This window comes from Streptomyces sp. NPDC104367 (assembly GCF_055583825.1).
Genome location: NZ_JBVJND010000005.1, coordinates 1 through 57,503, shown reverse-complemented (window position 1 = coordinate 57,503; position 57,503 = coordinate 1). Strand labels below are relative to the sequence as shown.

Genomic DNA, 57,503 nt, shown 5'->3' with positions numbered 1-57,503 from the left:
CGCCGACCAGCCGGGCCACGCTGTGCTTCTCGCTGTACTCCGACATGTCGATGCGGACCATGGCCCGCTCGTCGTCGAAGAGGAAGTCGGCGAGCGCCTTGGCCAGTTCGGTCTTGCCCACGCCCGTCGGGCCGAGGAAGAGGAAGGAGCCGGTGGGGCGGTCGGGGTCGGCAATGCCCGCGCGGGAGCGGCGGACGGCGTCGGAGACGGCCCGTACGGCCTCGGTCTGGCCGATCAGCCGGCGGCCCAGCTCGTCCTCCATGCGGAGCAGCTTCTGGGTCTCGCCCTCCATCAGCCGGCCGGCCGGGATGCCGGTCCAGGCCGCGACCACGTCCGCGATGTCGTCGGAGCCGACCTCGTCCTTGACCATGGTGTCCCGGGACGTCTCCTCCTCGGCCTCGGACGCCGCCTCCAGCTCCTTCTCCAGCTGCGGGATCTCGCCGTACAGCAGCTTGGACGCGGTGTCGAAGTCGCCGTCGCGCTGGGCGCGTTCGGCCGTGCCGCGCAGTTCGTCGAGCTTCTCCTTCAGCTCGCCGACCCGGTTCAGGGACTGCTTCTCGCGCTCCCAGCGGGCGTTGAGGCCGCGCAGGTCCTCCTCCTTGTCGGCGAGGTCGCGGCGCAGCTTCTCCAGGCGCTCCCGGGAGGCCGGGTCGGTCTCCTTCTCCAGCGCCAGCTCCTCCATCTTCAACCGGTCCACGGAGCGCTGGAGTTCGTCGATCTCGACGGGCGAGGAGTCGATCTCCATACGGAGCCGGGAGGCCGCCTCGTCGACGAGGTCGATGGCCTTGTCGGGGAGGAAACGGGAGGTGATGTAGCGGTCGGAGAGGGTGGCCGAGGCCACCAGCGCGCTGTCGGCGATCTGAACCTTGTGGTGGGCCTCGTACCGCCCTTTCAGGCCACGGAGAATGGCGATCGTGTCCTCCACCGTGGGCTCGGCGACCAGCACCTGCTGGAAGCGGCGCTCCAACGCCGGGTCCTTCTCGATGCGTTCGCGGTACTCGTCGAGCGTGGTCGCGCCGACCATGCGCAGTTCGCCGCGCGCCAGCATCGGCTTCAGCATGTTGCCGGCGTCCATGGCGGAGTCGCCGCCGGCGCCCGCGCCGACGACCGTGTGCAGCTCGTCGATGAAGGTGATGACCTGGCCGTCGGAGTCCTTGATCTCCGCGAGGACGGTCTTGAGCCGCTCCTCGAACTCGCCCCGGTACTTGGCCCCGGCGACCATGGCGCCCAGGTCGAGCGCGACCAGCCGCTTGTCCTTCAGGGACTCGGGCACGTCCCCCTTGACGATCCGCTGGGCGAGGCCCTCGACGACGGCGGTCTTGCCGACGCCGGGCTCGCCGATGAGCACGGGGTTGTTCTTGGTGCGGCGGGACAGCACCTGCACGACCCGGCGGATCTCCTGGTCGCGTCCGATGACCGGGTCCAGCTTGCCGTCGCGGGCGGCGGCGGTGAAGTCGGTGCCGAACTTCTCCAGCGCCTTGTACTGGCCCTCGGGGTCGGCGGTGGTCACCCGGCGCCCGCCGCGCGTCTTCTGGAAGGCCTCCGCCAGCTTCTTCGCGGTGGCGCCCTGGCGGTCGAGCACTTCGCCGGCCGCGCCGCCCTTCGCGGCGATGCCGATGAGCAGGTGCTCGGTGGAGACGAAGTCGTCGCCGAGGTCCTTGGCGCGCTGCCCGGCGTCGGCGAGGACCGCGAGCAGTTCACGGCTGGGCTGCGGGGGCGCGACCGTGGAGCCGGTCACGCTGGGCAGCGCGGCCAGCACGCGCTCGGCACCCTGGCGGACGGCGGCCTGGTCGGCGTCGACGGCCGCGAGCAGGTCGGTGATGTTCTCGTTGTCCTGCCCGGCCAGCAGAGCAAGCAGCAGGTGGGCGGGGGTGAGGTCCGGGTGCCCCATGGTCACGGCGCGGTTGCTGGCCGCGTTGATCGCGTCCCGGCTCCTGTTGGTCAGCTCGGCGTCCACGTTCGCGTTCTCCTCCTACGTCCCCAGTGCTGATCCCAGTCGCTGGTCCCAGTCTGACTCGGCCAACGTACACAAACTTGAGTCTATTCCACTCAAGGTGTGAGAGGGAGCCGTTTCCGCGCACAGCAGAGCCCCCCGAGGAGAACCTTCGGGGGGCCGGGCGGCACCTCGGGGCGAACACCCCGTTCCGACGACGGGTTTCAGCCACCGTGAAAACTGGCCGAATCCGCCGGATAAACAGAAATGTCCCCCGAAAACTGCAGCGGCGTCACCGTGTTCAGGTCACGGTGACGCCGCTGCGGGGGGAAGCACCTGAGCGATCTTTTTACGACGGGGGAATCGCGTCAGGCACTGCGGGGGGTGGCCGAGATGGTCCTCACGTCGGGCACGTCCGGCTCAGCCAGCCGGTGGTCCCGTTGGTCCAGATTCACGAAAATCATTCCGTACCGGATCGCGCAGCGCACCGGCTGCGGCGCACCGCGGGGCTTGCGCAGACACCGGTAGGCCCGTACGTCCTCGTCCTCGTCCCGCGTGACGACGACCGGCTCACCGAAGACGGTCACCATCAGCGAGTCGCCGCTGTGGGGGATGGCGGTGACCAGGTCGATGAAGTGCCAGCCGGAGCGGTAGGCGGTAGCCATCTCGCGGCGGAAGGATCTGTCGTCCGGTGGGGTGGTCACGTCAGCTCCTGAACTCAGTCTGCCGTGCTGCCGAGCGCCACCGCAGGCCACTCGGTGACGGCCTGGACGGAGGTCTTGCCCGACGAGGGCCACTCGGTAACGGCCTGAGCACCGCCCTTCGCGCCGGAGACGCCGCTCGCCACCCCCACGGCCACCAGGGCTGCGAACGCGACGGCAAGCGTCGAGCGAAGCAGTCTGTTACGCATAGTCGGCTTCATCCTCACTTGAAGGGCCCTCTCCCCCGTCACGTAAGACGATGGCTCATTCGGGCACGTGGTGGCCACACAATCAGTGCATCATGTTCCTGCATGTTCAGGACCCTGGGGGGTGGAGAATTGGCGACCAAGAGGATAAAAGGTACACATCCTCACGCTGTGGTCGAGATGTGCGACGAAGGCAGCCGCCTTTACGCCATTGCTCTGCGTACGGGACGCGTCGCCCGTGCCGACGCCGAGACAGCCCCCTGCCTGATGGAGTTCGGTCTCCTCCACCCCGACCCCGACGACCCGGACTGGCTGCGCCCGGTCTCGCCCGCCGTCGCCCTGACCCGCCGGCTCGGCCCCATCGAGCGGGAGATCGCCGAACGCAGACAGCTGTCGGTCGAACTGGCCCAGATCTTCGAGCCGTTCATGGCGATCGGCCCGGAGGCGGGCACGCGGGGCGACGCGATCACCGTGCTGGAGGGCGGCGAGCGGATCAACGCGGCCCTCAACCTGGCCACCGCGCAGTCCCAGTCCGAGATCCTCACCGTGCAGCCGTCCGACCGTATCTCCGAGAACAGCCTGTTGCAGGGGCTCGAACGGGATCGCCACCTGATCGAGCGAGGTGTGAAGGTCCGCAGCCTGTATCAGCACACCGCCCGCTACAACCCGGAGAAACTGGCCTACGCCGCCCAGCTCTCCGACGGCAAGTTCGAGTACCGCACCATCGACGAGCTGGTCGAGCGCCTGATCATCGTCGACGAGACGGTCGCCTTCATCCCCGCCCGCGAAGACCAGCGGATCGCCCTGGAGCTGCGCCACCCGGGCCTGGTCCGCTACCTGCTGAAGGTCTTCGAGTACCTGTGGGACCGGGCGGTCCCGATGAGCACCGGCGGCCCGTACGCGGTCGACGCCGAGGGCATCACGGAGATCCAGCACTCCATCGCCAAACTCCTGGTCGAGGGCCACGTGGACGAGGCCATCGCGCGCCGGCTGGGGATGAACGTACGGACCTGCCGGGCCCACATCGCCAAGCTGGCGCAGTCCCTCGGCAGCGGCAGCCGCGCCCAGCTCGGCTATCTGATAGCCCAGTCCGGGATCCTGGAGCAGACGATCCCCGAGGAGAGCGGCACCCGCTGACGGCCCGGCCGGCTCACCCGACGCTCCGGGAGCCCTGGTCGGGCGGGCCGGCCACGGCCGGGTCGCCGCCCGCCGGTCCGTCCAGCCCCACCTGCGCGATCCGCACGCCCAACTGGGTCCGGCTGGCCGCGCCGAGGGTCTCGGAGAGCCGGGCGATGTGAGCCCGGCAGGTGCGCACGCTGATGCCGAGGCGCTCGGCGATGACGGCGTCCTGGTGGCCCTCGGCGAGCAGCGCCGCGATGGACTGCTCCCGGTGCGAGATGCCCTCGATGCCGGTGTCGGGGAGCGGGACGGTCAGCGGGATGGCCAGGCGCCAGAGCCGCTCGAAGACCGTGACCAGGTACTCGACCAGGGCGGGGTGGCGCAGCTCCAGGGCCATCGTGCGGTCGGTGTTCGCGGGGATGAAGGCGACCGTGCGGTCGAAGAGGATCAGCCGGTCGATGACCTCGTCGAGGGTCCTGGCCTCCACCGTGTCGCCCATCAGCTCCAGGTAGTTGAGCAGGCCCTGGCCGTGCCGGGCGACATGCGTGTACAGGTCGCGCATCCGCACGCCCCGGCCGCGCAGTGCCAGCGCCCGGTGCAGCCCCTCGGTGAGTTCCGCCTCGCGGCGGATCCCGCCGGGCTGCACGGTCAGCACCTCACGCGTGCACGCCTCGGTCGCCTCGTCCATCGCCGCCTGGATCCGCGACAGCCCGTCCAGGACCCGGATCGACGCGGTGCCCTCGGAGGCGGACGCGGCCTGCAACTGCCGCCCCAGACCGGCGTACCACTCGAACGCCGCGACCGCCGAACCCACCCGCCGCTGGCTGTCCGTGACCTCGTCGTAGACCCCGCGCAGCAGCCGGGTCATGACCTCCTGCGGCGCCGTCGGCACCAGCCAGTCCATGTCGTCGGGGTCCGGGTGCAGCAGCGCCAGCTCCAGCAGACACGGCACCGCGTCGGCGTCCGTGCGCGCCACCCGGCCCCGGCGCACGGCCCGGGAGTACACGCGGTCCCCGGCGGCGCACAGTCGGTCGGCTCCGTGTGGATGCTCCTCCGCCCCGTGCCCGGCCATCGCCCATTCCACCCCCGGTTTGCTGCCTCTTCCGCAGCGCAACTATGAGCGGTCCGGACCGGGTCCGCAACACGGCTGCCCGCACCCGGGGCGCCTTTTCGCACCGGTACGGCCCGGTATCTTCCGGCCGTCACGACCCCGTCCGCGCACGGGACGGCAGGTCGTGGACGGCGCCGCCGGGGCCGCCCCGCACCGGCGCCGGCGAGCGCTGCGGCCGGCGCCCGCGACCGGCTGGGCACCCGCGCAACGCGCCTGCGGAGGCGGTACGTTGCGGGGTGCCGCGACCCCGGGCGCGGGGCGCGGCGGACCGTGCGGAACGCCGAAATCCGCCGGTGATCGCCGTGTTACGTGCCCGCTCTAACGTCCCCTCATGGCGGACATATTTGACGCATACGCGTTGGCCGACGCGTGGGACGAGATGTTTGTGCGGCCGGGTGAGGTCAGGACCGCCTACGAGCCGGTACTGGCGGCGCTCCAGCCGATCGAGCCGAGTGAACTGCGCTTCCGCGCGGACCAGATGGCCCGCGCCTTCACCGACCGCGGCGTGACCTACGCCTTCGCGGGCGAGGAACGGCCCTGGCCGCTGGACCTGGTGCCCAGGATCCTCGACGCGCTGGAGTGGGATCTCGTACGCAGAGGCGTCGCCCAGCGGGTCAGGGCGCTGGAGGCGTATCTCGCCGACGCCTACGGGCACGCCCGGGCCTTCGAGGACGGGGTGGTGCCCTGGCGGCTGCTGCTCTCCTCGCCGCACTTCCACCGGGCGGCCCACGCGGTCGAGCCGCCCGGCGGGGTGCGCGTCCACGTGGCCGGAATCGACCTGGTCCGGGACGAGGCCGGCGCCTTCCGGGTGCTGGAGGACAACGTGCGGGTGCCGAGCGGGGTGTCGTACGTCATCGAGAACCGCAGGGCGATGACCCGGGTCTTCCCCTCGCTCTTCGCCGAGCAGCACGTGCTGCCGGTGGACGGGTACGCGGGGCGGCTGCTGGCCGCGCTGCGCGCCGCCGCGCCCGGCGGGGCGGCGAGCGACCCCCGGGTGGTGGTGCTCACCCCGGGACCGAGCAACGCCGCGTACTTCGAGCACGCGCTGCTGGCCCGGCTGATGGGCGTGCAGCTGGTCGAGGGGCACGACCTGGTGTGCCGCAACAACCGGGTGTGGATGCGGACCACGCGCGGCGAGGTGCCCGTGCACGTGGTGTACCGGCGCCTGGACGACGACTTCCTCGACCCGCTGCACTTCCGCCCCGACTCGGTGATCGGCTGCCCCGGCATCCTGAGCGCCGCCATCGCCGGTCACGTCACACTCGCGAACGCCGTCGGCAACGGCATCGCGGACGACAAGCTGCTCTACACGTACGTCCCGGACCTGATCCGCTACTACCTCGGAGAGGAACCGATTCTCCCCAACGTGGAGTCCTACCGCCCGGATGAACCAGGGCAGTTGGAGGCGGTTCTCGACCAGCTCGACCAGCTGGTGGTGAAGCCGGTCGACGGGGCCGGCGGGCAGGGCATCGTGATCGGGCCGAAGGCCGACGCGGAGACTCTGGAACGCACTCGCAAAGCCCTCGTGGCCGACCCGCGCGGCTTCATCGCCCAGCGCCCGGTCGCCCTCTCCACCTCTCCCACCCTCGCGGGTGAACGCCTGGCACCGCGCCACATTGACCTGCGCCCGTTCGCCGTGAACGACGGCGACGACATCTGGGTGCTGCCCGGCGGTCTGACCCGGGTCGCCCTCCAGGAGGGCAACCTGATCGTCAACTCCAGCCAGGGCGGCGGCTCCAAGGACACCTGGGTGCTCGCCGAGGGCCCCGCCGAGCGCCCGGCCCCGGCCCCCGCCGGCCCGATCCCCGAGGTCGCCCCGCGCCGCCTGGGCCCCGACGGCAGCCGTCCCGACGTACCGGAAGGAGCGCAGCAGCAGTGAACGACGTGATCCTCTCCCGTATCGCCGAGGCACTGACCTGGACCGGCCGGTACGTCGAGCGCGCCGACGCCACCGGCCGCATCCTCGACGCCTACCTGCACCGCATGCTGGAGGACCCCTGGCGCGACGAGGACGCCGCCTGCCGGTCGCTGTACGCGATCCTCGGCGTCGACGCGGGCCCCGAGCGCGTCGACATGCAGCAGGTGCTGGACCAGCTGGCCTTCGACGCCCGCTCGACCGGGGCGATCGAGGGCGCCCTGGGCGCGGCCCGGCTGAACGCCCGCAGCGCCCGTGAGGCCGTCTCCTCGGAGATGTGGGAGTGCCTCAACTCCACCTGGCACGCCCTGGCCGACCAGCGCCTGGCGGCCCGCCGTACGGGCCCGTACGCCTACCTGGAGCTGGTACGGCGCCGGGCCGCCCTCTTCTTCGGCCTCGCCGACTCCACCATGAGCCGCGACGACAGCTGGCGGTTCGTGGTCCTCGGCCGGAGCCTGGAACGGGTGGACATGACCGTACGGCTGCTGGCGGTCCGGGTGCTGGACGCGCCGCACGCCCCGGACTGGCCGACGCTGCTCAGCGCCAGCGGGGCCGACGAGGCGTTCGCGCGGATCCACAACGGGTTCGGGGACACCCCGCGCGTCGCCGAGTTCCTGCTCCTGGACCGGGACTTCCCGCGCTCGGCGCTGCACGCGCTGACCACGGCCGAGGAGTGCCTGGCCGCGCTCGGCCGGCCCCGCCAGGACCCGGCGCGCTCGCCGGTCGGGCGGGTGCGCACCCGTCTCGAGTACCTGGACACGCACGCCCTGGAGGGCCAGCTGCCGGTGCTGCTGCGCGATCTGCAGCAGGCCTGCATGGCGTCCGCCGACGCGGTCGCGGAGCGGTTCTTCCCGTACCAGGGGCCCGTCGAGTGGGCCCAGGAAGGAGCGTGACATGGCCCGTCGCCTCCGCATCGAGCACACCACCCGCGTCGCGTACGCGCAGCCCGCGGCCTCCTCGCACAACGAGGTCCGGATGACCCCGCTGACCCTGCCGGGGCAGACGACGCTGGACGCGCGGGTCACCGTCAGTCCGGCGACGTCCGTCTGGTCGTACTGGGACTACTGGGGCACCCAAGTCACCGGCTTCGACCTGCTGGAGCCGCACGGGGACCTGACGATCACCGCGTCGAGCCTGGTGGAGACGTCGGCGCCGGGGCCGCTGCCCGAGCCGCCGGACTGGGACGAGCTGGCCGAACGGGCGGGCGGGTCACGGCTGCTGGAGTTCACGGCCGGCACGGCCCGTACGTCGGTGCCGGGGAAGCTGGTGCGCAAGGCGCTGGGCGCCGCCGCCGGGCTGGGGCCGCACGAGGCCGCGGTGGCCGTCTCCGGGATGGTCGCCGACCGGGTGGCGTACCTGCCCGGGGTGACCGGGGTGAACACCTCGCCCGCTCAGGCGTGGGCCCAGCGGGCGGGCGTCTGCCAGGACATCACGCATCTGACGGTCGCCCTGCTGCGCGGCCTCGGCCTGCCGACCCGGTACGTCTCGGGATACCTGCACCCGGAGCGGGAGGCGGAGCTGCACCGGCCCGTCGCCGGGCAGAGCCACGCCTGGGTCGAGTACTGGGCGGGCGAGTGGTGCGGGTACGACCCGACGAACCGGGCGCGGGCCGGGGAGGACCACGTGGTCGTGGGCCGGGGCCGGGACTACGACGACGTGACCCCGCACAAGGGCGTCTACCGCGGGGTCCCCGGCGGCGCCCCGGAGGTGAGCGTGGAGTTCACCAGGGTCGCCTGAACGGCGTCGTCCCGCGCCCCGGGGCTGGTCCGGGGCGCGGGACGACGTTGCCGGCGGCGCCCGCTGTCCGCGGGCCCGCCCCGGCTACTTGAGGCCCACCGCCGCGCACGCGGTCTTGTAGGCGGCGGTGCAGATCTGCGAGACCTTGAAGATGCCGTCGGCGACGACGGTGTCCTTGATCTTGCTCTTCGTCACGGCGCTGACCTGCACCAGCTGGGACGGGATGTCCTTGTTGGTGGGGCTGTCCACCTGGTCCTGGGTGAGGGCGTCGAACTGGATGTCCTTGCCCTGCACCTTGTAGACGGCCATCTCGGCGGCGGCCTCGGCCTCGTCCGGGTAGGGCTTGTAGACGGTCATGTACTGCTCGCCGATGAGGATCCGCTGGATGGCGTCGAGGTCGGCGTCCTGCCCGGTGATGGGCGGCATGGTGGTGACGCCGGCGTTCTTGAGGGCCTTGACGATGCCGCCCGCCATGGCGTCGTTGGCGGAGTAGACCGCGGCGATGTTGTCCTTGCCGATCGTCTCGACCGCCTTGGTGACCTCCTTCTGGGCGATCACCGGGTCCCAGTCCTTGGTGTCGTAGCTGGCCGCGATGGTCACCTTGCCGTTCAGCTCGGACACGGCGCCCGTCTTGAACTGCTTGGCGTTCGGGTCGGTCGGCGAGCCGTTGACCATGACGACCTTGTCGGAGGTGTCGACCTCGGAGCCGAGCGCCTCCAGCAGGGTGCGGGCCTGCACCTCGCCCACGAGCTCGTTGTCGAAGGAGACGTAGGAGTCGATCGGGCCCTCGGCGAGGCGGTCGTAGGCGATGACCGGGACGCCCGCCTCCTTGGCCTTCTTCACCGACTTCGCGATGCCGTGCGCGTCGACCGAGTCGAGGATGATCACGTCGACCTTGTCGTCGATCATCTTCTGCATCTGCGTCGCCTGCTTGGCGGCGGACGACCCGGCGTTGGCGTACTCGACCTGGCCCTCGTTGTCGGTGAGCTCCGCGATCTTCGCCTTCATGATCGGGTAGTCGAAGTTCGTGTACCGGGTGTTGATGATGTCCGGCATCAGGATGCCGACCTTCACGTCATTGCCCTTGGTCGGGCTCGCGGACGTCGAGGACCCCGTCGCGTTGAGCCCGCACCCGGCGAGCGAGAGGGTCATCGTGGACGCGGCCACAAACATGGCTATTCGACGCATTCGGGGGCTCACTTCAGGTGCGTTCCGGACGTGGGGCTGCTCTGCGACCCAGGGGTCTGAAAAGCCAACGCGTCAGCCGCACCCGGCGTCAAGCGGAATCACTTAACGAGTGCGCAACACCACTCTCCGCAGCACCTGTGAAGATTGAGCGGAACCGCCTCCAAACACCCTTTACGGGGCCTGCACCAAAGGGAGTTCACGCGCAGACGAAGATCGTCACGGCCAACGCGGTTCCTCACGGGCCGACATCGGCGACGGCCAGGACGACCGGCGGGACGGCCAGGACGACCGGCGGGACGGCCGGAACGACGGGAAGGGCCCGGAGAGTCCTCCGGGCCCTTCCCTCGCGTACGGGTGCGCCTAGTCCTTGGCCTTCTTCGGCCGCCACACCACCAGCGCGCTGGTCTGCTGGACCTCCTGGTACGGGACCAGGTCGCGGCGGTAGGAGGCGTGCACGGCGGCCTCACGCTGCTGCATCGCGGCCGCCGCGCCGTCGACCGCCGCCTGGAGTTCGGCGACACGCTGCTGGAGCGCGACGACCTGGTTCTCCAGTTCGATGATGCGCTTGATGCCGGCCAGGTTGATGCCCTCGTCCTGCGACAGCGCCTGCACCTGACGGAGCAGTTCGATGTCACGGGCCGAGTAGCGACGGCCCCGCCCGGCCGTGCGGTCCGGGGAGACCAGGCCGAGACGGTCGTACTGGCGCAGCGTCTGCGGGTGCAGTCCGGAGAGCTGGGCCGCCACCGAGATGACGTAGACCGGGGTCTCCTCGGTCAGTTCATACGGATTACGTCGACGGCCGTCCATCTCTGTCATGCTCCCTTCGCGGCCTCGAACAGCTCGGCCCGCGGGTCCTCACCCGCGGTCGCCTCGCGATACGCCTCCAGCGCGTCACGAGCCTTCCCCGACAGGTCCTTCGGAACACTCACCTCGACGGTGACCAACAGGTCTCCGCGGGTGCCGTCCTTGCGGACCGCGCCCTTGCCCCGGGCGCGCATGGTCCGCCCGTTGGGTGTGCCCGGCGGCAGCTTGAGGGTGACCGGCGGTCCGCCCAGGGTCGGGACCCTGACCTCGCCGCCGAGCGCGGCCTCGGTGAAGGTCACCGGGACGGTCACCGTGAGGTTGTCCTCCTTGCGGCCGAACACCGGGTGGCCGTCCACGTGGACCATCACGTACAGGTCGCCGGCCGGGCCGCCGCGCTCGCCCGGCGCGCCCTTGCCGCGCAGCCGGATGCGCTGCCCGTCCGTCACCCCGGCGGGGATGCGGACCTGCATGGTCCGGGACGACTTGGCACGCCCGCTGCCCTTGCAGTCCACGCAGGGGTTCTCCGCGATCAGACCGCGGCCCTTGCAGTCCGGGCAGGGGTCGGTGAGCGAGAAGCCGCCGCCCGATCCCCGCGCCACCTGGCCGGTGCCGACGCAGGTCGGGCACACCCGGGGCGTGCCGTTCGCGTCGCCGGTGCCCGAACAGGCCTTGCAGGGGGCCTGCGAGGACATCCGCAGCGGGACCGTGGCGCCCTCGATGGCCTCCGTGAAGCTCAGCGTGACCTCGGACTCGATGTCCTGGCCACGCCTGGGCTGGGGGCGCTGGCCCGCGCCCCCGCCCCGGTTGAACAGGCCCCCGAGGACGTCGCTGAAGCCGCCGCCGCCTCCGCCGAAGCCGCCCTGGCCCTGGGCGTTGCCCCCGAAGAGGTCGCCCAGGTCGAAGTTGAAGTTGCCGCCGCCCGCGCCCGGCCCCGGGCGGAACCCGCCGTTGCCGAAGAGGGCGCGGGCCTCGTCGTACTCCTTGCGCTTCTTGGGGTCGCCGAGGATGTCGTTCGCCTCGGAGATCTCCTTGAAGCGCTCCTCGGCCCTGGCGTTGCCCTTGTTGGCGTCCGGGTGGAACTCGCGGGCGAGCTTCCGGTACGCCTTCTTGATCTCGGCCTCGGTGGCGTCCTTGGGGACGCCGAGGACCTTGTAGTAGTCCTTCTCGATGAAGTCCTTGGTGCTCATCCCCGACGCGCCCCCTTCCCGGTGATCCGCCTGTTGTCTACGACGTCAGCCCTCCTCAGGGCCGTTGTCCTTCTCGTCCGCCGCCGCGGGGGCCTCCTCGGTCCCCTCGGCCTTCACCGGGGTCGCCCCCGGCTGCGGTTCCGCGACCGCCACCCGCGCGGGGCGGATGGTGCGCTCGCCGAAGCGATACCCGGGCTGCAGAATCGCCACGCACGTCGTCTCGGTGACGTCCGGCGCGTAGCTGTGCATCAGCGCCTCGTGGATCGTCGGGTCGAAGGGCTCGCCCTCCTTGCCGAACTGCTGCAGGCCCATCTTCGCCGCGACCGTCTCCAGCGACTCGGCCACCGACTTGAAACCGCCGACCAGCTCGCCGTGTTCCCGGGCGCGGCCGATGTCGTCGAGCACGGGCAGGAGTTCGGTCAGGAGGTTCGCGATGGCGATCTCCCGGACCGTGACCCGGTCGCGCTCCACGCGGCGGCGGTAGTTCTGGTACTCGGCCTGCAGGCGCTGGAGGTCCGCGGTGCGCTCGCCGAGCGCGGTGCGTACCTGGTCCAGCTGGGCCGTCAGGCCGGCCAGCTGTGCGCTTGAGTCCCCGGCCGGGGCCGCCCCCTGTGCGGGGGCGGCCTTCGGCTCGGCGTCGTCGGGGGTGGCGCCGGAGGGGACGTCGGGCTTCTCCTCGAAGCCCGGGGTCTCCTCCGTCACGCGGCACCGTCCTTGCGCTCGTCGTCGACGATCTCGGCGTCCACCACGTCGTCGGCCGCGTCACCGGCGGGGGCACCGCCGGCGGCGGCACCCGAGGCCTGGGCGTCGGCGTACATGGCCTGGCCCAGCTTCTGGGAGACGGCCGCGACCTTCTCGGTGGCGGTGCGGATCTCGGCGGTGTCCTCGCCCTTGAGCTTCTCCTTCAGCTCGGCGATGGACTCCTCGACCTCGGTCTTGATCTCGCCCGGGACCTTGTCCTCGTTGTCCTTGAGGAACTTCTCGGTCTGGTAGACGAGCTGCTCGCCCTGGTTGCGGGTCTCGGCGGCCTCGCGGCGGCGGTGGTCCTCCTCCGCGTACTGCTCGGCCTCCTGGCGCATGCGGTCGACCTCGTCCTTCGGCAGCGAGGAGCCGCCGGTGACGGTCATCTTCTGCTCCTTGCCCGTGCCCAGGTCCTTCGCGGTCACGTGCATGATGCCGTTGGCGTCGATGTCGAAGGAGACCTCGATCTGCGGGACACCGCGCGGGGCCGGCGGCAGACCGGTCAGCTCGAACATGCCGAGCTTCTTGTTGTACGCCGCGATCTCGCGCTCGCCCTGGTAGACCTGGATCTGCACGGAGGGCTGGTTGTCCTCGGCGGTGGTGAAGATCTCGGACCGCTTGGTCGGGATCGTCGTGTTCCGCTCGATGAGCTTGGTCATGATGCCGCCCTTGGTCTCGATGCCGAGGGACAGCGGGGTCACGTCGAGGAGCAGGACGTCCTTGACCTCGCCCTTGAGGACACCGGCCTGGAGCGAGGCGCCGATGGCGACGACCTCGTCCGGGTTCACACCCTTGTTGGCCTCCTTGCCGCCGGTCAGCTCCTTGACGAGCTCGGCGACGGCGGGCATACGGGTGGAGCCGCCGACGAGGACGACGTGGTCGATCTCGCCGAGCTGGATGCCGGCGTCCTTGATGACGTTGTGGAACGGGGTCTTGCAGCGCTCCAGGAGGTCCGCGGTCAGCTGCTGGAACTGGGCGCGGGTGAGCTTCTCGTCGAGGTGCAGGGGGCCCTCGGCGGAGGCGGTGATGTACGGCAGGTTGATCGAGGTCTCCGTGGAGGACGACAGCTCGATCTTGGCCTTCTCGGCGGCCTCGCGGAGGCGCTGGAGGGCCATCTTGTCCTTGCCGAGGTCCACGCCGTGGCCGGCCGCGAACTGCTTGACCAGGTAGTCGACGACGCGCTGGTCCCAGTCGTCACCACCGAGGTGGTTGTCGCCGTTGGTGGCCTTCACCTCGACGACGCCGTCGCCGATCTCCAGGAGGGACACGTCGAAGGTGCCGCCACCGAGGTCGAAGACGAGGATCGTCTGGTCGTCCTTGTCGAGGCCGTACGCGAGCGCGGCCGCCGTGGGCTCGTTGACGATGCGCAGGACGTTCAGGCCCGCGATCTCGCCGGCCTCCTTCGTCGCCTGGCGCTCGGAGTCGTTGAAGTACGCGGGGACGGTGATGACCGCGTCGGCCACCTTCTCGCCCAGGTACGCCTCGGCGTCGCGCTTGAGCTTCTGCAGGATGAAGGCGCTCATCTGCTGCGGGTTGAAGCTCTTGCCGTCGAGCTCGATCTTCCAGTCCGTGCCCATGTGCCGCTTCACGGAGCGGATGGTCCGGTCCACGTTGGTGACCGCCTGGCGCTTGGCGACCTCGCCGACCAGAACCTCGCCGTTCTTCGCGAAGGCGACGACGGACGGCGTGGTCCGGGCACCCTCGGCGTTGGTGATGACGGTGGGCTCGCCGCCTTCAAGAACGCTGACGACGGAGTTAGTCGTGCCCAGGTCGATGCCGACCGCACGTGCCATGGTGATTTCCTCCAGCTGACTTGAGTGGAACGGGCTCAAGTGTGCACCACGCTTCGCCGTGGGTCAACAGACCTGAGTCGTGAAGACTCAAGTCTTATCCGTTCCTTACACGCAACTGGCCGCTGACCTGCGTCGACGCAGGACGCCTGGCGCCATAGACAGGCACCCGAAGGAGTACGAGGACGGCGACGAGGGTGACGCCGGAGACCCAGGCGACGGTTGCGGAGCCGATCCAGCCGATGTGCACGAGCACCGCCGCGAGCACCCCGGCGAAGGCCGCGACGCCGAGCACGACGACCGCGCCCTGCGGGGTGAGCCCGAGCCGCCGCAGCCGGTGCGCGAGGTGGTCGGGCCCGCGCCGCAGCACGGGCCGGCCGGCCAGCGGCCGCGACAGGAGCACGAGGACGACGTCGGCGCTCGCGACCGCGGTGAGCGCGAACAGCACGCCCGCGCCGGTGACCGGGTCGTGCCCGGTACGGGTCAGCAGCGCCGCGGTGGCCAGCACGAACCCGGCGAAGAGCGAGCCGGAGGCACCGAGGGCGACGCGCGCGGGATGCCAGTTGTGCATCAGGAACCCGGTGAGCGCGGCGGCCAGCACGCTCAGCAGCACGGCGAGCCCGTCCAGCACCTCGGCGGCGGCACAGGCCCCGACCCCGAAGGCGGTCACCACCCCCACGGTCCCGGCGAGCCCGTCCGCGTGGTCGAGCCCCTTGAAGGCGACGGCGACGAAGGCGACCCAGCCGGCGGCCAGCACCCCGCCCGCCACCCCGGACTCCCCGTACGGCACCACGAAGGCGGCCGCCACCGCCGTACCGAGCAGCAGGAAGCGCGTCTTGAGCCGCCACACGTCACCGACCAGCCCGAGCAGCGCGACCGCGCCGCCGGCCAGCAGCAGCTCGCCGACGCCGGCCCCGAGCGGCGCCACCCCGCTCCAGTCCCCGGCCCCCGCGACCAGGCAGGTCGCGCCGGCGACGGCGAGTCCGCCCAGCGCGGGCACGGGCCGCGCGCGCCTGCGGTCCACGAGTCCGAGCCGCAGCGCGGGCGGCCGGATCAGGGCGGCGAGGACGGCGGCGAGGAGCAGGGCGGCGGTGGCGGCGGCGATCCCGTAGAGCACAGGTCCAAATTAGACCCGAATGTAACAATTCTGTACGAATAACACGATCGGCTTGCGGGGCGGCGGTCAGGCGGGCCTCAGCGATCCAGATCACTCCGTACCTGGCTACAGTGCGAGTAAAGATGCGGGTAGTCTCAGACGGACTGCATAAGTTACCGCTTAGTAATTTCGGGAACCCTCGCGAAGAGACCCGAAGAGACCCCTCGCAGGCCCGAGGAGCCCCCATGCAACTCGCCGCGATCATCGTGTCGCTGGTTCTGATCGTCGTTGGCGTGGCGTTGTTCGCCCGCGCCATCGTGCAGATCTACAACTTCATGCGGCTCGGCCAGAACGTGCCCGCCGGAACCCGTACCGACGAGCCCGTCCAGCGCACCGTCACGGTGGTCCGGGAGTTCCTCGGACACACCCGGATGAACCGCTGGGGCATCGTCGGCGTCGCGCACTGGTTCGTCGCGGTCGGCTTCTTCTCCCTCCTGCTGACGATCGTCAACGCCGTCGGCCAGCTCTTCCAGGCCGACTGGATCCTGCCGGTCATCGGCGACTGGGCGCCGTACAACGTCTTCGTCGAGTTCATCGGCACCATGACGGTCCTCGGCATCCTGGTGCTGATCGTGATCCGCCAGCTGAGCAGGCCGGACCGGCCGGGCCGCAAGTCCCGCTTCGCCGGCTCCAACTTCGGCCAGGCCTACTTCGTCGAGACGGTCATCCTGGTCGTCGGCGTCTGCATCTTCATGCTGCACGCGCTGGAGGGCACCCAGCACCACGTGGACTCCTACGAGGCCTCCTTCTTCATCTCGTACCCGGTGGTCCACCAGCTCGCGGGCCTGGACGTCTCCACGCTCCAGAACCTCACCTACTTCTTCGCCGGCCTGAAGATCGCGACCTCCTTCATCTGGATGATCACGGTCGCCCTGAAGACCGACATGGGCGTGGCCTGGCACCGGTTCCTGGCCTTCCCGAACATCTGGTTCAAGCGCGACGCGGCCGGCGGCACGGCCCTCGGCGCGCTGCTCCCGATGGCCTCCGGCGGCAAGCCGATCGACTTCACCGACCCCGGTGACGACGACGTCTTCGGCGTCTCCCAGGTCGAGCAGTTCTCCTGGAAGGGCCTGCTGGACTTCTCCACCTGCACCGAGTGCGGCCGCTGCCAGTCCCAGTGCCCCGCCTGGAACACCGGCAAGCCGCTCTCCCCCAAGCTGCTGATCATGTCCCTGCGGGACAACGCCCACGCCAAGGCGCCCTACCTGCTCGCGGGCGGCGGCAAGAGTGCCGAGGGCGAGGAGAAGGCGCCCGAGGAGCAGCTGGCCGGCGTCCCCGCGGCCGCTCTCGCCGAGGCCGAGCGCCCGCTGATCGGGACCGCCGAGGAGAACGGCGTCATCGACCCCGACGTCCTGTGGTCCTGCACCACCTGCGGCGCCTGCGTCGAGCAGTGCCCCGTCGACATCGAGCACGTCGACCACATCGTCGACATGCGCCGCTACCAGGTGATGATCGAGTCCGCGTTCCCGTCCGAGGCGGGCACGATGCTCAAGAACCTGGAGAAGAAGGGCAACCCCTGGGGCCTGGCCAAGAAGCAGCGCCTGGAGTGGCTCAAGGAGGTCGACTTCGAGGTCCCCGTCGTCGGCAAGGACATCGAGGACCTCACCGAGGTCGAGTACCTCTACTGGGTCGGCTGCGCCGGCTCCCTGGAGGACCGCGCCAAGAAGACCACCAAGGCCTTCGCCGAGCTGCTGCACATCGCGGGCGTCAAGTTCGCGATCATGGGCGGCGACGAGAAGTGCACCGGCGACTCCGCCCGCCGCCTCGGCAACGAGCCCCTGTTCCAGGAGCTCGGCATGGAGAACGTCATGGCGCTGAACACGGCGTTCGGCGAGGAACTGGACGACGACGGCAAGGTCACCGCGGAGTCCCGCAAGCCGAAGTCGGCGAAGAAGATCGTCGCCACCTGCCCGCACTGCCTCAACACCCTCGGCAACGAGTACCCGCAGCTCGGCGGCGACTACGAGGTCATCCACCACACCCAGCTGCTCCAGCACCTCGTCGACGAGGGCAAGCTCGTCCCCGTCACTCCGGTCGAGGGCATCATCACCTACCACGACCCCTGCTACCTGGGCCGCCACAACAAGATCTACACGCCCCCGCGCGAGATCATCGCGAGCGTCCCGGGCCTCAGGAACGAGGAGATGCACCGCCACAAGGAACGCGGCTTCTGCTGCGGCGCCGGCGGCGCCCGGATGTGGATGGAGGAGCGGATCGGCAAGCGCATCAACAACGAGCGCGTCGACGAGGCGTTGTCCCTCAATCCCGACATCATCTCGACCGCCTGCCCGTTCTGTCTGGTCATGCTCACCGACTCGGTCAACGGCAAGAAGGCGGCAGCGGACAGCGGCTCCGCCGCGGGGGGCAAGGCCAAGGAGTCCGTCCAGGTCGTGGACGTGGCCCAGCTGCTCCTCGACTCGGTCCGCACCCCGGTCGACCCGGCCGGCGAGACGGAGCAGGAGAGCGCACCGGAACCGGAGCCGGTGAAGTAGCCCGCGCCCCGCACGCGTACCGGACGCCCCCGACCCCGCAAGGGTTCGGGGGCGTCCGTCTTCCACCGGCCCCGAACCCTCCCTCGGGACCCAACTCCCCCGCACGCCCAGCCGGTTCGTCATCGGTTCGGGGCACGAGGTTCCGCTTCCTCGGCCGACGGAGCGGGACGGAGAGGGAGTCGAGCGTGGGCAAGGCACCGGACGGACAGGACGCGGCCGAGCGGCTGCGCTCCGGGCGGCTGCCGGAGTGGGCCGAACTCATCGGCCGTTTCCGGCGGATGGCCCGCCGGCACCGACCGGGTCCTCGACTTCGCGGAGGCCTTCCTCGGCGGCGGCACCAGCTACCAGACCCCCCTCACGGCGGCCGGCGAGCTGCTCGCGGAGGAGTTCGACGACACCGCCCGGACGCGCGGCGACATCGTGATGATCACCGACGACGACCGCGGTGTCACCGAGGAGTGGATGCGCGGCTGGCGCGAGGCCAAGCGCCGGCTGGGCTTCCGGGTCTTCGGGATCGCGGTCGGCGCCCCGCGCGTCGCCGCCGCCGACTCCGTCCTGGAGGCCCTGTGCGACAACCTCCGCTCCGTCGAGGACCTCACCGACGTGCACGCCGCCGCCGACCTGTTCCGGCTGATCCGACCGCGGCCCGGCGCGCGGCGGGGGCTAGGATCCGGGCCATGGCGCTGACCGTGCAGGACGTGGACCGGTTCGAGGCGTCCAGGGGGCGCCTGGAGGCCATCGCCTACCGCCTGCTCGGCTCGGCGAGCGAGGCAGAGGACGCCGTACAGGAGACGTTCCTGCGCTGGCAGGCGGCGGACACCGGCCGGATCGAGGTCCCCGAGGCCTGGCTGACCAAGGTGCTCACCAACCTGTGCCTCAACCAGCTCACCTCGGCCCGCGCGCGCCGCGAGACCTACGTCGGTGAGTGGCTCCCCGAGCCGCTGCTGGCCGGCGACCCGATGCTCGGCCCCGCCGACACCGCGGAACAGCGCGAGTCGGTGTCGTACGCGGTGCTCGCCGTGCTGGAGCGGCTCTCCCCGGGCGAGCGGGCGGTGTACGTGCTGCGGGAGGCCTTCGCCTACTCGCACCGCGAGATCGCCGAGATCCTCGACATCGGCGAGGCCGCCAGCCAGCAGACCTTCCACCGGGCCAGGAAGCACGTCGCGCAGGGCAGGGCCCGCAGCGAGGTCGACGAGGCCGCCGCCCGGCGGATCATCGACGAGTTCCTCGCCGCCGCCACCAGCGGCCGCACCGAGCCGCTGGTACGGCTGCTCACCCAGGACGCCGTGGCGATCGGCGACGGCGGCGGCAAGGTCCCGGCCCGTGCCAGGGCCTTCGAGGGCGCGCTCGCGGTCGCGAAGTTCATGCGGGGCCTGTTCAAGCCGGGCCCGGCCCAGCGCGCGCTGGCCGGCGGCCCGGCCGGGATGTACACGGCCACCGTCAACGGCGGCCCGGCGCTCGTCGCGGTCGTCGGCGGCCGGGTCTTCGGCGTGATGTGCCTGGAGATCACCCCCGAGGGCATCGCCGCGTTCCGCAACCAGGTCAACCCCGACAAGCTCGAACGGGCGACGCGGCGGTGGGCGGCCACGGACCACGGAGACCCGCTGCTCACGCTCTTCTGACACCCGCCACGCAGGTGTGACGTGGTTCACAGCGCGTTCCTGTCAGGAATCGGCGGGCCGCCCGGTTCAAGGGGCGACCCGCTGAAGAGCCGATGGGCAGGAGCACGGACATGTCGAACACGCCGAACACGCCGAACACCCCCGCCGCGCCGGACGCGCGGCACCGTGTCGTCGTCCTCGGGGCCGGATACGCCGGAGCGATCGCCGCCGGGCGGCTGGCCGCACGGCTGCACCGCGACGACGTCGCCATCACCCTCGTCAACGCCGAACCCGACTTCGTCGAACGCGTCCGGATGCACCAGCTCGCGACCGGCCAGGAGCTGCGGTCCCGGCCCTTCGCCGAGATGTTCGCGGGCACCGGCGTCGAGCTGCGGATCGCCCGCGTCACCGCCGTGGACGTGGACCGCAGGACGGTCACCCTCGACAGCACGACCGGTGAGACGACAGGCGAGACGACAGGCGTGACGGCCGGGACGACGGCAGGCGTGACGGCCGGTGGTGTTCCCGGCGGCTCGGCGGAGCTGTCGTACGACACCCTCGTGTACGCCCTCGGCAGCGGCGGGCACGACCACGGTGTCCCCGGCGCCGCCGACCACGCCCACCAGGTCGCGAGCCGCCCCGGCGCGCTGCGGCTGCGCGAGCGCCTGGCCGGCCTGGACGCCGGGCAGCCGGTGCTGGTGGTCGGCGGCGGCCTGACCGGTCTGGAGGCCGCGTCCGAGATCGCCGAGGCCCGCCCGGACCTCGACGTGGCGCTCGCCGCCCGCGGCGGCCTCGGCGACTGGCTCTCCCCCAAGGGCCGGGCGCATCTGCGCAAGGTCCTCACCGGGCTCGGCGTCACCGTGCACGAGCACACCGACGTCACCGCCGTCGAGGACGACCGCGTCACCACCGCCGACGGCACCGCCGTCCCGGCCGCGGTCACCGTGTGGACCACCGGCTTCGCCGCCCACCCCCTCGCCCGGACCACCGCCCTGGAGGTCTCCGGCAGCGGCCGGATCGTGGTCGACGGCACCATGCGCTCGGTCTCGCACCCGGACGTGTACGCCGTCGGCGACGCGGCACAGGCGACCGGCCCCGGCGACAGGCCGCTGCGGATGTCCTGCGCCACCGGCACCCCCATGGCGTGGCAGGCCGCCGACGCCATCGCGGCCCGTCTGACCGGCGGGAAGCTGCCGAGGACACCGCTGCGCTACTTCAACCAGTGCATCTCGCTGGGCCGCAGGGATGGCCTGATCCAGTACGTCACCGCCGACGACCGCGCGGTCCGGGCGGCCCTGACCGGACGGCTCGCCGCCGTCTACAAGGAAGTGATCTGCAAGGGCGCGGCCTGGGCGGTCGCCAACCCGCTGCTCGCAATCCCCACCCGGCGCCGCCGCGTCGTACGGAAGGAGCAGGTCCGCACGAGGGAGACGGTCGGCTGAAGCCCCCCGCCCCCGGGCCCTGGCCCTGGCCGCCACCGGCCGGGGCCCGCACCACGACGACGGTCCGGGCCTGCACACCCCGTCAGACATGCCGCCCGGCCCGGCCCGGCATGCCGCCCGGGCCGGCATGCTGCCCGGGCCGGGCGGCGTACTGTCCACGGCGCCGACGGCCCATTGCTGGTCGCCGGCGCCGCCTCCGTCACCACGCTCACCCACGGCTGCGCGCCCCTCGCCGCCCTGCCGGCCCTCGGCCCTCGGCCCGCTCATCGCCGCCGTACGCCGGGCCACCGCCGGAAGGTGAGCCGGGACCGGACTAGCCCTTCTTGGGCTCGGCCTGCTGCACGACCTCGAAGGACCACAGGGTCGAACCCGACGCGGCGGGCCTCGGCTTCTCGCCGCGCTCCTCACCACCACCGCCCTGGTGCGCCGCCTTCATCGGCCCCTCCATCCACGCCTGGAACGACTCCTCGTCCCGCCACCGCGTGTACACCAGGTACTGCTCGGTGCCCTCGACCGGCCGCAGCAGCTCGAACCACTCGAACCCGTCGGAACCCTCCACGGCGTGCGCCCGCGAGGCGAACCGCTTCTCCAGCGTCTCGCGCTGCTCCGCCGGCACGGTCAGTACGTTGATTTTTACTACGCTAGGCACATGACACCTCTCGTCAAACGGGGCCCGACTGGACCCCTGATCTGGACCATGTGCGCGCAGTGTCCTACATCCGACAGTCAAGGAAGCGTGAGGACGACTCCGCGTCGTCCCCCGAAGCACAGCGGACCAAGTGCGAGGCGCTGATCACGGCCAAAGGCTGGGACAACGCGGGCCACTTCGCCGACGTCGGTAAATCCGGCTGGGACCCCAAGGTCGTCCGGCCGGAGTTCGAGGAGATGATGTCCGCCGTTCGCGCCGGGCACGTAGACGCAGTGGTCGTGTTCTCGCTGTCCCGCCTCACTCGACAGGGTGCTCTTGAGGCGATGCTGATCAATGAGGAGTTGGCCAAACACCGCGTGCTGCTCGTCAGCGTCGAAGAGCCCTACCTGGACACGTCCACCCCCATGGGCGTGGCGGTCTTCGGCCTTATCGCAGCTCTGGCCCAGCAAGAGTCCGACATGAAGTCGGCGTACGTCACGGCGACGAAAGAGACGCTGAGGGCAGCGGGAAGCCACGTGTCCGGCATGGCCCCGTACGGCTTCCAGTCGACGCGTGAGCCGCGCGGGGAACTGGTGGTGGTCAGGTTGGTCCCCGATCCCGCTGAGGCCCCCTACGTGCGCGACATGGTGTCCTGGGCACTGGGCGGCATGACCGCATCGGCCATGGCTCGCAAGCTGAACACTGAGCGCGTACCGACCAAAGCAGCGGACATGACGGCGCGTGTGACCGCCCGCCGGGCCCGAGGCGTAAGCCAGCCGCTGGAGCGTACGACGTGGGTGTCGTCCACCGTGCTCCGCATCCTCCGTGACCCGCGTCTTGCCGGCTACGCCGCCGAACGCCAGGGGACCAAGCGCGTCATCCTGCGCGACGACTCAGGGGCCCCGCTGGCTGCGCACGAGCCGATCATTCCGCCGGAGGACTGGTGGCGCCTTCAAGACGTACTCGACGGCCGTGCGCCCCAGGTGGTCCGTCAGGGTGGGCGCTCCGTGCCGTCTCTGCTGGGTGGCGCCGGGACGCTCTTCTGTGGCGTCTGCGGGTCGTCCATGGTGACCGACCGGAGGGAGGGCAAGCAGCTCTATCGGTGCAACCGGGCCCAGTCCGGCGCCGTACCGGGGCACGGTGGTCTGGCCATCAACACGGACGCCGCTGACGACGTGGTGGCCCGTACCGTGTGGTCCCGCCTGACAGCGCTGGACCCAGAGGACCCCGAAGATCTCGAATGGCTCGCCGAGGCCGCACGCCGGTTTGCAGCGCAAGCGGACACGGGCGAGCGACAGGCCGAACCAGCAGCATCTCGCGCCGAGTTGGAGCACGTACGGGAAGCGCTCCGCACGCTGTATGTCGACCGGCAGGCAGGCTTGTACGCGGGTGCCGTGGGTGACCAGATGTTCCGTGAGTCCGTGGAGCGGTTGACAGAGCACGAGGCGCGAACGGCCAGACGCGTGGAAGAACTGGGGACCGCCGAGGCTGGCACGGTGGCGATCCCCTCGGAGTGGACGGACCCGGAGGGTGACCCGCTGGGGCCGGAGTCGACGTGGGGCAGTTGGGACCTGGAGGACCGGCGTAGCTTCTTGGCGTTCTTCGTCGACCGCATCACCATCGCCAAGTCCATCGGCCGTGGCCGGAACGCCAACACGGAGAATCGGGTGACTGTGCACTGGGCAGAGGCGCCAAGCAGTTAGGCGCCTGAGCGCCGTTCGCGGCCCGTTGCTGGAATCCCCCTCCGGCGGCGGGCCGTGAGCGTTCCTGCGGGCATTGCGGCCCTGTGGATGGTGTCGGCCGATGACGAATGACGAATGACGATGGTCGAAGTGCGCTGGGGGCCGCTGGGCAACGACCTCAAGGGCAGCAGCCGGGGCTCGATCCGGATGAGCCACCGTTACTACGTCGACGGGCTGCGGGCGGTGGCGGGCGGCCGGCACACCACCGCCCGCGACGTACCGGGGAAAGGAACTCGGTCGGGACCTGGTGGTGCCGGACGAGCCGCTGCCCCGCTGGGGACAGGAATTCGGCGAGCAGAAGGACGGCTGGTCCGACCTGGGCGAGTGCACGACGTGACCAGGCAGCCCGGGCAGCCCGCGAACCACGGGAAGCGCACCGCACCCGCCCCGCACCCGCCCCGCATCCACCCTCGCACCCGCACCCACGCCCACACCCACACCCACACCCACACCCACCGGCGCACAGGCTCACAGGCTCACAGGCTCACAGGCGAACCAGGGAATCCACCGAACACCTGTACAACCCTTGCCCCGTCACGGGGGTCTCCTGAGCGCCGGACATCATCATCGACTCCGGGCGCCCGCCCCAGGCCACCGCCGGGCACGGGCGTTCCCCGCATGCCGCAGGAGACAACCCGCATGCACGCATACCCGCGACTCGCCCTCGCGACGGCCACCGCGGCCGCGCTGACGGGCGGTCTGCTCACGTTCTCGGCCGTCACGGCGTCGGCCGCGGACTCCTCGAAGGTCGCGCGCGCCGACTTCAACGGCGACGGCATCGGCGACATCGCCACCTCGGCCTGCACCGCCTACGTCAACGGCCACAAGAACGCCGGCCAGGTCGTCGTCCTCTACGGCTCGGCGACCGGCGTCACCTCCGCCCACCGCACCACCCTCAGCCAGAACAGCGCCGGCGTCCCCGGCACCGCCGAGGCCGGCGACAGCTTCGGCGAGGACCTGGCGTACGCCGACTTCAACGCCGACGGTTACGACGACCTCGTCGTCAGCTCGCCGGAGGAGAAGGTCGGCACCGACACCGACGGCGGCACGGTCACCCTGCTGTGGGGCTCCGCCGACGGCCTCACCGGCAAGGGCGTCGACATCAAGGACCCCTCGCCCGGCGGCCACGACTACTGGGGGCTCGACCTCGCCGCCGGCGACTTCGACGGCGACGGCACGGCCGACCTGGCCGTCGGCAGCTCCGCCGCCACCCTGTGGGTGTTCAAGGGCGGCTTCGCGAGCGACGGCACCCCCGGCGGCCGGTACACCGTCAAGCCGCCGATCCAGGCGGGCACCTCCTCCTACCCGTACGGCCCGATGAACCTCACCGCCGGTGACGTCAACGGCGACGGCCGTACCGACCTGGTCGTCGACGGGTACGAGACGAAGACCAGCGACCACTGGAACACCAACTACTGGCTGCCCGGCACCTCCAACGGCCTGACCGCCACCGGCGTCAAGACGCTCAAGAGCGGCATCATCACCGGCATCGGCGACATCAACGGCGACGGCTTCGGCGACATCGTCAGCGGCGCCGCCTGGGACCACAGCAGCGGCTCGACCGTCTTCCCGGACTCCGCCACGGGCGGCAGGGTCGCCATCACCTACGGCAGCGCGTCCGGCCCGGCCAAGGCCACCATGTTCAACCAGAACTCCTCGAACGTCCCCGGCACCTCCGAGAAGGGCGACAGCTTCGGCTGGGAGATCGACCTCGGTGACGTCAACGGCGACGGATACGAGGACCTGGTCGTCTCCACGCCCTACGAGGACATCGGCTCCAAGGCCAACACCGGTCAGGTCACCGTCCTGTACGGCGCGAAGACCGGGATCGACCTCGCCTCCGGCGCCCAGGCCTTCGCCCAGAGCACCGCGGGCGTCCCCGGCGACGACGAGAAGAACGACCTCTTCGGCGCCGACGTGAAGCTCGACGACGTCACCGGCGACGGCAGGGCGGACCTGGTCGTCGGCTCGTACGAGAACGGCGGCGACGGCGCGGTGACCTACCTGCCGTCCAACGGCTCGAAGATCGTCACGACCGGTTCGCGGACCCTGTCCGTGAGCAAGGTGGGCGTGTCGACGACCGGAACCCCGCAGTTCGGCGCGGTCTTCGCCGACTGACGGAAACCCTTCGGCACCCCTGCGGCACCCCTTCCGGAGCAGGCCCGCACCCCCTCCGGAGCGGGCCCGAGCCCTCCCCGGGCTGCCTCTGGGGCCGCCCCAGGGGCAGCCCTTAGGGGATGTCACAGCTCTGCGGCAAAGGCGGGCTCGGGCGGCCGAGCCCGCCCGTCGATCTCCCGGACCAGGTACGTTCGAGGACGTGGCTGGATTCAGGATCGGACGCGGCGGCCGGGACGACCGGGCCCCGCAAGCGCGACCGCAACAACCCGCGTACGGGCAGCAGGCGCCGCCCCAGAACTACGGGGGGCAGCAGGGGCCGTCGTACGGATACCCGTCGGCCCCGCAGCCGTACCCGCAGAACGGCGGTGGGAACGGCTGGCCGCAGGGGCGTGGGGGCCACCCGGGGCAGCCCGGGCACTCCGGGCAGCCCGGCGGCGACGGTCCGGAGTACTTCGGCGACGCCAACGGCTACGGCGGCGCGCCCGACCCGTACGCGGCGAACCAGCCGGGCCACACCCAGGCCTTCTCCGTCGACGAGGCCGACGGCTACACGCGGGGCTCGACCTACCACGCCGGCTCGGCCGCCGCGCCGTCCGGCCCGATCGGTCCGGCCCTGCACTGGAAGGACCTGCTGAGGGGCATCGTCCTGTCCCCCAACCAGACCTTCCTGGTGATGCGGGACTACACGATGTGGGCCCCGGCGCTCATCGTCACCTTCCTCTACGGTCTGCTCGCGGTCTTCGGCTTCGACACCGCCCGCGAGGACGCGATCAACGCCACGCTCTCCAACGCGATCCCGATCGTGCTGGTGACGGCGGTGGTGATGGTGCTCGCCGCGTTCGTCCTGGGCGTGGTGACCCACACCCTGGCGCGCCAGCTCGGCGGCGACGGCGCCTGGCAGCCGACGGTGGGCCTGTCGATGCTGATCATGTCGGTCACCGACGCCCCGCGCCTCCTGGTCGCCATGTTCTTCGGCGGCGACGTCGGCTTCGTCCAGCTCCTGGGCTGGGCCACCTGGATCGCCGCGGGCACCCTGATGACCCTCATGGTCGCCAAGTCCCACGACCTGCCCTGGCCGAAGGCGCTGGGCGCGTCGGCGCTCCAGCTGATCGCCCTGCTGTCGATCGTGAAGCTGGGAACGTTCTAGGACCCGCGCCGGTCGCACCGACACGACGAAGGGCCCCCGGTCGCGGTACGACCGGGGGCCCTCCCCGTACCTCAGGCGTCCAGAACCTGCCCGTCCCGCTTCACGACGGGAGGCGACACGGACCACGGGAAGTTGATCCACTGGTCGGTGCGCTTCCAGACGTACTCGCACTTCACCAGGGAGTGGGACTTCTCATAGATCACCGCGGTGCGGACCTCGGCGACGGTGTCGAGGCAGAAGTCGCGGACGAGCTTCAGCGTCTTGCCGGTGTCGGCGACGTCGTCCGTGATGAGGACCTTCTTGTCGCTGAAGTCGATGGCGTTGGGGACGGGCGCGAGCATGACGGGCATGTCGAGGGTCGTCCCGACGCCCGTGTAGAACTCGACGTTGACCAGGTGGATGTTCTTGCAGTCGAGGGCGTAGGCGAGCCCGCCCGCGACGAAGACACCGCCGCGGGCGATGGAGAGCACTATGTCCGGCTCGTACCCGTCGTCGGCGACCGCCTGCGCGAGCTCGCGCACGGCCACGCCGAACCGCTCGTAGGTCAGGTTCTCCCGTGCGTCGCTGCCGCTGCTCATGCCTGGTCCCTCACACCTGCGTCCGATGGAAATTGAGGTAGGAGCGGGAGGCGGTGGGTCCGCGCTGGCCCTGGTAGCGGGAGCCGTAGCGCTCGCTGCCGTAGGAGTGCTCGGCCGGCGAGGAGAGCCGGAACATGCACAGCTGGCCGATCTTCATGCCCGGCCAGAGCTTGATGGGGAGCGTCGCGAGGTTGGACAGCTCCAGGGTGACGTGGCCGCTGAAGCCGGGGTCGATGAACCCGGCGGTGGAGTGGGTGACCAGGCCGAGCCGCCCGAGGGAGGACTTGCCCTCCAGCCGCGAGGCGAGGTCGTCGGGCAGCGTGATGACCTCGTACGTCGAGGCGAGGACGAACTCACCGGGGTGGAGGATGAAGGGCTCGTCGCCCTCGGGCTCCACGAGACGCGTCAGGTCCGGCTGCTCGACGGAGGGGTCGATGTGCGGGTACCGGTGGTTCTCGAACACCCGGAAGAGGCGGTCCAGCCGCACGTCGATGCTCGACGGCTGCACCATGAATTCGTCGTAGGGATCGATCCGTACCCGCCCGGCATCGATCTCGGCCCGGATGTCCTTGTCTGAGAGAAGCACGCACCGAGGATACGCAAGGCGCGCGGACCCACGAAAACCGTGACGAGTCCACGCGCCGCCGTGAGTGCTGTTACTACTCCCTACCGCTTCTCTAGAGCGACCGGTACGGCGCTGCGCAACCGGGCGCACTTAGGACACCGGACGAGCCGGCCGGGGCCGAGCCGTTCGGCCTGCTGCATCGGGAACGAAGCGGTGCTGAACACGTGCCCTTCGGCACAGCGGACGACGGTGCGTTCCATCAAGTCCCTTGAGTCCCTTCCCCAGGAGCCGCGTCGGGCTTACTGCCGTGACGACGGAAAGCCACATTACGGGATCAAAGGGACGGCTCTCCAGGCGGCACTCCGTCCCACCCGGACCCTCTCCCACGCCTCCACCGTACGCCCCAACTCCAGCCCGCCGCAGCCGGATCACACCCCCGAAACACAGGCGAACCCCACGGTCCCAGCACCGGGGGTCCGCCATGAGGTACAGTGAGCGAGCGTTCGGACACCGACTCGGTCGGCGTCTTGCGCGGGTGTAGTTTAATGGTAGAACATCAGCTTCCCAAGCTGAGAGCGCGAGTTCGATTCTCGTCACCCGCTCCATGGAGAAGGCTCAGGTCGAAGACCCGGGCCTTTTTGCTGTTCGTCGTGATCAGTTGTCGTGTGCCGGGGTCGTGCCGGAGCGCTTATCGTGCGGATCGGCGGTGCTGTCTTCTGGCGTGACCGTGGCGAACGGTGATGCGTCCTGTGATTCGGGGGGTCTCCGTCACGGCCCGCCTCGCTGGAAGAACTGGTCTTCCAGCCGGCCCTCCTCGCCGCGGTGCTCGCCGGTGTGCTGACCGCCAGGAAGTGGGAGACCGGCGTGCCGTCTTCGCGCTCAGCCAGTCGGCCACCCCCTCCCGCTGGTTCACCGTCCGCCGGTCGACGACGGCCGCACTCGTGGCGCTGCCCGTCGTGGTCCTGGTGGCGCTGTACCGGATGAGCGCCACCCACGCCTACGACCTCGGCCTGCTCACACACGGCGCCGACCGCCGGTCGCCGTCGCCCACGTCCTGCTGGGCGCCGCGGCCGGCGCGTTCACCGGGACGCTCCTGCGCCGCCGCATGCCGCAGCCCTACCGACCCCGTGTCCCAGCACCGCCCGAGCAGCGCCCCATGCCCCGTCAGCGCGGCCATGACGGCCTCGCCGGCGTGTGGCTTCAGGGGGTGACGATGGCGAAGTCCGGGTCGGGGGCGGTGAGATGGCCGAGCAGTTCGGTCAGTGCGCCGGCGTCGCCGGTGACCGTGACACCGTCGCGTGCGGCCAGGGCGGTGGGCGGGAGGGTACCGAGCAGGACGGCTCGCAGGTCGGTCTCGGTGAGGGCGAACTCGACGTCGGGCTCAGGAGCGGCTGGGCCGGTGCCCTTGACGTGGGTGAGGACGCCGTTGCGCAGCCGCATGGTGACCGGGGTGCCGTCCTTGACGTTCCAGCGGACGGTGATGTCCGCGTCCCAGCTGCGCGGCCCGTCCACCCGGATGGCGAGGGCGTCGAAGAGCTGCTCCAGGGTCAGCGCCGCCAGCACGTCCGGCGAGGCGGTGACCGTCGGGGTACCGACCGGCCCGTTGCGCAGTTCGTAGGCGCCCATCAGGTAGAAGTTGCGCCAGGTGCCGTTCTCGCTGCCGTAGCCGAGCTGCTCCAGGGCGTCGGCCTGGAGCTCACGCGCCTCGGCGTGCTCCGGGTCGGCGAACACGACGTGGCCGGCCACCTGCGCCACCCAGCGGAAGTCACCGTCGGCGTACGACCGGCGGGCCCGGCGCAGCACCTCCTGCGCGCCGCCCATGAACTCCACGTACCGCTGCGCCGCCTCGACCGGAGGGTGCTCCCACAGGTGGGCCGGGTTGCCGTCGAACCAGCCCAGGTAACGCTGGTAGACCGCCTTGGTGTTGTGGCTGACCGAGCCGTAGTAGCCGTGGGTGTGCCAGGCGCGCTCCAGCGCCGGGGGCATCCGGATCCGTTCGGCGATCTCCGGCGCGGTCAGTCCCTCGTTGAGCATGCGCAGGGTCTGGTCGTGCAGGTAGGCGTACAGATCGCGTTGCTCGGACAGGAACTCCACCACGCGCTCCCGTCCCCGGACGGGCCAGTGGTGGGAGGCGAAGGCGACGTCCGAGGCGTCGGTGAACAGGTCGATGGCCTCGGTCAGGTAGTGGGCCCACACCCGGGGGTCGCGGACCTGGGCGCCCCGCAGGGTCAGCAGGTTGTGGAGGTTGTGGGTGGCGTTCTCGGCCATGCACAGGGCAGCGTGGTCGGGAAAGTGGATGTTCAGCTCGGCCGGCGCCTCGGTGCCGGGCGTGAGCTGGAAGACCATGCGGATGCCGTCGACGGTCTCCGTCTGCCCGGTGCGGGTGATGTCCCGGGTCGGCGGGATCAGGGTGACCGCGCCGGTGGAGGTGGTCTGTCCCAGGCCCGCGCCGATCTGCCCGCGCTCCCCCTTGGGCAGTGCGGCGCCGTACATGTAGGCGGCACGGCGGCCCATCGCCGTACCGGCGTAGACGTTCTCGCTGACGGCATGGGCCAGGAAGCCCCGCGGGGCGAAGACCGGGACCCCGCCCGCCACGTCCTCGTCGGTGACGACCCCCCGTACGCCGCCGAAGTGGTCGGCGTGGCTGTGCGTGTAGAGCACGGCGGTCACGGGCCGGTCGCCGCGGTGGGCCCGGTACAGGGCGAGCGCGGCGGCCGCGGTCTCGGCACACAGCAGCGGGTCGATGACCAGGACGCCGCGCTCGCCCTCGACGACCGTCATGTTGGACAGGTCGAAACCGCGGACCTGGTAGACACCGGTCGTCACCTCGAACAGCCCGTGCTCGGAGCAGAGCCGGCTCTGCCGCCACAGGCTCGGGTTGGCGGTCGCCGGACACTCCTGGTCGAGGAAGCCGTAGGCGCCCAGGTCCCACACCGCGCGCCCGTCCGCGTCCTCGACGACGTTCTCCTGCGCCGTGCCCATGAAGCCGTGCCGTGCGTCGTCCAGGTCCCGGGTGTCGCCGAACGGAAAACGCCGCAGAACCGCCCTGTTCGCCTCCTCCACACCCGGCTGCGCGGGCTTGGGCTCGGCGTCGGTGCTCTGGGCCATCCGGATCTCCCTCGGTTCTGCCTCGGTTCTGCCTCGGTTCTGCCTCGGTTCTGCCTGACCGGCGCCACGGCGGACGGGGCTACCGCCAGCCTCACCCGACGTCCGCGGGCGAACGAGCGGATGGCGGCCGTACGGGTGAAGGAGGCCGGAGAACCCCGCACGGCCTCCTGCACCGTCCGTACCCACATGGGCACCTTCTTCGACGGGCATGCCGGGTAGCGTGCCGCGCATGACCGCGTCTCCCGAAGAAGTCGGCAGCAGAGAGGACTTGGCGTCCTTCGTCCGTTCCCTGCTGCACAGCCATGCCGAGGAGGGTGACTCATGGGAGAACCCGGATCTCGCCCGGTTCCTGGAGGCCCTGGCCGCCTGGATCGACGACTCGGACGGCTGGTTCAGGAACGCCGGCCGCGAGTTGCCCGTCAACGCCAACTGGAGCTTTTTCGCACAGGCGCTGCAAGCAGCCACCGTGTACGAGTAGTTGGGCTGTGCCGAGCGTCCGACCGCGTGACGGCGCGGACGGACGACGCCGACCGGGCGCGAACGCCTGCGGACCGTCGGCGCAGGTGAGCGGCGTCCCGGCCCAAGGCGGCCCCCACTCGGGCCGTTTCGGGACGAGGACGTCACGGCGGCTCGGTCTCGCCGACGTGTCCGAGCGGCGTAGCGTAGGCCGCCGGGGGCGCAGCGAAGCACACGCGCGTTCGTATCCATGGGGGCACTGTCCGATGCACCGGTACGCCGCGGCTCAACTGTCGTCGCCTGGGACGTATTTCCAGACGGCGGCCTTCTGTCTGATCGTGGCGGTGACGCTCATCGCGGTCGGTCGTCATCAGCGCCGGACAGGGCGCAGCATCGTCAGCCCGGACAGACCCACACGGGTGGCCGATGTCCTGCTCCCCGAAGCGCCGCCCCGCGAGAGCAAGCGGGTGACGGGGCGGATCTACCTCTTCTTCGGTTGGTTCCTGGTCCTGGGCGTGGTCGTCAACCTGATCAACGGCATCAGGGCGGCGCGCGGCTGACGGAGCCGGACCACGCACCACGGCGCTCCCCGGGGTGATCGGATCGTTGCCGTGCCGCGGGCAACCGGGGGCGGTTCTTCCTTGTCCCACAGTCGACCGTTGAGGTCGGAGTGTCGGCCGGTGCGCCCGTGTGCCCGGGCCGGACTCCAGAGGAGAGGACGGGCTCGGAGATGCGGAAGACGAGGAAGACGACGTGGGGCGCGGTGGTGGCCGGTGGGGCCGCGGTCGTGTTCACGGGGGTGTCGGCGGTGCCGGCCGGGGCCGCGGAGGGCGGGGTCTCCTTCAGCCGGGTCGCGGTGAACGGCGGGCAGCCGATCGTGATCGGGGTCAAGGAGGAGGTCGAGGTGCCCGTGACCTTCCGGATGACGACCACGCTCCGTCACGACCAAGGGCCGGAGGTGCTCCCCTACCGGGGGAAGCTCGAAACGGGGGACACGCTGTTCAGCGCGTTCATCACCAGCGACTGCGAGGTCGTGGACAAGGCGAAGGGCGTCTGCGACTTCGACGAATGGCTCTACATCGACCCGCTCCACGTCGACTTCGGGAACGAGGACGCCGGCACCTGGAAGACCCTCGGCCGGCTCTTCCTCGCCGGTGACACCCACGACACCGACGACCTGGGCCTCCCGCTGCACGTCAAGCGGGCCACCCGCGTCACCGTCAACGCCTCGCCCGAGCCGGTCGCGGCGGGGAGGACGATCACCGTGACCGGGAAGGTCACCCGGGCGAACTGGGACACCCACACCTACCAGGGGTACGCGGGCCGCACCGTGAGCCTCCAGTTCAAGGCGGCGGGCGCGTCCTCGTACACGACGGTCAAGAAGGCGACGTCGAGCGGGACGGGGGCGCTCAGGGCCACGGTGAAGGCGACCGTGCCGGGGACGTGGCGGTGGGCGTACCACGGGAACTCCACCTCCGGGGCGAAGTCGTCGACCGGTGACTACGTCGCCGTACGGTAGCCGTCGGTTCATGGGCAGGGAGGGTGCGGACCCGGTGGGGAGCGGTTCTGTGACCGGGGCGGGCGGGCGTCGGGACGGTGGTCCCGTGGTGGTGGAGGCCCTGCGGGTCACCGGGCGTGACCGGCGGCCCGTGTTCGGCTCCGCGGCCGTGGCCTGCGCCCTCGCGCTGCTCGTCGGAGGCGGGATCGTGACGGCCGGGTTCGTCGCGTCGTGGGGGCTCTTCCTGGCGGCCAGGAGGGACGCCGAGTTCTCGATCGAGAACGAGGACTCCTATGTCGCCTACGCCGACCAGTACCGCTACCTCGTCAAGGTCGCGTTCGGCGTGTATCCGCTGCTGCTCCTCGTCGCCGTGGTCCTGTTCGCCTGGCTGCTCACCGCCCAGGCCGTCACCGTCGCGCACGCCCGGGAACGGGCGGCCGCCTCCGGCGCGCTCACCCTCCGTGCGCTGTGGCGCCGCTGCCGTCCGCATCTCGGGGCCGCCCTGCGCGTCCAGTCGCTGACCCTGTGCGTCCTCGTCCCGGGGCTGGCGGGCCTGCTCGTGCCGGCCCTCATCCAGCTGAAGACGGTGCCGGGGGTGGTGTGGCCGACCTACCACGAGCCCGCGACCGTGCAGTTCGTCCTGGTGGGCCGGATCCTGCCCGTCGTGATCTGGGCGCTCGGGTTCGTCCTCCTGGCCCGCTTCTCCCTGGCCACCGCCGTGCGGGTGGCGGACAACTCCTCGGCCACGGCGGCGATGCGCCGGTCCTGGACGCTGACCCGTACGGCACGGCTGCGCGCCACCGGGACCTGTCTGCTGGGCACGGCCGCGGTCGTCGTCGCCTACACGGTGCTGAAGTGGCTCGGGACGTACGTGGCGCACTGGGCGGGGCTGCTCATGCTCGCCACCACCGACGACAACGTGTGGGTCACCGGCGTCCTCGTCATCATCACCCCGGTCGCGGTGGCGCTCGTCCTCCTGCCCCTGGCCCTGGCGCCGACGGGCGTCCTGCTCGCCTGCCTCCGCGACCGGCTCGACGACAGCGACAGCGACAGCGACAGCAACCGCAACCGCAACCGCAACCGCAGCGACGGCAGCGATGCGGGCTGAGCGGGGCGGCAAGGGCGGCAAGGGCGGCAGGATGTACGGCCTCTGGATCTCGGCGACGTTGTTCGTCTGCGGCAGGGCCACCGTGTGGCCGCTGCTGCAAGGGCACCGGACCGCGCGGGGCTTGGCGGTCTTCGGGTTCATGGTGCTCGTGTACCTGCTCGGGTACGCGGGCGGGAGCCGGTCCGCGACAGGTGGCGAGCAGGGGCCGCCCGGGAATCCGGACGGCCCGGTCGAAGACCCGTCGGTGTGAGACCGACGCTCACCGACCGTCTCTCGGCGCCCCCCAGGTAAGAGTCGGGTAAGATCCGGCGACCTGGGCGAGGGCGTGGACCCTCGCAGGGGAGGGAACTTCACGTGGGCAGACACGCCCCGGGACGGGGTGGGCTGACCGCCGCCGTCTCTTCGCTCGCGCTCGCCGTCACGGCCGCGTCCGTCGTCGTCCTGTCGGACGGCGGCGGCTCCGCGGCGGCGGCCGAGGGCGACACCACCGCGATCACGCTGGTCGACCCCAGCTCCGCCACACCGCGCACCGACCGCCCGTACGTCGCCGGCGGCACCGGATTCCTGCACCGGCAGACCGGCCGGACCGGACTGCTGTGGACCGACTACGCGACCGGCAGGACCGTGACCGTGGAGAACGCCGACGGCGTCTACACCCCGGGCACCGGCTGCACGTACATCGGCTCCGGGTGCCGTGACGCCTGGTACGGCTCGGACGGCGACCTGGTCGCGCTGCCGGCGACGGCGAGCGACGCGTACGCCACCCTGTGGGACCCGGCGACGGCCACCTCCCGGAAGGTGAGCTGGAACGGCTCGATCCAGTACGGCCAGGGCTACTACCGGGCCCTCGCGGGCGACACGATCGTCACCACCCAGGCCCTGATCGACGAGGGGGACGACGGCGAGTGGCACGCCCGCAAGGTCACCGGTGACGCGACGAGCCTGGGGAGCTACGACGTCCTCGCGGCGGACTCCGACGGCGTGCTCTGGTCGTCCGGCTCCAGCACGATCGGCTACATCGACGTCGACTCGGCCGTGAACACCTACGCGTTCACCGACGCCCTCTACGCCTCGCACTACGTGATGAGCGGGGACCGCATCGGCTGGTACCAGTCCGGCACCGCCGAGCTGCACCTGAAGTCGCGGACCGACCTCACCGCCGAGGAGCGGGTCGTCACGCTGCCCGACAACCCCGGCGCGCTCGACGGCGACCCGGTGCTGGTCGGCGACTGGCTGCTGCTGCCGCTGTCGTCCAGCGCGCTCGGCTCCCGGCTGCTCGCGGTCGACGTCGACGACCCCTCGGTGCAGCAGACCCTGCTGGAGAGCGCCGGCGAGTACACGCTGGCGGCCGGCGACGGCAGCGCGCTGGTCACCGGCGGCACCGACGCCACCGACTGGTGGGTGCGGCGGGTGAGCCAGGCCGAGGACGGCACACTGAGCCTGACGAAGGTCCAGCAGGCCCCGGCGGTGGAGAACGCCAAGACGGGCATCGCGCTCAGCCGCGGCAGCCTGCGGGTCGCCGAGGACGATCCGCAGGCCGTCGCGGACACCACGTCCGTGCGCACCCTGACCACCGACGGCTCCGCCACGCTGACGGCGTCCGAGGCCACGGCGAGCCGCTCGGCCCCCGCCGCCCTGTGCCCGTACGAGGGCACCACGTGCACGGCGCTGTGGGGGAACCTCGACGCCCGGGACGTCTACCTCGACTCCAACGGCGGCACCGACGAGGGCGAGAGCTCCGGCGACGACCGGCTGGTGGAGGTCGGCGGCCACTCCCTGGACTTCGGCGGCCAGGGCGGCCACATCGTCGACGTCTCCGACGACTACGCCGTCTACGACTCCGGCGGCACCAGCCCGGCGCAGTACGTCGGCGAGTTCGGCCAGGGCCAGCGGCTCAAGCGGTCCGTGCGCGCCGCCGCGCTGAACGGCTCCACGCTGTGGAGCGCCACCACCACCGCCGGCCGGCTCACCTCGTACAGCATCCCGCTGGCGAAGACGCTCGGCACGGTGACCGTCCCCGGCCTGGCCTGCGTGCCGAGCGAACTCCAGGCGGCGGGCCGCTGGGTGTACTGGGCCTGCGGGACGGACTCGGCGGGCGTGTACGACACCAGGGCCGGTACGTCGACGGCGGTCGCCCCCGGCGACGTACTGCTCGGCGACGGCTTCACCGTCCGCCACGACCACGGCGCGGACACCCTGGTCCTCACCGAGGCGGCCACCGGCACCACCCGCACGATCGCCTCCGGCCTCGCCGCGGACGGCCCGGCCACGGACCGCCGTTACCGCTGGACGGTCGACGAGTACACCGGTCTGGTCGCCTGGTTCGACGACTACGAGCGCACCCACGTCACCACCACGGGCATCGCCCCGTCCGCCGTGACCGCCTTCGAGACGTCGGTCGGCGACTACGTGGGCCCGGGGGCGCCCCTCCAGGGCAGCTGGGTGCTGTCCCGCCCGGTCACCTCCTGGTCGCTCACCTTCACCTCGGTGCAGAGCGGCGCGAACGGCAGGGTCACCCGCACCCTCACCGGCGGGGCGACCGCGGCCTGGGTGACGGCGACCTGGAACGGCAAGACGGCGGGCGGGAGTTACTTCCCCAACGGCCAGTACACCTGGACCCTGAAGGCGACCGGCCTCGGTACCGCGACCCCGGTCACCGTGACCGGCGGCGACGGGTTCCTGCAGCGCGGGGCCGCGGTGCGCCGCGACTTCGTCAGCCCCGACGGCCCGGACGGGCGCGGCGACCTGCTCACCCTGAACTCCTCGGGCGGGCTGACCTTCCACAGCGGTACGGGGACGGGGAAGTTCGGCGACAAGTACACGGGCACCGGCTGGCCCACGACCGTCACTGCGGTCCCCTTCGGCGACCTGAGCGGCGACCGCTGCAACGACGTCCTCGTCCGCTACCGCAGCGGCGCGCTCAGGCTGTACAAGCCGGGCTGCGGGAAGGCGGTCAAGCCGTCGACGTCGTACACGACCCTCGCGACCAGCGGCTGGACGCAGTACGACGTGCTCACCTCGCCCGGCGACGTGAGCGGTGACGGCCGACCGGACCTGATCGCGAGGAACGCGTCCACCGGGGCGGTCTACCTCTACAAGGGGACGAGCACCGGCAAGCTCGCCGCCCGGGTCAGGCTGTACGCGAACTGGAAGGGCTACAAGAGGATCGTCGGCACCGGTGACATCACCGGCGACGGCCGGGCCGACCTCCTGGCCCAGGACAGGTCCGGCAACCTCTACCGTTACGGCGGCAAGGGTGACGGCACGTTCACGGCGCGCGTCAAGCTGTTCTCGAACTGGGGCGCTTCGTACAACGCGGTCGTCGGCGTCGGCGACATCACCGACGACGGACGGCCCGACCTGGTCTCCCGTGACACCTCCGGCAGGCTGTGGCGCAACAACGGCGACGGCAAGGGCTCCTTCGGCCCACGGGCACGGATCACCGGCGGGTGGAGCGGCTACAAGTCGCTCTCGTGACGGTGCCTCGGGGGCGCGCAGGGGGCGCTCGGCGCGGTGAGCCGGGGCGGACACCACCGGAACGGCGCCGTTCCGGTGCGCCCGGCCGGGTGGCTCCGGTGGCGGGGAGCGCGTGGCTGAGCGGTTGCGGGGGCCCGCTTGACGACCATCTTTGAGTGACGATCTACGACGGCCCCCGCGCCGCGCTCCGCTCCCGCCGCTCGGCGCTCGCCGCCGGACTCGGCGCCCTGCTCTGTCTCGCCTCCCTGTCGGCCGCACCGTCCGCCGTCGCGCAGCCCGGCACCGGACCCACCGGTGCCGGACCGTCCGCTGCCGGGCGCACCGGTGCCGGGCGGACCGGTGCCGCGACGCGGCCGACGACCGCCGCCGAGGCGCGTACGGCCGCGTACCTGACCGCGGTCCGCAACGACCCCCGGCGGCTGCGCGGCTTCTTCCGGCACCTGCCCAAGGGCGGTGACCTGCACAACCACCTGTCCGGCGCGGTCCGGACCGAGTACCTGATCGAGCTCGCCGCCGAGGACGGGCTGTGCATCGACGCGACGCTGACCGCCGTCGTACCGCCGTGCGGCGCCGGCACCCGGCCCGCCGCCGACGCCCGTACCGACCGCGCCTTCCGCGAGGCGATCGTCCGCGCCTGGTCGATGCAGGACTTCCCGCCGGACCAGAACGGCCACGACCACTTCTTCGACACGTTCAACAAGTTCGGCGAGGTGCCCTGGCGCCACCGCGGCAAGCTGCTCGCCCAGGTCGCCGACACGGACGCGGCGCAGAACCAGTTCTACCTGGAGACCATGGTCACCCCGGCCTCCGACGGCGCCAAGGCGCTGGCCGCCGAGGTCGGCTGGGACCCCGACCTCGCCGCGCTGCACGCCAAGCTCGTGGCCGGCGGCCGGCTCGACAAGGTGGTGGCCGACGCCCGCAAGGAGGCCGACGACGGCGACGCCGAGTTCCGCGCCGCCGCCCGCTGCGGCACCAGCCGGCCCCGCCCGGCCTGTGCGGTGACCGTGCGCTGGATCTCCCAGGCCAACCGCGGCAGTTCACCGGAGCGCGTCTTCACGCAGCTGGCCCTCGGCATGCGGCTGGCCGAGCGCGACCACCGCTTCGTCGCCGTGAACCTCGTACAGCCCGAGGACTGGGACAGCTCGCTGGCCAACTACAGCCTCCAGATGCGCATGGTCGACTATCTGCGCTCGGTCTACCCGAAGGCCCATGTCACCCTGCACGCCGGCGAGTTGACGCCGGGGCTGGTCAAGCCGGAGGACTTGAAGTTCCACATCCGGGAAGCCGTGAACGTCGCCGGCACCGAGCGCGTCGGCCACGGCGTCGACCTCCTCCACGAGGACGACTGGCAGCAGACGGCCCGGACGATGGCCGCCCGCCAGGTCGCCGTCGAGGTCCCGTTCACCAGCAACGCGCAGATCCTCGGGGTGCGCGGCGCCGAACACCCCTTCACCACCTACCGGTCCTACGGCGTGCCCGTCGTCCTGGCCACCGACGACCCCGGTGTCTCCCGGATCGACATCACCCACGAGTACCAGTACGCCGCCCAGACCTACGGCCTGACCTACCCGGAGCTCAAGGACCTGGCCCGGGCCTCCCTCCAGTACGCCTTCCTGCCCGGCCAGAGCCTGTGGCGCGGCAACCCGACCCGGGACGGCTACCGCCCCGCGTCCGTCTGCGCGGGCCAGCTGCCCGGCAGCGGCCGTGCCCCGGGCGCGGAGTGCCGCCGTCTGGTCGCCACCAGCCAGAAGGCCGCGGAGCAGTGGCGCCAGGAGACCGCCTACGCCTCCTTCGAGAAGATCTTCGCGTAACCGCCGGTTCCGCTTCTGCTCCGGGCGGCTTCGGCAGGGTGCCGGGCCGCCCGGAGTGCGTACTTCCCTCCGCGACAGCACATGTGAACCGCCTTTTCCGTCGGCCGAGTTGAGTCGCTGCTGGTCGGGGACGCGATCGTGGCCATGGCGGGCGACACGGCCTTCTCCCGGAGCCCGGACGGACCCAGCTGACCGCCGGGCCGCCCGGCCGGCTCACTGGAGGTGGAGGGTGCTCAGGGCGGTGGTCCAGTCGGTGACGATGGCCCGCTGGGCGGCGGCGAGGGTGATCCGGCCGGCGCAGAGCGCGGTGTGCAGCCGGGTCTCGACCGGGTCCTTCTTGTTGTTCACCCCTTCGCTGTCCTGGTGGCCGGGGTCGGCCGGTTCGACCCACAGGTTCCGGTAGTCGTTGGGGTCGCCGCCGAGCTGGAGGCTCACGAGGTGGTCGTACTCGGCCTCCGACAGCTTGCCGGTGTAGCCGTAGGAGGCCGCGTTGAGCTTCTTCTCCTTGCCGGTGACGTACGCGGAGGGGCGCACGCCCGAGGTGTAACCGCCCTTGCGGCACACCGTCGACCCCAGGTTGGCCTGGGTGACGGCCGGGGAGATCGCGCCGGGCGTGCACTCGGGGTCCGCCAGCGGCTCCCCGTTCTCGTAGCGGTAGTGGCACGAGCCGGGTGCCGGCTGCTGCTGGACGGTGTAGTGCTGCTGCGGACCCGCGCCGGTCGGGATCGTCCGCGTCGGGCCCGTCTCCCCCAGGGCCCCCTCTCTGGGGCTGCCGGTCCCGGAGGGCGACGGGGTGCCGGGCGAGGTGGACTGGCAGGCCGTCAGCAGGAGGCAGACGAGGACGGCGGGCGGTACGAGACGGCGGGCAGAGCAGACGGCGGGCGGTACGAGACGGCGGGCAGAGCGCATGACGACCCCTCACGGACGGGCGACCACTGAGCAGATGCTCCCCCGCAGGAGCGGCGCTCTACCGTCCGGGCCCGTGCCCGCCGGCGGGCACGGTACGGGGCGTCCGCGTGCCGCCCCGTACCGCCGAAGAACGCGAGACCGCTGTCGAGCAAGGTGAATTCGGCCCGCAGAGCGATCGGACCGACAGCCGTGGCCCCGGCCTCCGAGCGCCCCGGCCGGGGCGGCACGGGGGCGGGGGCGGCGCCGGGGGGTCAGGCGGCGACGGTCGTGGCGACCTCGCCGGTGCCGCTGTCCGTCAGCCACTGCGACCAGGAGAGGTTGTAGTCGGCGTAGCCGTTGTCGCCGGCGGCCTTGCCCCGGGGGGAGCCGGTGATGGTGATGGGGTCGCCCTGCTTGATGAAGTCGTAGAACCACTCGGCGTTCGCCAGCGACAGGTGCACGCAGCCGTGCGAGCCCTGGCCGTTGCCGGGGTACGGGTCCCCGGTGGAGTAGTGCACGTAGGTACCGGAGTTGGTGAGGTGGACGTCCCAGGGCAGCGTCAGGTCGTAGAAGTTGGCGTTGCCCTTGTCGCAGGTGATGCCGACGCTGCACGAGGTCATGTGCACCTTGGGCTGCTTGTCGATGACGGCCATCGTGCCGTCCCACGAGGGGAAGGTGCTGCTGCCCGCGTTGATGGGGAGCGTCTTGACCGTCGTGCCGTTGTGCGTGACCTGCATGGTGTGCCCGGTGACGGACACCTTGGCCTCGTTGTCGTCGCCGATGGTGAAGGCGTGGTGGTAACCGTGCACGCCGTAGCGGCCGTTGCCGTTGGCGACACCGGTCAGGTCGGCGTCGACGGTGACCTTGGTGCCGGGCTTCCAGTAGCTCTCCGGGCGGAAGTCGACGCGGGTGCTGCTGAACCAGTGCCACGCGCCGGTGGTCGCCACCGACGTCGTGATCTTCAGGTGCTTCTCGATGCCGGCCCGCGCGGAGGTCGCGACCGGGTTGCTGAACACCACCGACACCGGCATCGCCACGCCGACGGTGGTGCCGTCCTGCGGGGTGATGGTCTCCAGCAGCATCGCCGGTCCGGCCGGCTTGCTCGGCGAGGGACTGGCGGACGCCGTGGACGCGCCGTCGCCCGCGCCCTTGCCGGAGGACGACTTCCCGTCGGCCGCGTTCACGGAGGCACCGCACGCGCTGGTGCCCGCGAGCACCGCACCCGCCACCAGCGCGACGCCCACCGTGGACCTGATCCTGCCCAGGCCGTTCTTCCTGCGCGGACGCCTGCCCATACCGTCGCTCCTAGAGTCGTGCCGCTGAGTCCGTCGCGGGCCTTCGGTGGCGGTGTCCCGCCACGCCCCCCTGCGTGTCATCCATCTGACCAGGCCCCTGAGACGGGCCGGTGATGGGAATGTCTCAGCCTTGTCATGGTCACAGTGCGCAGGGCGCGGGCCGTCCGCGATAGTGGAGGTATGGATTCCGCACCCGGTTCGCGGGTGGTGGTCGTGATGGGCGTGTCCGGGTCCGGCAAGTCCACCGTGGGTGCCGGGCTGGCCCGGCTGCTCGGGGTGCCGTTCCTGGAGGGCGACGACCTCCACCCCGCCTCGAACCGCGCCAGGATGGCGGCCGGGCTTCCGCTGGACGACGCCGACCGGCAGCCCTGGCTGGCGGCGGTGGCGGAGTGGATCCGGGCCGCCGCGTCCGCCGCACACGGCGGTGTCGCCGCGTGTTCCGCGCTCAAGCGCGGCTACCGCGACCGGCTGCGGCGCACCGGGGCGGACGTGTGGTTCGTGTACCTGCACCTCGACCGCGAGGTGGCCGAGGAGCGGGTCGCCCGCCGCGGGGGCCACTTCATGCCGGCGGCGCTGCTCGACTCCCAGTACGCCGCCCTCGACCCGCTGCACCCCGACGAACCGGGCGTCACGGTCGACGTCGACGACGCGGAGAGCCCGCAGGAGGTCCTGGCGGCCGCGGCCCGGGCGCTGGACCGCGCCCGCGCACCGGACCGGTAGCGCGTCCGGCGCGGACCGCCCGTGGGGGTGCCGGACGCCCTTCCCCAGGAGGCCAGGATGGATCTGATCCACTTCCGCATGGTGATGCCGTCCGGGCTGACCGAGACGGCCGTCGGGATGCTCGCCTCGGACGAGCGGGTGCTCAACCTCGTGGTCGTGCGGACGGGGCGGCCGCCGGGGGGTGACGCGGTCGAGTGCGACGTGCTGAAGGGGGCCGCCAACGGCGTCCTCGCCGGTCTGCGCGAACTCGGCGTGGACCGCGCGGGGTCGATCGCCGTCTCCGACGTCGACATGATGTTCTCGCTCCCCGCCACGCTGGCCGAGGCGCGGCAGCCGAGCCCGCTCGTGCACACACCGCTGTGGGCCGCGGTCGAGGCCCACATCCGCGCGGCCGGGACCTACCCGCCGTCCTTCTACCTGTTCCTCGTGATCGCCGGGCTCATCGGCTCGGTCGGCATCATGACGAACTCGCAGATCCTGATCGTGGCGGCCATGGTGGTAGGCCCCGAGTACGACGCGATCACCAGCATCGCCCTGGGCCTGGACCGCCGCGTCCGCCGCCGGGTCCGGGAGGGCCTGCGGGCGCTGACGGCCGGGTTCGCGCTGGCCGTCGTCGTCACGTTCGGCTTCGCCGCACTGGCGCGCGCCGCCGGTCTCCAGTCCACCGCGTTCGAGCTGGGGATACGGCCCGTCTCCCACCTCATCAACACGCCGGACTTCTTCTCGGTCGCCGTCGCCGTGCTGGCCGGCGTCGTCGGGATCGTCTCGCTCACCGAGGCCCGCGGCAGCGCCCTGCTCGGGGTGTTCATCTCCGTGACGACCATTCCGGCCGCCTCCGACATCGCCGTCTCGCTGGCCTTCGCCGACTGGCACGAGGCGACCGGCTCGCTGGTGCAGCTGCTGCTCAACGTGGTGGTGCTGGTGGCCGTCGGGGTCCTCACGCTGCGGTTGCAGCGCCGCCTGTGGCGCCGGGCCGCCCGCCGCGCGGCCCCGGGCCGGGGGCCGGGTCCGGGTCCGGGTCCGACGAGCCGGGGCGGGGGCTCCGGCTTAGGCTGATCGGGGGGATTTCGTTCGGGTGAATGGCACACCGGAAGGGGCGCCCCGATGGACGACTACCCGCTGATCGAGAACCACGGGCTGATCGGCGATCTGCAGACCGCGGCGCTGGTGACCACCGAGGGCGTGGTCGACTGGTTCTGCTCCCCGAGGTTCGACTCACCGAGTGTGTTCGGGGCGCTGCTGGACAAGGACAAGGGCGGCCACTGCACGGTCCGGCCGGCCCACCCGACCCATTCGACCAAGCAGCTGTACCTGCCCGACACCGCGATCCTGGTGACCCGGTTCATGACCGAGGCGGGCGCCGGCGAGGTGATCGACTTCATGCCGGTGACCGGTACGAAGGCCACCGGGCGGCACCGGCTGGTCCGGCTGGTCCGCTGTGTGCGCGGCACCATGACCTTCGACGTGGAGATCGCCCCGCGGTTCGACTACGGGCTGATGAAGCACCAGTTGCACATCACCGCCCACGGAGCGGTCTTCGCCGCCGAGGACGGCACGGAACTCACCGTGCACCCCATCCGGGAGCCGGAGGACGAGCGGCTGGTGGACGTCCTGACGGACCGGGACGCCGATCTCCAGGTGTCGCTGACCCTGGAGGCGGGGCAGCAGCGCGGGCTGATCCTGGAGATGGGCGCCGAGGGCCCGCCCCGGGAGGTCCGGAGCCGCGAGCACGAGCAGCTGTTCGAGGAGACGGCCGCGTTCTGGCGGTCCTGGCTGGCGCAGTCCCGCTACACCGGGCGCTGGCGGGAGGTGGTGGAGCGGTCCGCGATCACGCTGAAGCTCATGACGTACGCTCCCAGCGGCGCGGTGGTGGCCGCCCCGACCGCGGCCCTCCCGGAGCAGCTGGGCGGGGAGCGCAACTGGGACTACCGCTTCACCTGGATCCGGGACGCCTCCTTCTCCGTGTACGCCCTGCTGGGACTGGGGTTCACCGAGGAGGCCAGGGCGTTCATCATGTGGCTCGGCGACCGGGTCAAGGAACGGGCCGGCAACCACGGGGACACGGGCCCGCTGAACATCATGTACAAGGTCGACGGCTCCTCGGAGCTGACCGAGCAGATCCTCGACCACTGGGAGGGCTACGCGGGGTCGGCCCCGGTCCGGATCGGCAACGGCGCCGCCACCCAGCTCCAGCTGGACATCTACGGCGAGGCGCTGGACAGCATCTACTTCGCGCACCGGCACGGCCTCCAGCTCGGGCACTCCGGCTGGACCTCGCTGCGGACGGACCTGGACTGGCTGGCCGACCACTGGGACCAGGCGGAGGAGGGCATCTGGGAGACCCGGGGCGGCCGCAAGGACTTCACGTACGGGCGGGTGATGTCGTGGGTGGCGTTCGACCGGGCGCTGCGCCTCGCCCAGGCGTCGGGGTGGCCGTCGGCGGCCGCCCGCTGGCAGACCGAACGGGACGCCGTCTACGAGCAGGTCATGGCCAAGGGGTGGAACGACAAGCGGCGCGCCTTCGTCCAGCACTACGGCAGCGAGGTCCTGGACTCCTCGCTGCTGCGGATGGCGACAGTCGGTTTCATCACGCCCGGTGACCCGATGTGGTCGGCGACCCTGGACGCCATGGAGGAGGAACTGGTCAGCGACAGCCTGGTCTACCGCTACAACCCGGACGCCTCGCCCGACGGCCTGCGCGGTTCCGAGGGCACCTTCTCGCTGTGCACGTTCATGTACGTCGACGCCCTGGCCCGCGCGGGACGGACGGACCGGGCGAGGCTGGTGTTCGAGAAGATGATGGGGTACGCCAACCATCTGGGCCTGTACTCCGAGGAGATCGACCCGACGGGCCGTCAACTCGGGAACTTCCCGCAGGCGTTCACCCATCTCGCGCTGATCGACTCGGCCATCGTCCTCAACGACGCCCTGGAGAAGCGCTGAAGCGCCGAGCGCCGAGGGTTTCGCCGGAGGTGCCGCGGGCTGCCGCCGGGCGTCCGCGGCGCCGTCGTCGCGGGTCGCGCGGTTCCCCGCGCCTCTGTCGGGGCGCTGTGGGACCGCGGTTCACCGCTCACCGGCGTCACCGCGCCGCAGGTCGGCGTCGGTGAGGCCCTCCAGTTCGCCGTGGGTGTCCAGCCAGTAGAGCAGGGCGACCGCGGGGATGACGAGCAGGACGGCGACGAGGGTGACGAACGCCAGCCAGCGCAGGGTGGTGGCGGCGCCCGCGCCCTCGGCGACGGTCAGCGAGGTCGGGATCAGGTAGGGGCGCTGTGCCATGCCCCAGGCGATCACGGCCGAGGCGACCACGGCGACCGCGGTGACCCGGGACCAGGCGCCGGAGGGCCGGGTCAGCAGCCAGGCGGTGGCGAGCGTGGCCGCCACCGCGACCAGGACGAAGACCAGGCCGACGCCGTGGGTGAGGCCGTGCCAGACGTGCGGCGCGTCGCCGTGGGTGACGAAGAGGGTGACGACGGCGAGCACGGCGACCGCGGCGAGGGCGGCCAGCGCCCGCCGCCGGAAGTAGCGGTCCAGGTCCGGCGCGCCGAAGCGGCGGGCGTCCGCGGCGAGGAAGACGGCGCCGAGCGTCGCCGTCGCGGCGATGGCGAGCAGGCCGAACAGCAGGGACGTGGGGTTGGCCCAGGCGTCCGTGGACGCCGTCGTCGCGGCGGTCACCCGGCCCGAGGCCACCCCGCCGGCCGCGGCGCCGAGGAAGAACGGCGTCAGCAGGGAGGAGACGGCGAACACCGCCCCGTACAGGCGCCGTCCGGCCAGCCGCCGGACGGGCTTGCGCAGGGCGAAGCCCGCGCCGCGCAGCACGATGCCCACGGCGGCCAGCGCCAGGGGCAGCCACATGGCGGTGAAGACCCGCTGGAAGAAGACCGGGAACCCGGTCCACATGATCACCAGCACGAAGATCAGCCAGACGTTGTTGACCTCCCAGACCGGCTCCATCGCGTGGTCGATCAGGTCGCGCGGACGCCTGCCGCGCTCGGCGCCGCCCGCGGTCAGGTCCCAGAAGCCGGCGCCGTAGTCCGTACCGCCGCCGCAGGCGTAGGCGGCGATGACGCACAGCAGGACGGCGGCGATCACCCCGGCGATCACAGCCGGCTCCCGGTGGACCGCGGGCCGTACGGGGTGTCCGTCTCCGGGGTGTCGGGCTCGGGTGTCTCCTTCGGCGGTCGCGGGCCGCCCCGCTCGTCGGCGTGCCGCCAGCGCGACCGCATCCTGAGCAGCACCGCGAGGAACGACCCGAAGACGAAGACGTACACGACGACGACCAGCGCGAACATGATCCACAGGCTGGTGGAGCGGGTCGCGGTCACCGCCTCGGCGACCCGCATGTTCTGGTAGACGATCCAGGGCTGGCGGCCCACCTCGGTGGTGATCCAGCCGCACTCGACGGCGCCGACGGAGGCGACGCCCGCGCACGCGGCGGCGCGGAAGAACCACGGGGAGACGGGCAGCCGGCGGCGCCACAGCCACAGGCCGCCGTACCAGAGGGCGAGCAGGAGCAGCAGCGAGCCGATGCCGACCATGGTGTCGAAGGCGAAGTGGGCGATGGTGGCCTGGGCGGCCGTCGGCCGGTCGTCCGCGGGGACCGAGGTCAGCCCGGTGACCCGGGTGTCCGGGCGGAAGCCGGCCAGGATGGAGTCGAGCTGCGGGATCCTGATACCGCCGGAGACGGTGCCGTCCGCCTGGAGGCGGCCGAACAGGTACTCCGGGACGTGGGTGCCGGTCTTCCAGACGATCTCCATGGCGGCGAACTTCACCGGCTGCTTGTGGAAGACCTGCCGGGCGATGGAGTCGCCGAGCACGAACTGCACGGGGGTGCACACGGCGGCGAGCGTGAAGGGGACCGTGAAGCCGAGCCGGTGGTAGCGGTCCCGGCGGCCGCGCAGCCACCCCACGGCGTAGACACCGGCGACCACGTAGCCCGCCGTCACGAACATCGCGAAGACGAAGTGCCAGTACTCCGGGCCGAACATGGGGGTGAAGACCGCCTTCCAGATCTTCACGTCGACCGGGTCGCCCGCGGCGTCGAGGGTGAAGCCGCGCGGGGTGTTCATCCACGAGTTGGCGGCCAGGATGCCGAAGGCGCCGAGCAGGGCGACGAACGGCAGGGGCAGGCCGAGCAGGAAGTGCGCGCGGGAGGGCAGCCGGCGCCAGCCGTAGAGGTAGACGGCGATGAGGACGGCCTCCAGGAAGAACGCCCAGGCCTCGACGCCGAAGCCGATGCCGAAGACGTCGCCCCAGCGGCCCATCATGCCCGGCCACAGCAGCCCGAACTCGAAGGAGAGCACGGTGCCGGTGACCACGCCGATCGCGAACTGCACCGCCATGACGGCCGACCACCGCCGGGCGAGCAGCAGGGCGGTGGCGTCGCCGCGGCGCAGGCCGTAGCCGTGCATGACGAGCGTGATCAGCGGCAGTGCCACCCCGAGGGGCACCAGGATGATGTGGGAGGCCAGGGTGAAGGCCATCATCGACCGGGCCGGCAGTGTCTGCGCCGGTACGTCGGCGAGGGCGCCGGCGAGCAGGAGGACCGTGTGCACGGGTCAGCCGCCGGTGGCGAAGCCCGGGAAGAGGGTCATCCCGCCGTCGACGTAGAGGGTGGCGCCGACGACGTAGTCCATGAGGTCGGAGGCGAGGCCGACGGCCGCGTGGCCGATGTCCTCGGGGTCGCCGATGCGGTCGTAGGGGATCAGCCGCAGCAGGTCCTCCCGGGCCTCGGGGGTGTCCCAGGCGTCGCGGTTGATGGGGGTCCTGATGGCCCCGGGGGCGATCGCGTTCACGCGGATCTTCTTCGGGGCGAGCTCCTGGGCGAGGGTCTCCATCATCATCTGCACCCCGCCCTTGGAGGAGGCGTAGTTGACGTGCCCGGCCCACGGGATGATCTGGTGCACCGAGCTCATGCAGATGATCTTCCCGGCCGCCCGTGACACCTCGGGGACCACACCACGGCGCAGGAACTCCTTCGTCGCCTCCCGCGCGCACAGGAACTGGCCGGTGAGGTTGACGTCCAGGACCTTCTGCCACTGGGCGAGGGTCATCTCGGTGAACGGCGCGTCCCGCTGGAGTCCCGCGTTGGCGACCAGGATGTCGATCGTGCCGAACTCCCGGACCATCCGGTCCGTCATCGCGACGACCTGCCGCTCGTCGGAGACGTCCGCCTCGTAGGCCGCGGCCCGGACGCCGTAGCCGGTGATCTCCTCGACCACCTTCTCGGCCTCCTCGCCGCCGGCCACGTAGTTGACCACGACATCGGCCCCGGCCCGGCCCAGGGCGATGGCCGTCGCCTTGCCGATGCCGGAGTTCGCGCCGGTCACCAGGGCCTTCTGGCCCTTCAGCAGATGGGCGGGGATCACGCCCTGGGGCGTCCCCTCGGTGGCACTCACGATGTCCTGCTCCTCCACTGCCTGCCCGCGTCCACCGGGCCGACCGCCCGGAAGTACGGTCATCAGACAAGCACCGGTCGGGGTCGGCGGCGTGCCGCGCCGGACCGCGTTGCGCTGCCCGGCGCAGCGACTTCGCCCGGTCGGGGGCCGGGTGCCCGCGCGGGCTCAGCCCAGTCGCTCCAGCAGGTGGTCGCCGACGCGCAGGGCGTTCGCGATGGCCGTCAGGGACGGGTTCACCGCGCCGATGCTCGGGAAGAAGCTGGTGTCGACGACGTAGAGGTTGTCCAGGTCGTGGGCCTTGCAGTGGACGTCCAGGGCCGAGGACGCCGGGTCGGTGCCGAACCGCACCGTGCCCGCCTGGTGCGCGGTGGCCCCGATCGGCATGCCCTTGTGCAGGTAGATGCTGTGGGACAGCAGCCGGTGCTCGTGCATGCCCAGGTGGCCGAGCATGTGCTGGAGCTTGTGCCGCAGCCGCTTCAGCCCGGCGGTGTTGTTGTCCTCGTCGAGGGTGAGCCGGATCTGCCCGTCGTCCTCCAGGGTGACCCGGTTCTCCGGCCGCGGCAGGTCCTCGCCGCACAGCCAGAAGTCGACGGCGTGATGGGCGAGCACCTCGAACGGCATGTCCGGCATGACCGCCCCGGCCCAGCGCGGGGCCTCGCCGTGGATCTGCTCGGCGTCCGACTTGCCGAGCATCTGGATCCCGCCGAGCGGGTACTCCCAGTCGTCCGCGCCCAGGTACCAGTCGTGCAGGGCGAGCGTCTTCTGGAACCGGGTGTCGTTGGGTTCCTTCGAGACGGCCATCAGCGCGAGGTTGTTGTGGCGCATGTAGTGCCGGCCGACCACGTCCGAGCTGTTCGCGAGGCCGCGCGGATGCCGGTCGTTGGCCGAGGCCAGCAGCAGCGCCGCGGAGTTGACGGCCCCGCAGGCCACCACCACGACGTCGGCCGAGAACCGCACCTCCCGCTCACCGGGGAGCCGGGCCACCACACCGGTGACGGCGCGTCCGGTGGGGTCGGTCTCCAGCCGGGTCACCCGCGCGTGGGTGACCATCTCCACGTTCGGGTGCTCCAGGGCCGGTTCCACGCAGATCACCTGGGCGTCGGACTTGGCCCGCACCAGGCAGGGGAAGCCGTCCACGCGCTCGCAGCGGATGCAGGCGCTGGCGTGGGTGGCCCGGCCGTGCTCGTCCTGGGTGAGGTCGACCCCGATCGGCAGGTGGAAGGGGTGCAGCCCCTGCTTCTCCAGATCCATGCCCAACTGCTCGATACGCGGCTCGTGTTCGACCGGCGGGTACGCGTACTGGGCACTGCACGGCCCCTCCCAGGGGTCCTCGCCGTGCCGGCCGTGCACCCGGTAGAGGTGCTCGGCCTGGGTGTAGTACGGCTCCAGGTCGTCGTAGCCGATGGGCCAGGCCGGGGAGACGCCGTCGTGGTGGCGGAGCTCGCCGAAGTCCTCGGGGCGCAGCCGGAACAGGGCCGCGCCGTAGAACTTGGTGTTGCCGCCGACGTAGTAGTTCACCTCGGGCGGGAACTCCTCGCCGTGCCGGTCCAGCCAGAACTCCGGGGCCCGGTACTTGGCCTTGACGAACACGGCGGTGGAGTCCCAGTTGTCGCGTTCGCGCGGCAGGTAGCCGCCGCGTTCGAGGATGAGCACGCGTTTCCCGGACGGGGCGAGACGGTGGGCCAGCGTGCCGCCGCCGGCACCGGTGCCGATGACGATGACGTCGTACGGGGGCAGGGTGTCCATGGCAAGCACCGTCCTTGTCCGCGTGGTCTGCGCCCGGTGCGGCTCCTGTCCTTCGAACGTACGCGCCGCGCGGAACCACGGCACCCGGAGCGGACACCGCGGTCGGAACACGCGGTCAGAACACGGCGATCGGGTTCACCGGGGAGCCGGTCGCCCCCGGAAGGCGCAGGGGGGCGACGGCGCACAGGAAGTGCCAGCGGCCCTGGCGCTCGCACTCCGGGACCAGTTCCTCGAAGTCGAGCCAGTCCAGCAGGTAGAGCCCCAGGGCGTTGACGGCGAGCACGTGCACGGGGAACCCGACCCCGGTGACCGCGCTCGGCGCGGCGTCGCTGTTGCCGTCCGAGCCCAGGACCGACACGCCCCGCCCGGCGAGGAACTCCACCGCCGTGGGGTGCAGGCCCGCCCGGGCCCGCGTCACGTCCCAGGGGCCGAGGACACGGCGCCGCAGCCGGTGCCCGACCCGCACGAACAGCAGGTCGCCCGGCCCGACCGCGGTCCGCTGGGCGGCCTCGGCCGCACCGAGGTCGGCGGCGGTCACCTGCTCGCCGGGCTCCAGCCAGCGCACCCCGCGCAGCCGCGGGACGTCCAGCAGGACACCGCGGCCGACGATGCCGTTCCGCACCAGGTCGAGCGAGAGCGCGCCGGCGCCGTCCGGTGTCACCGTGCTCGCCGGGACGCCGCCGTACAGCTCGCCGTCGAAGATCACGTGGCAGAGCGCGTCGAGATGGCTGTCGACGTCGCCGTGGACGTCCATGGCGAACCGGTCGCGGGCGAAGGCGAGTCCGGGCCCGGCGGCCTCCTCGCGCGTGGGCGCCGTCATCCGGTGGGACGCGGGCTGGGGGTCGTCCGGACCGGGCCGGGTCTCGACCGTCGCGGCCAGTGACACCGTGCGCCCGGACCGGACCGCGGCGGCGGCCGCCACGACCCGCTCCGGCGTCAGCCGGCCGAGCACACCGCGCCGGACCGCCCCGCCCTCCGGGGCGCCCCCGGCCCGCAACCGGCGGTACAGGTCCCGGAAGTCCGCCTCACTGAGAGGCCGCCCGGGGTCGGGGCGGGGCCGGTCCGCGTCGGGGCGGGGCCGGTCCTGGTCGGGGCGGGACGGGTCCACTTCGGGGCGGGGCCGCTCCGGGTCCAGGCGAGGCTGGTCCGCGTCGGGGCGGGGCCGGTCCTGGTCCGGGCGAAGCCGCTCCGGGTCGGGGCAGGGCCGGTCCTGGTCGGGGCGGGGCTGGTCCGGGGGCATCGGGGAACCTCCTGCCGCTGTCGGCCCCCCTGCGGCACATGGTCTCCCAGGGTGCGGGCGTTGTGCGCGCGGAATAGGCTGAACAGCAGGAATGCCAGGTCGTGCGGGCGGGTTCCACCGCCGCCGGTCGCCTTGATCCGGCCCCACGCCGGGTTCGAGCGCGACGCACCGTTCTTCCTGCGGAGACCCCCGGCCAACCCTCTCCCGACGGGCGCCGGATCCGAGGTCCGCAGCTTGCGATCCCCGTGGAGGCCGGGATGCGAGTCGTCGTTGATCTTTCCCGATGTGAGGGGTACGCGCAGTGCGCGTTCCTGGCCCCGGACGCGTTCCGGATGCACGGCGAGGAAGCGCTGATGTACGACCCGAACCCCGACGAGGCCCAGCGCGAGCGGGTGCTGCGCGCCGCGGCGGCCTGCCCGGTCCAGGCGATCCTCGTCGACCGGCTGGAGGGCCGGGAGGTACCGGTGGAGGCGTCGAGGCCATGACCAGCGCCGACAACCTGCGCGCGTTCAGGCGCGACGGCCGGATCGTGATCGTCGGAGCGTCGCTGGCGGGACTGCGGGCCGCGGAGACCCTGCGCGAAGAGGGCTTCACCGGGTCGCTCACGATGATCGGCGACGAACTGGGCGAGCCCTACGACCGTCCGCCGCTGTCGAAGCAGGTGCTGACCGGCTGGGTGCCGGCCGGCGGCACCACGCTGCCCCGGCGCCGTGACATCGACGCGCAATGGCTGCTGGGCGTGCCCGCGAGCGGCCTTGACCTGGCCGCCGAGCGGGTGCGTCTCGCCGACGGGAGCGAGGTCCCCTTCGACCGGGTGCTGATCTCCACCGGGGTACGGGCCCGGCCCTGGTTCGTGGAGAGCGAGGCCGCCCTGGACGGGGTGTTCGTCGTACGGACCCGGGAGCACGCCGAGGGGCTCCAGCGGGCGCTCGCCGCCGGGCCCTCGCGGGTGCTGGTCATCGGCGCCGGGTTCACCGGCTCCGAGATCGCCTCCATCTGCCGGGAGCGGGACATCCCGGTGACCGTCGCCGAACTCGCGCCCGCCCCGCTGGTCGGCGCGCTCGGCGCGATGATCGGCGAGGTGGCCGCGGACCTTCAGCGCGCCCACGGCGTCGACCTGCGCTGCGGTGTCAAGGTCACCCGGCTGGAGGGCGACGCCCAGGGGCGGCTGCGCCGGGCCCACTTCGACGACGGCAGCACACTCGACGCCGACGTGGCGGTGGTCGCGCTCGGCGGCATCCGCAACACCGAGTGGCTCCAGGGCTCCGGGCTGGCCGCCGGGGTCTGGGGCATCGCCTGCGACACGGGCTGCCGCGCCCTCGACCTCAACGGCCTGGTCACCGACGACGTGTTCGCCGCCGGGGACGTGGCGCGCTGCCCGAACCCGGTCTACGAGTACCGGCTCATCTCGCTGGAGCACTGGGCCAACGCCGTGGAGCAGGCCGAGGTCGCCGCCCACAACATGATCAACGGCCAGGCGGACCGCTGGCCCCACCTGTCCATCCCGCTGTTCTGGTCGATCCAGTTCGGCGTCAACATCAAGTCCGTGGGCGTGCCGACCTTCGCCGACGAGGTGGTCGTCACCCAGGGGTCGGTGCCCGACCACCGCTTCGTCGCCGCGTACGGCTACCGGGGCCGGGTCACCGCGGCGGTGAGCTTCAACAACGCGAAGTGGCTGGACCACTACCGGCGGCTGATCGAGACCGCCGCGCCCTTCCCGCCGCCCTGCCCCACCCCCGACCAGCCCGTCGACACCAAGCCGGTGCCCGTCGACTTCCCCGGCCCCACCCTGCTCGCCCAGGGCGCCACCGTGGTCGTCACCGGGCACGACCCGGGCGAGCGGCGCGTGACGGCCGCCTACCAGCACCACCGCTAGCAGGGAGAGCGAGATGTCCACGACCGACACGGTGCACCGGATCCTCGACTACTCCTCGCGGGCCGACCCCTACCCGCTCTACGCCGAGCTGCGCGAGACGCCGGTGGCCCGGCAGGACGACGGCAGTTACGTCATCAGCACCTACCGCGAGCTCACCGACATCCTGCACAACCCGCACCTGAGCTCCGACGTCCGCAACCTGGCGCATCCGATGCCCTCGGCCGGGGGCGGGGACACCCCGGCGTTCATCAACATGGACCCGCCCGAGCACGACCGGCTGCGGCGGATGGCGATGCGCCACTTCGGGCCCCCGAACACCCCGGGCCTGGTGACCGGCCTGGAACCGGCCCTCGCCGACACCGTCGGCTCCCTCGTCGGCGGCTTCGCGGGCAAGGAGCGGATCGACATCGTCGACGACCTCGCCTACCCGTTCCCCGTCACGGTGATCTGCCGGCTGCTCGGCGTGCCGCGCGAGGACGAGCCGCGGTTCCGGCTGTGGGTGAACGACATCATCGACTCGATCGACTACGACCCGCGGACCGACCCGGAGGAGAAGCTCCAGCACGGCATCAAGGCCCGCCAGGACCTGCGCCACTACCTCGGCGGGCTGGTCGAGCAGCGCCACGGCCGCCCGGGGGACGACCTGCTGTCACGGCTGGCCAACGACGACGGGCCGGACGGGCGGATGACCGACGAGGAGATCATCAGCACCGCGAACCTGCTGCTGATCGCGGGCCACGAGACCACCGTCAACCTCATCACCAACGGCATGCTGACCCTGCTGCGCCACCCGGAGCTGCTGGCCCGCCTGCGCGAGGAACCGGACCTGGTCGTACCGCTGGTCGAGGAGCTGCTGCGCTACGAGCCGCCCGTGCACATCATTCCCTGGCGGGCGGCGTACAGCGATGTCACCGTGGCCGACACCGTCATCCCCAAGGGCTCGCAGGTCATGCTGATGCTGGCCTCGGGCAGCCGCGATCCGGAGCGCTTCCACGATCCCGACCGCTTCGACCCCGACCGGAGCGACAACCAGCACCTCGGCTTCGGCAGCGGCATCCACCTCTGCTTCGGCGGCCCGCTGGCCCGGCGGGAGGCCCAGATCGCACTGGGCGAGCTGGCCCGCCGCCTGGACCGGCCGTCCCTGGTCGCCGACCCGCCGCCGTACCGCCGCAGCCCGGTCCTGCGCGGCCCGATCCACCTGCACGTGGAACAGGGCGACGGCGGGACCTAGCGCCGGCGCGTGGCGGCGCGTGGCGGCGCGTCTCAGGTGGTGAGGACGTCGATGCCGTCGCCGAGGAGTTTGAGGCCGAGCACGAAGAACAGGACGGCCATGACGGCGACGTTGTGCCGCGCGGCCCACTCCCGCCAGTTGGCGAGGACGCCCTTGGCGCGTTCGCCCATCACCAGGTAGACGGCGAGCGGCGCGAGCACGCCGAGGGACGCGATGACCACGAAGACCGCGAGCGCCCCGATCTGCTCCGGCACGGAGATCCCCGCGGAGCTGATGGAGGCGGCCGCGGCGATGGTCAGGGGCGCGTTCTTGAGGTTGCCGGCGGAGAGCAGCAGCCCCAGGCCGAGGATCTTGGCGGGGGTGAAGCGGTCGATCGCCGCCATCCACTTCGGCAGCCGGGCCTGGGAGGGGTCCTTGGGGCGCCGCCGCCACTGGACGGCGCCGAAGAGCGCGAGCAGCGCGCCCAGCACGAGCTTGAGGACGCCGACCCAGGTGGCCGGCTCCTTGTGGTCCGAGGCGCCGCCCGTCCCGCCCACGACCAGCATGATCCCGCCGAGCGCCGCGAGCCCCAGCACCCAGCCGAGGCCGAACAGCGCTCCGTTGCGGCCGCCCTTCGGGGTGGCCAGGAGCAGGATGATCGCCACGATCGGCAGCGGGCTGACCGCGACACCCGCGGCCAGCCCCAGCACATCCCCGACGGCGTGTCCCACTGCGGCCTCCACGGGGTGAGCCGGACGCGTACCCTCCCCGCCATCGTGAGACCCCCCGACCACACGGGCCACCGCCCACGGGCGATCGGGTGACCGCGGCGACGGCAGCCGGGGGCGCGGCGGAAGAAGGCCGGGCGGTCACCCGGTGGTGTGGACTTCGGTCCGGGCCGTCGCGGTGGGGCTGTCCGGGGGCGGTTCCGGGGGGCCTGGACCGGCCTAGACTCCGCGCACATGTCGCTCTGGCTGCTCAACCACTTCAGCACCTTCACCCTGGCCGTCGTCTCCGTCGGCGGGACCGTCGCGCTGGCCGTCGCCGGCAGTGTGCTGATGCGCCGCAGGTACCCGTCGCTGGCCCGTGGCGAGCACAACGACATGGTCGGGGTGACGCTGGGGATGTTCGGCGCCATCTACGGCATCATCCTGGCGTTCGTGATCGTCACCCTGTGGACGCAGCTGGAGGACACCCAGACCATCGTCGCCACCGAGGCCACCGACGCGGCGCTCATCAGCCGTGACGCGGCCGCGTTCCCGCCTGCGGTACGGGCCGGGCTCGACTCCACCCTGAGCGGCTATGTGCACACGGTCGTCGAGGACCAGTGGCCCCGGATGCGCGCGGGGCACCCCGGCTACGGGGCCACGGAGACCCGTCTCCAGGCGGCCTTCCAGGTGTTGCAGAAGTACGACCCCAAGACCGAGCGGGAGCAGGTCTTCTACGAGCAGGCCGTCGGCCACCTCGACGACGTCGCCTCCCAGCGCCGGGCCCGGATCACCATGGCCCGCCAGGAACTGCCCGCCCTGCTCCAGGCCCTGGCCTTCGGCGGCGCCGTCGTGCTGGTCCCGCTCACGTTCCTCTACGGCATGCGCAAGCTGCGGGTCCAGATCCTGTTCGTCGCCTCGGTCGCCGGGCTCGTCGGCTTCAGCCTGCTCCTCGTCTTCGTCCTGGACCGCCCCTTCGCCGGGGACCTCAGCGTCAGCCCCGCCCCGTACCGCGAGGGGGCCCTCGCCCGCTACTGGACCCGGTGAGCGGCCGGCTAGTGCGGTGCGGGCTCGTCGCCGACGTACCGCGCCAGGGCCGCCGCGGTGGCCGTGAGGTCCGTGCGGACGGCGGCTTCACGAGGGGTCAGGTCCTGCTGCCGGCCGACGACCGAGACCGCGGCCCGGATGCGCCCGGCGCCGTCGCGCACGGGTATGGCGTACTCGGTGACGCCGTGCTCGAACTCGCCGTGCGCCGCGACGACACCGCGCCGCCGGTCGCGGTCGTTGGCGGCGGCGACCTCCCCGGCGGAGTGGGCCGCGTGCGGGCCGCCGACGCCGATCAGCTCGTAGTCGTCGAGCAGGGCGGTGATCTCCGCGGCGGTGTGGTCGAGGAGCAGCGCGCGGCCGGCGCCGGTGCACCAGCACGGGGTGACCAGGCTGGCCACGCCCTGCCACTCCTGGGCGGGGCCCGCCGCGGACTCGGCGCGCAGCAGCAGCACCTGGACGCCGTCGCGGACGGAGAGCCGGGCGCCGGCCCCGTGCTCGACGGCCAGCCGGCGCAGCAGCGGGCGGCTGCGGGCGACCAGGCCGGGGTGCAGGGACGCGGCCGTGGCGAAGAAGGCGTCGCCCGCGCGGAACGTGGAGTCGTCGAGGCGCTCCAGGAAGCCCTTGTCGCACAGGTCCTGGGTGGTGCGTGAGGCCTTGCTGCGCTCGACGCCGACCTCGTCGGCGAGCCGGCTGACGTTGAAGCCGCCCCGGCCGGAGGCCTCGCGGTCGAGGACCTTGTTGACCATCCGCAGGGCCGCGCGCAGCGAGGAGGCCGTCCCCACGCCCGTGCCCGGCGGGCGGGGTACGGGGCCGTTCGTCGTCACGTCCGCACTATAGCGAGCGGCCCCTGACCAGCACCCCGCCACGAAGCCACCGGGCCGAGGACGGGGGGGACGGGGGGACGGGGGGCAGACAGAACGGACGGGGGGTGCCTCTATGTCTTCCGTCAAGGCACCCCTGTCGGGTTTGGTGTGGTTCGGTGTTGCTGGGGTTATGCGGCGAGCTCGATGTCCGTCGGTG

49 protein-coding genes and 1 tRNA gene (1 of these 50 running past the window's edge) are annotated in these 57,503 nt (G+C 71.8%); 27 read left to right on the top strand and 23 right to left on the bottom strand.

The window, feature by feature from the left end; genetic code table 11:
- From clpB to ACZ619_RS09240, 3 genes are all read right to left on the bottom strand, one after another.
- Nucleotides 1-1,957, bottom strand: the 5' portion of a protein-coding gene (clpB, locus tag ACZ619_RS09250) for an ATP-dependent chaperone ClpB (protein WP_469596172.1). 665 nt of this gene lie to the left of the window's left edge; 1,957 of the gene's 2,622 nt are visible here — the first part of the coding sequence; its start codon is at nt 1,955-1,957; its stop codon lies off the left edge, out of view.
- 344 nt (nt 1,958-2,301) lie between these two features.
- On the bottom strand, nt 2,302-2,598 hold the full coding sequence (locus ACZ619_RS09245; protein ID WP_167449907.1) for a Rieske (2Fe-2S) protein: 297 nt from the start codon (nt 2,596-2,598) through the stop codon (nt 2,302-2,304).
- Between the two features lie 53 nt (nt 2,599-2,651).
- On the bottom strand, nt 2,652-2,843 hold the full coding sequence (locus tag ACZ619_RS09240) for a hypothetical protein (protein WP_469596169.1): 192 nt from the start codon (nt 2,841-2,843) through the stop codon (nt 2,652-2,654).
- 102 nt (nt 2,844-2,945) lie between these two features.
- Between ACZ619_RS09240 and ACZ619_RS09235 the strand changes: the two genes are divergently transcribed.
- Nucleotides 2,946-3,977 carry a helix-turn-helix transcriptional regulator gene (locus ACZ619_RS09235; RefSeq protein ID WP_469596168.1) on the top strand — a complete coding sequence of 344 codons (1,032 nt, stop codon included), beginning with the start codon at nt 2,946-2,948 and terminating at the stop codon, nt 3,975-3,977.
- Between the two features lie 13 nt (nt 3,978-3,990).
- On the opposite strand, the gene ACZ619_RS09230 is transcribed toward ACZ619_RS09235, so the two are convergent.
- A complete protein-coding gene (locus ACZ619_RS09230; protein WP_469596166.1) occupies nt 3,991-5,031 on the bottom strand; it encodes a helix-turn-helix transcriptional regulator in 1,041 nt (346 codons plus the stop codon).
- Nucleotides 5,032-5,401: 370 nt separating this feature from the next.
- Here ACZ619_RS09230 and ACZ619_RS09225 point away from each other — a divergent pair, with 370 nt between their 5' ends.
- Genes ACZ619_RS09225 through ACZ619_RS09215 form a run of 3 tightly spaced genes read left to right on the top strand, consistent with a single transcriptional unit; the run spans nt 5,402 to nt 8,722 of the window.
- A complete protein-coding gene (locus tag ACZ619_RS09225) occupies nt 5,402-6,949 on the top strand; it encodes a circularly permuted type 2 ATP-grasp protein (RefSeq protein WP_469596163.1) in 1,548 nt (515 codons plus the stop codon).
- Complete coding sequence (locus tag ACZ619_RS09220) at nt 6,946-7,878, top strand: alpha-E domain-containing protein (protein WP_469596160.1); 933 nt, start codon at nt 6,946-6,948, stop codon at nt 7,876-7,878. Before ACZ619_RS09225 ends, ACZ619_RS09220 begins: the two co-directional genes overlap by 4 nt.
- A gap of 1 nt (nt 7,879) precedes the next feature.
- Complete coding sequence (locus tag ACZ619_RS09215; RefSeq protein WP_469596157.1) at nt 7,880-8,722, top strand: transglutaminase family protein; 843 nt, start codon at nt 7,880-7,882, stop codon at nt 8,720-8,722.
- 84 nt (nt 8,723-8,806) lie between these two features.
- On the opposite strand, the gene ACZ619_RS09210 is transcribed toward ACZ619_RS09215, so the two are convergent.
- The 6 genes from ACZ619_RS09210 to ACZ619_RS09185 form a co-directional block, all read right to left on the bottom strand.
- On the bottom strand, nt 8,807-9,910 hold the full coding sequence (locus ACZ619_RS09210; RefSeq protein WP_469596155.1) for a sugar ABC transporter substrate-binding protein: 1,104 nt from the start codon (nt 9,908-9,910) through the stop codon (nt 8,807-8,809).
- A 360-nt stretch (nt 9,911-10,270) separates the two neighbouring features.
- Nucleotides 10,271-10,717: a heat shock protein transcriptional repressor HspR gene (locus ACZ619_RS09205; RefSeq protein WP_046734448.1), complete on the bottom strand. Its 447-nt coding sequence runs from the start codon at nt 10,715-10,717 to the stop codon at nt 10,271-10,273.
- A gap of 5 nt (nt 10,718-10,722) precedes the next feature.
- Nucleotides 10,723-11,901 (bottom strand): molecular chaperone DnaJ, encoded by a 1,179-nt coding sequence (gene dnaJ, locus ACZ619_RS09200; RefSeq protein WP_469596153.1) that lies wholly within the window; start codon nt 11,899-11,901, stop codon nt 10,723-10,725.
- Nucleotides 11,902-11,946: 45 nt separating this feature from the next.
- Entirely contained in the window at nt 11,947-12,603 is a 657-nt protein-coding gene (gene grpE / locus ACZ619_RS09195) for a nucleotide exchange factor GrpE (RefSeq protein WP_469596151.1), read from the bottom strand.
- A complete protein-coding gene (gene dnaK, locus ACZ619_RS09190) occupies nt 12,600-14,435 on the bottom strand; it encodes a molecular chaperone DnaK (protein WP_469596148.1) in 1,836 nt (611 codons plus the stop codon). Before dnaK ends, grpE begins: the two co-directional genes overlap by 4 nt.
- Nucleotides 14,436-14,529: 94 nt before the next feature.
- Entirely contained in the window at nt 14,530-15,549 is a 1,020-nt protein-coding gene (locus ACZ619_RS09185; RefSeq protein ID WP_469596147.1) for an MraY family glycosyltransferase, read from the bottom strand.
- A gap of 224 nt (nt 15,550-15,773) precedes the next feature.
- On the opposite strand from ACZ619_RS09185, the gene ACZ619_RS09180 reads away from it, so the two are divergent.
- From ACZ619_RS09180 to ACZ619_RS09165, 4 genes are all read left to right on the top strand, one after another.
- Nucleotides 15,774-18,080, top strand: a complete 2,307-nt coding sequence (locus ACZ619_RS09180) for a heterodisulfide reductase-related iron-sulfur binding cluster (protein ID WP_469596144.1) — start codon at nt 15,774-15,776, stop codon at nt 18,078-18,080.
- Nucleotides 18,081-18,500: 420 nt separating this feature from the next.
- Nucleotides 18,501-18,767: a hypothetical protein gene (locus tag ACZ619_RS09175; RefSeq protein WP_469596141.1), complete on the top strand. Its 267-nt coding sequence runs from the start codon at nt 18,501-18,503 to the stop codon at nt 18,765-18,767.
- Nucleotides 18,758-19,702: an RNA polymerase sigma factor SigJ gene (gene sigJ, locus ACZ619_RS09170; protein ID WP_469596138.1), complete on the top strand. Its 945-nt coding sequence runs from the start codon at nt 18,758-18,760 to the stop codon at nt 19,700-19,702. Before ACZ619_RS09175 ends, sigJ begins: the two co-directional genes overlap by 10 nt.
- A gap of 110 nt (nt 19,703-19,812) precedes the next feature.
- Entirely contained in the window at nt 19,813-21,123 is a 1,311-nt protein-coding gene (locus tag ACZ619_RS09165; RefSeq protein ID WP_469596136.1) for an NAD(P)/FAD-dependent oxidoreductase, read from the top strand.
- A gap of 313 nt (nt 21,124-21,436) precedes the next feature.
- On the opposite strand, the gene ACZ619_RS09160 is transcribed toward ACZ619_RS09165, so the two are convergent.
- On the bottom strand, nt 21,437-21,772 hold the full coding sequence (locus ACZ619_RS09160) for an antibiotic biosynthesis monooxygenase family protein (RefSeq protein WP_469596134.1): 336 nt from the start codon (nt 21,770-21,772) through the stop codon (nt 21,437-21,439).
- Nucleotides 21,773-21,831: 59 nt separating this feature from the next.
- Here ACZ619_RS09160 and ACZ619_RS09155 point away from each other — a divergent pair, with 59 nt between their 5' ends.
- The 3 genes from ACZ619_RS09155 (at nt 21,832) to ACZ619_RS09145 (ending at nt 26,758) form a co-directional block, all read left to right on the top strand.
- Complete coding sequence (locus ACZ619_RS09155; protein ID WP_469596132.1) at nt 21,832-23,454, top strand: recombinase family protein; 1,623 nt, start codon at nt 21,832-21,834, stop codon at nt 23,452-23,454.
- Nucleotides 23,455-24,132: 678 nt separating this feature from the next.
- Nucleotides 24,133-25,611, top strand: coding sequence for an FG-GAP and VCBS repeat-containing protein (locus ACZ619_RS09150; protein WP_469596129.1), 1,479 nt, complete (start codon nt 24,133-24,135; stop codon nt 25,609-25,611).
- A 199-nt stretch (nt 25,612-25,810) separates the two neighbouring features.
- Nucleotides 25,811-26,758 carry a Yip1 family protein gene (locus ACZ619_RS09145; protein ID WP_469596127.1) on the top strand — a complete coding sequence of 316 codons (948 nt, stop codon included), beginning with the start codon at nt 25,811-25,813 and terminating at the stop codon, nt 26,756-26,758.
- 71 nt (nt 26,759-26,829) lie between these two features.
- Here the strand turns inward: ACZ619_RS09145 and ACZ619_RS09140 are convergent, their stop codons facing one another.
- Both ACZ619_RS09140 and dcd read right to left on the bottom strand, forming a co-directional pair.
- Complete coding sequence (locus ACZ619_RS09140) at nt 26,830-27,336, bottom strand: phosphoribosyltransferase (protein ID WP_469596125.1); 507 nt, start codon at nt 27,334-27,336, stop codon at nt 26,830-26,832.
- Between the two features lie 10 nt (nt 27,337-27,346).
- Complete coding sequence (gene dcd, locus ACZ619_RS09135) at nt 27,347-27,922, bottom strand: dCTP deaminase (RefSeq protein WP_406438306.1); 576 nt, start codon at nt 27,920-27,922, stop codon at nt 27,347-27,349.
- 510 nt (nt 27,923-28,432) lie between these two features.
- Here dcd and ACZ619_RS09130 point away from each other — a divergent pair.
- Nucleotides 28,433-28,506, top strand: a tRNA-Gly gene (locus ACZ619_RS09130).
- 246 nt (nt 28,507-28,752) lie between these two features.
- Nucleotides 28,753-29,112: a hypothetical protein gene (locus tag ACZ619_RS09125; protein WP_469596123.1), complete on the top strand. Its 360-nt coding sequence runs from the start codon at nt 28,753-28,755 to the stop codon at nt 29,110-29,112.
- Here ACZ619_RS09125 and ACZ619_RS09120 read toward each other — a convergent pair.
- Entirely contained in the window at nt 29,102-31,009 is a 1,908-nt protein-coding gene (locus ACZ619_RS09120) for an alkyl/aryl-sulfatase (protein WP_469596120.1), read from the bottom strand. The genes ACZ619_RS09125 and ACZ619_RS09120 overlap by 11 nt on opposite strands.
- A gap of 229 nt (nt 31,010-31,238) precedes the next feature.
- On the opposite strand from ACZ619_RS09120, the gene ACZ619_RS09115 reads away from it, so the two are divergent.
- The 7 genes from ACZ619_RS09115 to ACZ619_RS09085 all read left to right on the top strand — a co-directional run bounded on the left by ACZ619_RS09115 (nt 31,239) and on the right by ACZ619_RS09085 (nt 39,359).
- The gene (locus ACZ619_RS09115) at nt 31,239-31,487 is read left to right on the top strand and encodes a DUF7660 family protein (protein WP_469596118.1); all 249 of its coding nucleotides are present in this window, start codon (nt 31,239-31,241) and stop codon (nt 31,485-31,487) included.
- Between the two features lie 397 nt (nt 31,488-31,884).
- On the top strand, nt 31,885-32,025 hold the full coding sequence (locus ACZ619_RS09110; RefSeq protein ID WP_469596116.1) for a hypothetical protein: 141 nt from the start codon (nt 31,885-31,887) through the stop codon (nt 32,023-32,025).
- A 170-nt stretch (nt 32,026-32,195) separates the two neighbouring features.
- Nucleotides 32,196-32,984, top strand: coding sequence for a hypothetical protein (locus tag ACZ619_RS09105; RefSeq protein WP_469596114.1), 789 nt, complete (start codon nt 32,196-32,198; stop codon nt 32,982-32,984).
- An 85-nt stretch (nt 32,985-33,069) separates the two neighbouring features.
- Nucleotides 33,070-34,071 carry a hypothetical protein gene (locus ACZ619_RS09100; protein WP_469596112.1) on the top strand — a complete coding sequence of 334 codons (1,002 nt, stop codon included), beginning with the start codon at nt 33,070-33,072 and terminating at the stop codon, nt 34,069-34,071.
- Nucleotides 34,061-34,321: a hypothetical protein gene (locus ACZ619_RS09095; RefSeq protein WP_469596109.1), complete on the top strand. Its 261-nt coding sequence runs from the start codon at nt 34,061-34,063 to the stop codon at nt 34,319-34,321. Before ACZ619_RS09100 ends, ACZ619_RS09095 begins: the two co-directional genes overlap by 11 nt.
- A 104-nt stretch (nt 34,322-34,425) precedes the next feature.
- Nucleotides 34,426-37,548: an FG-GAP-like repeat-containing protein gene (locus ACZ619_RS09090; protein WP_469596106.1), complete on the top strand. Its 3,123-nt coding sequence runs from the start codon at nt 34,426-34,428 to the stop codon at nt 37,546-37,548.
- Nucleotides 37,549-37,703: 155 nt separating this feature from the next.
- Nucleotides 37,704-39,359: an adenosine deaminase family protein gene (locus ACZ619_RS09085; RefSeq protein WP_469596103.1), complete on the top strand. Its 1,656-nt coding sequence runs from the start codon at nt 37,704-37,706 to the stop codon at nt 39,357-39,359.
- A gap of 213 nt (nt 39,360-39,572) precedes the next feature.
- Here the strand turns inward: ACZ619_RS09085 and ACZ619_RS09080 are convergent, their stop codons facing one another.
- The gene (locus tag ACZ619_RS09080) at nt 39,573-40,268 is read right to left on the bottom strand and encodes a hypothetical protein (RefSeq protein ID WP_469596100.1); all 696 of its coding nucleotides are present in this window, start codon (nt 40,266-40,268) and stop codon (nt 39,573-39,575) included.
- A 251-nt stretch (nt 40,269-40,519) separates the two neighbouring features.
- The gene (locus tag ACZ619_RS09075) at nt 40,520-41,542 is read right to left on the bottom strand and encodes a L,D-transpeptidase (protein ID WP_469596099.1); all 1,023 of its coding nucleotides are present in this window, start codon (nt 41,540-41,542) and stop codon (nt 40,520-40,522) included.
- A gap of 180 nt (nt 41,543-41,722) precedes the next feature.
- On the opposite strand from ACZ619_RS09075, the gene ACZ619_RS09070 reads away from it, so the two are divergent.
- From ACZ619_RS09070 to ACZ619_RS09060, 3 genes are read left to right on the top strand one after another with little or no spacing between them, the layout of a single operon-like run.
- A complete protein-coding gene (locus ACZ619_RS09070) occupies nt 41,723-42,262 on the top strand; it encodes a gluconokinase (RefSeq protein ID WP_469596097.1) in 540 nt (179 codons plus the stop codon).
- 57 nt (nt 42,263-42,319) lie between these two features.
- Nucleotides 42,320-43,318 carry a DUF389 domain-containing protein gene (locus tag ACZ619_RS09065; protein WP_469596095.1) on the top strand — a complete coding sequence of 333 codons (999 nt, stop codon included), beginning with the start codon at nt 42,320-42,322 and terminating at the stop codon, nt 43,316-43,318.
- Nucleotides 43,319-43,366: 48 nt separating this feature from the next.
- Entirely contained in the window at nt 43,367-45,205 is a 1,839-nt protein-coding gene (locus ACZ619_RS09060; protein ID WP_469596093.1) for a glycoside hydrolase family 15 protein, read from the top strand.
- A 120-nt stretch (nt 45,206-45,325) separates the two neighbouring features.
- On the opposite strand, the gene ACZ619_RS09055 is transcribed toward ACZ619_RS09060, so the two are convergent.
- The 5 genes from ACZ619_RS09055 to ACZ619_RS09035 form a co-directional block, all read right to left on the bottom strand.
- On the bottom strand, nt 45,326-46,363 hold the full coding sequence (locus ACZ619_RS09055) for a cytochrome d ubiquinol oxidase subunit II (protein ID WP_469596092.1): 1,038 nt from the start codon (nt 46,361-46,363) through the stop codon (nt 45,326-45,328).
- Nucleotides 46,360-47,745, bottom strand: coding sequence for a cytochrome ubiquinol oxidase subunit I (locus ACZ619_RS09050; protein ID WP_469596752.1), 1,386 nt, complete (start codon nt 47,743-47,745; stop codon nt 46,360-46,362). The genes ACZ619_RS09055 and ACZ619_RS09050 overlap by 4 nt, the downstream gene beginning before the upstream one ends.
- 72 nt (nt 47,746-47,817) lie before the next feature.
- Nucleotides 47,818-48,612, bottom strand: coding sequence for an SDR family oxidoreductase (locus ACZ619_RS09045; protein WP_469596749.1), 795 nt, complete (start codon nt 48,610-48,612; stop codon nt 47,818-47,820).
- A 210-nt stretch (nt 48,613-48,822) separates the two neighbouring features.
- The gene (locus ACZ619_RS09040; RefSeq protein ID WP_469596090.1) at nt 48,823-50,403 is read right to left on the bottom strand and encodes a GMC oxidoreductase; all 1,581 of its coding nucleotides are present in this window, start codon (nt 50,401-50,403) and stop codon (nt 48,823-48,825) included.
- 115 nt (nt 50,404-50,518) lie between these two features.
- Nucleotides 50,519-51,643: a cyclase family protein gene (locus tag ACZ619_RS09035; protein ID WP_469596087.1), complete on the bottom strand. Its 1,125-nt coding sequence runs from the start codon at nt 51,641-51,643 to the stop codon at nt 50,519-50,521.
- 257 nt (nt 51,644-51,900) lie between these two features.
- Between ACZ619_RS09035 and ACZ619_RS09030 the strand changes: the two genes are divergently transcribed.
- Genes ACZ619_RS09030 through ACZ619_RS09020 form a run of 3 tightly spaced genes read left to right on the top strand, consistent with a single transcriptional unit; the run spans nt 51,901 to nt 54,750 of the window.
- The gene (locus ACZ619_RS09030) at nt 51,901-52,128 is read left to right on the top strand and encodes a ferredoxin (protein WP_469596084.1); all 228 of its coding nucleotides are present in this window, start codon (nt 51,901-51,903) and stop codon (nt 52,126-52,128) included.
- Entirely contained in the window at nt 52,125-53,519 is a 1,395-nt protein-coding gene (locus tag ACZ619_RS09025; RefSeq protein WP_469596081.1) for an NAD(P)/FAD-dependent oxidoreductase, read from the top strand. Before ACZ619_RS09030 ends, ACZ619_RS09025 begins: the two co-directional genes overlap by 4 nt.
- Before the next feature lie 13 nt (nt 53,520-53,532).
- Nucleotides 53,533-54,750, top strand: a complete 1,218-nt coding sequence (locus ACZ619_RS09020; protein ID WP_469596079.1) for a cytochrome P450 — start codon at nt 53,533-53,535, stop codon at nt 54,748-54,750.
- A gap of 32 nt (nt 54,751-54,782) precedes the next feature.
- Here the strand turns inward: ACZ619_RS09020 and ACZ619_RS09015 are convergent, their stop codons facing one another.
- Complete coding sequence (locus ACZ619_RS09015; RefSeq protein ID WP_469596077.1) at nt 54,783-55,460, bottom strand: GAP family protein; 678 nt, start codon at nt 55,458-55,460, stop codon at nt 54,783-54,785.
- A gap of 231 nt (nt 55,461-55,691) precedes the next feature.
- Here ACZ619_RS09015 and ACZ619_RS09010 point away from each other — a divergent pair, with 231 nt between their 5' ends.
- Complete coding sequence (locus ACZ619_RS09010) at nt 55,692-56,483, top strand: bestrophin-like domain (RefSeq protein WP_469596075.1); 792 nt, start codon at nt 55,692-55,694, stop codon at nt 56,481-56,483.
- Nucleotides 56,484-56,491: 8 nt separating this feature from the next.
- On the opposite strand, the gene ACZ619_RS09005 is transcribed toward ACZ619_RS09010, so the two are convergent.
- Nucleotides 56,492-57,307: an IclR family transcriptional regulator gene (locus tag ACZ619_RS09005; protein ID WP_469596072.1), complete on the bottom strand. Its 816-nt coding sequence runs from the start codon at nt 57,305-57,307 to the stop codon at nt 56,492-56,494.
- Nucleotides 57,308-57,503 lie beyond the last annotated feature (196 nt).

Bases quoted from the DNA above. Each gene is read 5' to 3' on its own strand.
- ACZ619_RS09240 (WP_469596169.1), bottom strand. From the start codon at position 2,843: ATGCGTAACAGACTGCTTCGCTCGACGCTTGCCGTCGCGTTCGCAGCC.
- ACZ619_RS09165 (WP_469596136.1), top strand. From the start codon at position 19,813: ATGTCGAACACGCCGAACACGCCGAACACCCCCGCCGCGCCGGACGCG.
- ACZ619_RS09065 (WP_469596095.1), top strand. From the start codon at position 42,320: ATGGATCTGATCCACTTCCGCATGGTGATGCCGTCCGGGCTGACCGAG.
- ACZ619_RS09235 (WP_469596168.1), top strand. From the start codon at position 2,946: ATGTTCAGGACCCTGGGGGGTGGAGAATTGGCGACCAAGAGGATAAAA.
- dnaK (WP_469596148.1), bottom strand. From the start codon at position 14,435: ATGGCACGTGCGGTCGGCATCGACCTGGGCACGACTAACTCCGTCGTC.
- ACZ619_RS09215 (WP_469596157.1), top strand. From the start codon at position 7,880: ATGGCCCGTCGCCTCCGCATCGAGCACACCACCCGCGTCGCGTACGCG.
- ACZ619_RS09080 (WP_469596100.1), bottom strand. From the start codon at position 40,268: ATGCGCTCTGCCCGCCGTCTCGTACCGCCCGCCGTCTGCTCTGCCCGC.
- ACZ619_RS09120 (WP_469596120.1), bottom strand. From the start codon at position 31,009: ATGGCCCAGAGCACCGACGCCGAGCCCAAGCCCGCGCAGCCGGGTGTG.
- ACZ619_RS09020 (WP_469596079.1), top strand. From the start codon at position 53,533: ATGTCCACGACCGACACGGTGCACCGGATCCTCGACTACTCCTCGCGG.
- ACZ619_RS09040 (WP_469596090.1), bottom strand. From the start codon at position 50,403: ATGGACACCCTGCCCCCGTACGACGTCATCGTCATCGGCACCGGTGCC.
- ACZ619_RS09010 (WP_469596075.1), top strand. From the start codon at position 55,692: ATGTCGCTCTGGCTGCTCAACCACTTCAGCACCTTCACCCTGGCCGTC.
- ACZ619_RS09205 (WP_046734448.1), bottom strand. From the start codon at position 10,717: ATGGACGGCCGTCGACGTAATCCGTATGAACTGACCGAGGAGACCCCG.
- ACZ619_RS09115 (WP_469596118.1), top strand. From the start codon at position 31,239: ATGACCGCGTCTCCCGAAGAAGTCGGCAGCAGAGAGGACTTGGCGTCC.
- ACZ619_RS09230 (WP_469596166.1), bottom strand. From the start codon at position 5,031: ATGGCCGGGCACGGGGCGGAGGAGCATCCACACGGAGCCGACCGACTG.
- ACZ619_RS09150 (WP_469596129.1), top strand. From the start codon at position 24,133: ATGCACGCATACCCGCGACTCGCCCTCGCGACGGCCACCGCGGCCGCG.
- ACZ619_RS09035 (WP_469596087.1), bottom strand. From the start codon at position 51,643: ATGCCCCCGGACCAGCCCCGCCCCGACCAGGACCGGCCCTGCCCCGAC.
- ACZ619_RS09060 (WP_469596093.1), top strand. From the start codon at position 43,367: ATGGACGACTACCCGCTGATCGAGAACCACGGGCTGATCGGCGATCTG.
- ACZ619_RS09105 (WP_469596114.1), top strand. From the start codon at position 32,196: ATGCGGAAGACGAGGAAGACGACGTGGGGCGCGGTGGTGGCCGGTGGG.
- ACZ619_RS09210 (WP_469596155.1), bottom strand. From the start codon at position 9,910: ATGCGTCGAATAGCCATGTTTGTGGCCGCGTCCACGATGACCCTCTCG.
- sigJ (WP_469596138.1), top strand. From the start codon at position 18,758: ATGGCGCTGACCGTGCAGGACGTGGACCGGTTCGAGGCGTCCAGGGGG.
- ACZ619_RS09245 (WP_167449907.1), bottom strand. From the start codon at position 2,598: ATGGCTACCGCCTACCGCTCCGGCTGGCACTTCATCGACCTGGTCACC.
- ACZ619_RS09070 (WP_469596097.1), top strand. From the start codon at position 41,723: ATGGATTCCGCACCCGGTTCGCGGGTGGTGGTCGTGATGGGCGTGTCC.
- ACZ619_RS09140 (WP_469596125.1), bottom strand. From the start codon at position 27,336: ATGAGCAGCGGCAGCGACGCACGGGAGAACCTGACCTACGAGCGGTTC.
- ACZ619_RS09095 (WP_469596109.1), top strand. From the start codon at position 34,061: ATGCGGGCTGAGCGGGGCGGCAAGGGCGGCAAGGGCGGCAGGATGTAC.
- ACZ619_RS09180 (WP_469596144.1), top strand. From the start codon at position 15,774: ATGCAACTCGCCGCGATCATCGTGTCGCTGGTTCTGATCGTCGTTGGC.
- ACZ619_RS09075 (WP_469596099.1), bottom strand. From the start codon at position 41,542: ATGGGCAGGCGTCCGCGCAGGAAGAACGGCCTGGGCAGGATCAGGTCC.
- ACZ619_RS09025 (WP_469596081.1), top strand. From the start codon at position 52,125: ATGACCAGCGCCGACAACCTGCGCGCGTTCAGGCGCGACGGCCGGATC.
- ACZ619_RS09030 (WP_469596084.1), top strand. From the start codon at position 51,901: ATGCGAGTCGTCGTTGATCTTTCCCGATGTGAGGGGTACGCGCAGTGC.
- ACZ619_RS09050 (WP_469596752.1), bottom strand. From the start codon at position 47,745: ATGATGGCCTTCACCCTGGCCTCCCACATCATCCTGGTGCCCCTCGGG.
- dnaJ (WP_469596153.1), bottom strand. From the start codon at position 11,901: ATGAGCACCAAGGACTTCATCGAGAAGGACTACTACAAGGTCCTCGGC.
- ACZ619_RS09225 (WP_469596163.1), top strand. From the start codon at position 5,402: ATGGCGGACATATTTGACGCATACGCGTTGGCCGACGCGTGGGACGAG.